Below are 41345 nucleotides of genomic sequence, written 5' to 3' on the forward strand. Positions count from 1 at the left end.
GCCGGCTGGAACGGTCCCCGCTAACGGAGTCCCTGTTCGCGAAGCTAATCTGCCCCAGGCCCGACCTTCGGTCGATTTTCATAGAAGCCATCCTTGCGGATGGTATTTTCAGCGCTTACGCTGACGGACAGTATGACAATTGTGAAAACGGTGTAGAAAAGTAGGACGGACAATGCTAGAATTTTAACGTTAGGCTTTTACGCTTTGTTGACATGGTTGGAATGAGGTGAGCGGATAGATGCGTGATCGACAACCCTTTGTGACCTACTTTTTCTTACTCGCCTGCGTCGCGATTTTCGCAGTTGAGACCGTGATGGGTGGGTCAACCAGCACCGCCGTCCTGGTACGGATGGGTGCACGCTTTGCGCCGCTCGTGACCTTTGGTCAGTGGTGGCGGCTGTTCACCGCGATGTTCTTACACATTGGGATTGTTCACTTAGCTGTGAACATGCTGACGCTGTGGTTTATCGGGCGAATGACCGAAGAGATTTTTGGCCACTGGCGCTTTGCTGTCATCTTTATTGTGAGTGGCATCGTTGGGAACTACGCCGGGCTACTCTTTGCAAGTCGCAACGTGGTGGCCGCCGGGGCTTCGACCGCATTATTTGGGCTACTGGGCGCGTTCCTCATGATTGGGGACAATTTCCGGCATAATCCGGCAATCTCCGCGATGACCAAGCAGTTCCTGCTCTTAATTGGGATTAACCTACTGTTTGACATCACCCAAAGTGGCATTGATATTGCCGGCCACATTGGTGGGCTCATTGGTGGTTTTCTGATTGCTGGTGTCCTCGGGGCACCGCAAATCGGCCGAATTGCGCCGGTTAAACGCGTTATCATGGGCGTTGTTCTCGTGGTGGCGCCGGTACTGCTGTATTTTCTTGATGGAGGCGTCGGGTTGTAATGAATAATTTCAACGACATTCTCGAACTTTTGAAGAAGTACGGCACCTACATTCATCTCGGTGAACGCCTATACGACATGGAGCTTGCGGCCATTGAGATCGACCGGCTGCACGAGGCTGGTTTGATTGATAATGCCGTTTACGCGCGCGCTAAAATCGTTCTGAACCATGAACACGAGAAAGAGCTCAAGCACCCCCTGAAATTAACTAAGTGGAGGAAAGAATAGTAATGACTGATAAGAAGCTGATTGGTGTTGACCTCGGTGGCACAACTTGTAAGTTTGCCATCATGACCGCTGAAGGTGAAATTCAGCAGCGTTGGAGTATTGACACCAACATTCTTGATGAAGGTAGCCACATCGTACCTGACATCATCGCAAGCATTAACGAGCACCTTGCGCTTTACAACATGAAACCAGAAGATTTTGCTGGTATCGGCATGGGGACTCCTGGTTCTGTTGACATCAAGGCCGGTACCGTTACTGGCGCGTTCAACTTGAACTGGAAGAGCACGCAGTACGTTAAGCGCGACATCGAAAAGGGCACCGGCATCAACTTCACCGTTGATAACGATGCTAACTGCGCTGCCATGGGCGAACGCTGGCAGGGTGCCGGCGACAATGCCGATGACGTGATTGTCATTCCGCTGGGTACTGGTATCGGTGGCGGGATCATCGCCAACGGCACACTGCTGCACGGTGTTGCCGGCTCAGCTGGTGAAATCGGCCACGTGGTCGTTGATCCTAACGGTTTCCTGTGCACCTGCGGGAACCACGGCTGCCTTGAAACCGTTGCGAGCGCAACTGGTGTTGTCCGTGTTGCCCGCCAGATGGCTGAAGAATACGCTGGCGACTCACAGTTGAAGCAGACACTGGACGATGGGGACGAAATTTCTTCCAAGCTCGTTTTCGACATGGCTAAGGACGGCGATCAGCTGGCTCTGGCTGTCGTTGACCGCGTGGCTTACTACCTTGGTTTTGCTTTGGCAAACCTGGGCAACACGCTCAACCCGAAGTACCTCGTTATCGGTGGCGGTGTGAGTGCCGCCGGCGACTTCCTGCTGACACGGGTGCAGAAGTACTTCAAGAAGTACACGTTCGAAAACGTGCGCAACACAACCAGCGTTCGTTTGGCAACCCTTGGTAACACTGCCGGTGTTATCGGTGCGGCGAGCCTCGCACGCGAAGCATAATTCTGGGGAGGAATAACATTGTTTGCAGCTAGCACGAGTAATTTTTTGACGATTGTCTGGGTTGTCATTGCGGCAATCCTGATCATTTGGGGCGGTAGTTGGCTTTACCGTTACTACATGACCAAGCGCTACAAGTCCGTTGGGGGTGAAATCGACCCTGAACAGTTCGAAACCACGATGCGCAAGGCGCAGGTCGTTGACCTGCGTGAAGCCACCGATTTCGACAAGGGGCACATTCTGGGTGCCCGCAACGTACCTTACACCCAGTTCAAGGAACGTGTCGGCGGCTTGCGCAAAGACATGCCTGTTTACATTTATGATGCAACGGGCGCACTCTCACTGCGGGCTGCAGGTAAGTTGAAGAAGCTGGGCTTCGACAAAATCTACTGGCTGAAGAACGGTTTTGACAACTGGTCTGGTAAGACCAAGTCCCGTCATTAGACAGTACAAAAAGAACCTCGCGGCTAGCCGCGAGGTTCTTTTATGTTTAGAATTGAATTAGCCTTGGTGTGCGGCAAGGGACTTGCGAATTGCCTTGCGCCGGTTATCGTTAATCTGCTCAGCCTTTTCTTCAACTGGGTCAATGTAAGCCTTCTTAAAGGTGACAACGCTAGCAGCAACGGCGGCAATGGTAGCAAGTGAGCCGAGGAAGAACCCGGCGGTAAACTTGTTTTTCATAGAGCTCCCTCCATTCAGGTGTGTTCTTTTTATTTGTATACTTGTATTGTAATACACACGTGAACAGAAAACGAGCAAAATGACGCCGTTTTCATTAAAAGTTTGTAAGTCAATTCACAACGACTGTGGTCTGCTGGTGACAGAACAATCGGTGTTTGTGGAAAGGAAATTAGCATGGGGAATGACAAAATGGCAAAAGTGTTGATGATTGGCGGACCCACGGCAGTTGGGAAAACCGCACTAGCGGTGCACTTGGCGCAAAAGTTTAACGCGGTGGTCATTAATGCGGATGCCTTTCAGGTTTATCGCGGGATGGATATTGGCACCGCCAAACCTACTGCAACCGAACAAAAGGCGGCGCCACACCGCCTGATTGATATTCTGGATCCGGATGCGCAATTCTCCGTAGCCGAGTTCATGACACTCGCAACACGCGAAATTGCGCAGGCACATGCCCAGGGTCGACTGCCGTTGTTGGTTGGCGGAACCGGTTTTTACCTCAACGCACTACGGTTAGGTTTGCCCCTGGGTGTTGCCGGTCAAACACCCGCGCGGGCACGCTGGCAGGATTTTGGTGATGCCCACGGCGCAGCGGCGTTGCATGCGGAACTAGAACGCCGCGATCCGGCAGCAGCAAAAGCGATCCCTGCAGGCAACAGTCGGCGCGTTATCCGCGCATTGGAAGTAATCGAGAACACGGGCGGTTTGTTTTCTGAGCAAGAACCACCAGAGCCGCAATTTGATTGCCTGATTATTGGCCTGAGCACTGACCGGCAGCTGCTCTATGAACGCATTAACGAGCGGGTGGACGCCATGATGTCGGCCGGTCTACTAGATGAAGTGCGCCGCATTTACGCGCAGGTTGGACCTGGTGCACAGTCGCTAGCGGCGATTGGTTACAAGGAATTCATCCCGTATTTGCAGGGCAAGCAGACGCTGGCAGACGCTGTCGAACTCGTCAAACGCAACTCGCGCCGCTATGCCAAACGGCAACTCACGTATTTTCACAACCAGATGCCCGCAAACTGGTTTGATTTGGTCCAGGCACCGCAGTCGCTCGCGCAGGTTGATCAACTCGTTGCCCAGTTTGCCGGTGAGTAGTGCTTCTCGCTAGCGACCGCCGTTCTGGATTCACCGTTGCAGTCAATTTGGTCTACGTTTAACTTACCAGTGAAAAGACGAACGATAAATGTCGTTTTTTTGGAAAAGTTTTTGAATTTCGTGTCAGCTTTGCTGACAAAGACGGTTGAAGTGCCTCTGGGTGCCTGCTATACTAGGCACATGCTGAAGGAGGGATGGTCATGGAAGACGATTATATTTTGCGTCGCCGGGCCGTTTTGCCGATTGGTACAGTGATGGAACTCACCACTTTGACCGCGCGTCAGATTCGCTACTACGAGCAGCAGGGTCTGGTGCACCCGCAACGGAATGCCGGCAACCACCGGATGTACTCGCTAAACGACGTGGATTCACTGCTTCGGGTCGTGAAGGACCGGGAAGCGGGGATGAGTTTGGCGGACATCAAACGCGTTCGCAGTCGGCGGGAGCACCGTAGCCGCGAGTCCGATACTGATGCCCGCAAAGTGCTGCAGAACGAACTGCTTAACCAGTCGCCTTTTGCACCGCATAATGACCGTCCGTTTGGCCAGGGTTTTTAACTGGGCGGTTTGTTGGTAGTTACTAGTCAGGAAGAGGAGAATAAAGTAAATGGCACGCAAACAGTTTACGGCTGATGAAATTCGTAAGAGTGTAGAGGAAGAGAACGTTCGCTTCCTGCGGTTGATGTTCACCGACATTAACGGCGTCATTAAAAACGTTGAGGTGCCAGTATCCCAACTTGAGAAAGTGCTGAACAACAAGGTTACGATGGACGGATCCAGTATCGATGGTTTCGTACGCATCGAAGAAAGTGACATGTTGCTCTACCCTGATTTGTCCACTTACCTGATCTTCCCGTGGGGAAATGACCACGGCAAGGTTGCACGGCTTATTTGCTCCGTGCACACGGTTAACGGCGATCCCTTTGCCGGCGATCCCCGGAACAACCTCATTCGCATCCTCAAGGAAATGCAGGAAGACGGTTTTACCAGCTTCAACATTGGACCGGAACCAGAGTTCTTCCTCTTCAAGATGGACGAAAATGGTCAGCCAACCATCAAGTTGAACGATAAAGGTTCCTACTTTGATCTGGCGCCACTGGACATGGGTGAAAACTGCCGCCGGGACATTGTTCTGGAGCTGGAAAAGATGGGTTTTGAAGTTGAAGCTTCCCACCATGAAGTCGCACCTGGCCAACACGAAATCGACTTCAAGTATGCCAATGCCCTCGAGGCAGCCGACAACATCCAGACGTTCAAGCTGGTTGTCAAAACGGTTGCGCGCAAGCATGGCCTGTACGCTACCTTCATGCCGAAACCTCTTCACGGCATTAACGGTAGCGGGATGCACATCAACATGTCCTTGTTCCACAAGAACGGCAACGCCTTCTTCGACCCAGAGGGTGAAGAACAGTTGTCTGCCGATGCAATGCACTTCCTGGCCGGTCTCTTGGACCACGCCCGTGCACTGACCGCCATCAACAACCCAATTGTGAACTCTTACAAGCGGCTGGTTCCGGGCTTTGAAGCCCCTGTTTACATCGCTTGGTCTGGTCACAACCGCTCCCCACTCATCCGTGTGCCAAGCGCCCGCGGTCTGTCTACCCGTTTGGAACTGCGGAGTGTTGACCCAGCGGCTAACCCATATTTGGCGATTGCCGCAATTCTGGAAGCCGGCTTGGACGGCCTCGAGCAGAAGCTCGAACCTGAAGAAGCGGTTGACCGCAACATCTACCGGATGGCACCTACCGAACGGAAGGCCAACCACATTCAGGACCTGCCGAGCACCTTGCACAATGCCCTGAAGGCGCTGGATGGCGACGAAGTCATTCAGGCTGCACTGGGTGACCACCTCTTCCACAGCTTCATGGACTCTAAGAGCATGGAATGGGCGGCATACCGCCAGCAGGTTAGTGAATGGGAACGTGAACAGTACTTGGAATTGTACTAATTACGTACGCGAGTGTGCCGTAATGCGATTAGCTCCTGAGCACTAACTTAAGAAAGGCCGTATTCCCTGAATTTGGGAGTACGGCCTTTCTTGGGTTAGGCGCAGGGAGCTGCGTTGCGGGACAGGTTGGTAGGCCGGTTCCTCACCATAACTCGGATTGGTCAGGAACCGGCCGGCATCGTTGCGCGCTGGTAGCATCGCAGTGGATCAATTTTTTGTCTAAAATGTTGCGAAATTATTGTGAAACACACTGACCGCCTAGTTTTGCGAGCGAGCATGGTATACTGTTAGTAATTCTTTTCCGAGAGAGGTACGTCATGGGACGATACGGACGGCGGGCGTTCCCGCGCCACCCAATTATAAACTTTCTGCTGACGGCTGTGATTGCCGTTGCCATCATCCTTGCCGCATACGGCTTCCGGATGTACGGTGATACGCGCAATGCTATTGACAACACGTTTCAGCAAATCGCTGGGCGGCGCAACGCCAGCGCCAAAATTAAGAACAACCAGCCTTTAACCTTCCTCCTGCTGGGAACCGACACTGGGGCCCTCGGGCGCAAGCAAAAAGGGAATTCTGACACGATGATTCTGGTCACGGTGAACCCCGAGACTAAGAAGAGCACGATGATTAGTATTCCGCGTGACACCTTGGCGAACATCCAAGATGGCAGCACGCGGAATTTGCAGAAGGTCAATTCCGCATACTTCCGCGGCGGGAACTCAATGGCGGTCAAAACCGTTGAGGACTTGCTCAACGTGTCGATTGACTACTACGTTACCGTCAACATGGGCGGCCTGTCCAAAATTGTGGACGCGGTCGGCGGGGTCGACGTGACGGTGCCGTTCTCCTGGAACGACACGGCACACGACGCTGGTATTTTCAAGAAGGGACCAGCGCACTTGAACGGGAAGCGGGCGCTGCAGTTTGCCCGCATGCGCAAGCTTGATCCTGAAGGGGATTACGGCCGGCAAAAACGGCAGCAGATGGTCATCAAGGCTGTCATGAAGAAGGTCTTATCGACATCTTCTGTGACGAACTACCAGTCGCTACTCAAGTCGCTGAAGGGTAACCTGCAGATGAACTTGACCTTCGATGACCTCGTGGCCATGGGCAGTAGCAACAAGTATCGCGCGGCGCTGGGTAACCTGAAGCGGGACACGCTGAAGGGGACCGGGGCGACGATTGATGGGGGTAGCTACCAGGTTGCCTCGACAACCGAGCTGCAGCGGGTGAGTGACCTGATTCACACCTCACTTGGTGAAAGCACCGTCACCGTCGATAACGCCGTCACCCGCGAAAATGCCAGCAACGTCAATTTTGATTGGAAGTCTGGATGGAACCCGACGTACTACATTTATTAAGAAACCAAAATGCGTGTGTTCACTATCAGGGAATGCACGCTTTTTTTGTGGACCAAAAGGGATTCAGCACGCACACTAGATTAATTGCGCTACCGAATCATTTGATCGACAGAGAAAGAACACGGGCTGAACTTTTTGTACTTTCAGGCTTGACATCCCCGTAAAAGGGTATATGATGATAGACATATTAAATGCAGATAAATATAATTAAGTTGTGATTAGAAACGCACGTTGCTTTAGGTGCAAAGAGAGTCCCGTTGATGAGAAGGGATCACCGCCCAATGTGCCCACGTCTATGAACTTGTTCGCTGAATTGAGTAGGTGAGCACGCAGGAATTGCGTTACCATAGCTACCTTGCAGCAATCGCCGTCTGGCCGCTGCTGCATGGCAGTGTGAGGTCGGCATCGTGAGGTGACGACAAACAGAGGTGGAACCGCGATGAGTGAATCGCCCTCGATGAGTCTATTGACTTGTCGAGGGCGATTTTTTTGTCGCCGTGTTCGTGAAGGAGAGAAAGTCATGTCCAAACGTAATTTGCCAATCGGAACCCGTGATGAATTCGGGGAACTCGCCTTAAAAAAAGTGCAGCTGACTAGCCGCTTGCAGCAACGCTTCATCGCGTCGGGCTTTGCACCCATCAAGACGCCGGTGCTCGAATACCGCGATGTATTTGATGCCATGGCACCGACCGTGGAGAATGCGTATCAATTCCTCGAGGAATCTGGCGAGTCCTTGATACTGCGGCCGGATTTGACGTTGCCGGTTGCACGGGTCATGAGCACGACAGGCATCACGCCTCCAACCAAGTGGTGTTACGTCGGCGACGTCTTCCGCATTAAGAAGCGGCACTCCGTTGGTTATTACCAAATCACCCAGGCGGGCATTGAAATCATCGGCTACCAGAGCCAAAAGGCCGAAAGAGAATGTCTCCTGCTTGCCGCCGAGCTGTGCCGAGACTTGGGTATTGACGATGTGACCTTGGAATTATCCGACGCCGGCTTCGTGGACACCATCCTGGCTGAACTGCCCGCCGTGGCCCGCGAACCCTTGAAACAGGCATTATTCAACAAGAATCTGACGGCGTACGCGGCGCAACTTGCGCGTATCCCGCAGAACCCGCTCACTGAGTTCTTGCAGGAATGGCCATGGTTGTTTGGGGATGCGGCGGCCGTACTGGCGAAATTGCCAGACTTACCCGCAATTCAGCGGACAGCCGGTTTGCTCCGGCAGACCATTAGTTTCTTGCAAAGAAACGCGCCGGAGCTCAATTTGACCGTCGACTTGTCCAGCCAAACGCCGCAGCCATATTACACCGGTTTGGCCTTCCGCGCTTACGCTAAACAGTCGGCCGATTACCTGTTCTCTGGCGGCCGTTATGACCGCTTGCTCTCTAGCTTTCAGCAAACGTTGCAGCCAGCGGTGGGTTTCTCCTTCGACGTTGATGCCCTGAGTCGGAGCTTAGCAGATCAGCCGCAACAGGCGCCGACACTGATTTACTTTAATGACCAGCAGTGGACAGATGCCCAAGCATTGGTGCAGGCAACGCCCAATGCCAGTCTGTGTCTGGTTGACACGCTCCGTGAGGCCCAAATGCAGGCGCAAAGCCACGGGGCAAGCTTAATTAACCTAACCCAGGAGGTAGCACCATGACAATCAATATTGCCCTCACCAAGGGCCGCACCGAGAAAATGGTGTTGCCGCTGCTGAAACAAGCGGGACTAGACATTGCGCCGATTCAAGATAAGGGCCGGCGCCTGATTTTCAACGACGACCCCAATTACCACGTGATTCTGGCCAAGGGTCCCGACGTGTTGACCTATCTCAACGGTGGTGCCATGGATGTCGGCATCGTGGGGTCCGACATTCTGGTCGAACAGCGCAATCCGCAGTACGACATGTTGGATTTGCAAACGGGGCAGTGCCGCTTTGTTCTGGCCTCCACCGCGGATTTTGATCCGGGAATTGCCCGCCGCAAAATTATTGCCACAAAGTATCCCCAGATTACGCAAGATTACTTCAACACCATCGGCGAAGATGTGGAGATTATCAAGATTGAAGGCTCGGTCGAGCTGGCCCCGCTGGTCGGCCTCGCTGATGCCATTGTCGATATCGTGGAAACCGGCGAAACGCTGCGCGATAACCAGCTGCAGGTCTACGCAGAGCTCATGCCCGTCTCCACGCACTTAGTCGTGAACAAACTGACCCTCAAGCAAAAACGCGCCGAGATTCAGCAGTTACTTTTCAACTTACAAGAAGCCATTCAGGAGGCCGCCTTATGAAAATTCTTACTGGAAATTTTGCCCAGCTCCAAGCACAAGTCGCAACGCGTCAGCAACAAGCTGCCAGTCGACCTGAGGTAGAGGCCGCTGTGGCTGATATTATTCAAACGGTGCGCATCCAGGGCGACGCCGCTTTGAAGGCTTACTCAGAGCAGTTTGACAAAACGAAAGTTGCCACTTTCCGGGTGAGTGACGCCACCATTGAGGCCGCGTATGCAGCCTGCAGTCCGGAGTTGCTTACCGCCTTGGAACTGGCCAAGCGCAACATCACCAGTTACCACAAACAAGAGGTCACGGGCGGCTTCATCGACGCTGAGCAGGCGGGCGTGATTCGCGGGCAAAAAGTAACGCCACTGGCCGCGGTTGGCCTGTACGTACCGGGCGGGACCGCCGCTTATCCATCCACCATCATGATGGCCGCAATTCCCGCCAAAATCGCTGGGGTCAAGAATATCGTGATAGTGACACCGCCGCAGCCGGGGGGGATTAACCCCGCGGTGCTTGCCGCGGCCAAGCTCGCTGGTGTGGACGCCGTGTATCAAGTTGGCGGCGCGCAGGCGATTGCCGCGCTGGCCTTTGGTACTGAAAGCATTCCGCGCGTTGACAAAATTATGGGGCCGGGGAACATCTTCGTTGCGACCGCCAAGAAGCAAGTGTTCGGGCAAGTGGCCATCGACATGATTGCTGGACCTTCCGAGATTGGCGTTATCGCAGACGAAAAGGCTAATCCCCGCCACGTCGCTGCAGACCTCTTGTCCCAGGCTGAACACGATCGTCTGGCGCGGCCGATGTTGGTCACACCGAGTTTGACCCTCGCCAAGGCAGTCAGCGCTGAGATTGACCGCCAGCTGCTGACTTTGCCGAGGCAAGAGATTGCGCGTGCGTCCGTCGATGGCGAAGGGTTCATCGCTATTACCGCCAACCTTGATCAAGCCTTTGATTTGATGAATCGCATTGCCCCTGAACACTTGGAAGTGCAGGTCGACGAACCCATCACCTATCTCAATCGCATTCAGAATGCTGGCTCGGTGTTCCTCGGTCGCACGGCGTCGGAACCCTTAGGGGATTACGTTGCGGGGCCGAACCACATTTTGCCAACTGCAGGCACTGCCCGCTTCTTCTCACCACTGGGCGTGCAGGATTTCGTCAAGCGCATTCAGTTCGTGCAGTACACCGAAGCCGCACTGGCTAAAGAAGCTAGCGCCGTGACCACTTTGGCCCGCACCGAAGGCTTGGAAGCCCACGCGCGCGCCATTGAAAGCCGTTTTGAAGCAGACCAGCAGGATTAATGAGGAGGCCATTATGCGCACAGCTGAGATTACCCGCAACACGCAAGAAACTAAAATTTCCGTTGCTTTGAACTTGGATGATTATTCAAAAATCGAAATTGATACCGGCATCGGCTTTTTCGACCACATGCTGAACGCTTTTGCGAAACACGGTCGTTTTGGGCTGGTGGTGAAGGCTGATGGTGACCTGGACGTGGATCCGCACCACACCACTGAAGACGTGGGGATTGTTATTGGTGAGTGCTTCAAGCAAGCGCTTGGCGACAAGTCCGGAATTGAGCGTTTTGGGACGGCCTTTGTGCCCCTCGATGAAACCCTGAGTCGGGTGGTGGTCGACTTATCCGGCCGCGCTTACTTGGTGTTTGAAGGGGAGTTCGCTAACCCCAAGCTCGGCGGCTATGACACGGAAGTCACTCAGGACTTTTTCCAGGCGCTTGCCTTTGCCGGCGAGTTTAACCTGCACGCGAGCGTGCTCTATGGCCGCAATACGCACCACAAAATTGAAACGTTGTTCAAGGCCTTAGGGCGCGCGTTGCGTCAAGCTGTTGACCTGAATCCCAACGTGTTGGGTATTCCGTCCACCAAAGGGGTGATTTGATGCTCGCCATTATTGATTACGACACCGGCAATGTGCGCAACGTGCAGAAGGCTTTGAACTATTTGGACATTGAGAACTGTCTGACGGCAGATCCGGCTGTGATTGCGCGTGCTGATGGTTTAATTTTGCCGGGCGTTGGCGCCTTTACCAAGGCGATGCAAGCGCTGGCTGAACGTAACTTAGTGCAAGTGTTGCAAAAGCAGGCACAAATTGGTCAACCCATGCTTGGTATTTGTTTGGGCATGCAGTTACTCTTTGACCGTTCGCAAGAGTTTGGCGACAGCAAAGGTTTGGGCTTGCTGCCGGGAGCGGTGGTTGCCATCCCGGCCAAACCAGGTTTAAAGGTTCCGCACATGGGCTGGGACCAAAACTGCGGCCGCCCCAGCAATCGCTTCGGCCGCGTGTTTGACGGTGAGGCAACTTACTTCGTGCACTCGTACTACGTGCAAACTGCAGCCAAGAACATTGTGGCAACTTGTGATTACGGCGTCAGCATCCCCAGCATTGTGCAACAAAGCAACGTGGTGGGGATGCAGTTTCACCCCGAAAAAAGCGGAGCTGTTGGCTTAGCCGGGCTGACCGCGTTTAAGGAGATGGTTAATGATGTTGCTTTTTCCCGCAATTGACCTGATTGCCGGTCGCTCGGTGCGGCTGTATCAGGGGAACTACGCACAAGCCACACCCATTGCCGCCGATCCGGTAGCGCAAGCACAGCGCTTCGAACAGGCGGGGCTAACCCACTTGCACTTGGTGGATCTCGATGGGGCTAAGGCCGGCAGGCCGCAAAACTGGGCAACTATTAAGCAAATTCGGGCAGCAACCAAGTTGTTCATTGAAGTTGGTGGCGGCATTCGCGACCTGGCCACCATTCACGACTACTTGGCCGCCGGTATTGACCGGGTGATTTTGGGTTCCGTTGCGCTGAAAGACCCGGCTTTGACTAAAACGGCACTACAGCAATTCGGTCCGGACAAGATTGTGATCGGTATCGACGCTTACCGCGACCGGGTCACAACTGAAGGTTGGCTTGAAGAGTCTGCGGTCTCCTGCGCCCAGCTGGTGACCGCCATGCAAAAAGCCGGCGCGCAAACTTTCATTGTTACCGACATTGAACGGGACGGCACCTTAAGTGGCCCGAACGTCGCGATGCTCGCGGCGCTGCACCAGCAGTTTCCAGCGCTTGCGTTTGTTGCTTCCGGCGGCATGCGGCGCGTCCAGGACCTGAGGGACTTGCGGACTGCTGGTATTGACATCGCCATTGTCGGCAAGGCGCTGGCTGCCGGTGGTATCTCCCTAGAAGAGCTCAAAACACTGGAGGGTTAATATGATTACCAAACGGATTATTCCCTGTTTAGATGTCGATGACGGCCGGGTCAAAAAAGGCGTTAATTTCGTGAATTTAACCGATGTCGGTGATCCAACCGCAATCGCTGCCGCCTACGAGCAGCAAGGCGCGGATGAATTGGTGCTACTCGACATCACCGCTACCGTTAATCACCGTCATGCGATGGTCAGTACCATTGAGTCGGTGGCCAGTCAGGTGTTCATGCCGCTGACAGTTGGTGGTGGCATTCACACCGTTGCGGACATGCAGGAACTGCTGAAGGCAGGGGCCGACAAGGTCTCGCTCAACTCCGCTGCGGTGCGCCAACCGGAATTGATTACGGCGGGGGCAGAGAAGTTTGGCCGCCAGTGCATGGTCGTCGCCATCGATGTACGCATGAATCCCGCAACCCAGCGCCCCGAAGTCGTGATTGACGGCGGGCGCACGGCGGTTGGCTTGGATGCTGTTGAGTGGGCCCAGCAGGCGGTGGCCTTGGGTGCGGGTGAACTACTCGTGACGTCGATGGACAAGGACGGGACAAAGAGTGGCTTTGACCTCGCCCTTTACCAAGAGCTTACGGCCGCAGTGAATGTTCCCATCATCGCCTCGGGTGGTGCTGGGAGCATTGAGGATTTCACCACGTTGTTCACGCAAACCACGGTTGATGCCGGTTTAGCGGCGTCGGTCTTTCATTTTGGTGAGTTGACCATCCCCGAAGTGAAAGCACAGCTCAAGGAAAGCGGGGTGTTAGTGCGATGATGACGTTGGATTTTGCCAAGGGTGATGGTCTGGTGACCGCCGTGGTGCAGGACGCGCGCACTGCCCAAGTGCTGATGGTGGCCTACCTGAACGCTGAAGCGTGGGGGCAAACGCTGGCCACCGGCGAAACGTGGTTTTGGTCGCGCTCGCGGCAAGAGCTCTGGCACAAGGGCGCCACTTCTGGTAACACGCAGCGGGTGCAAAGCATCGCCGTGGATTGTGATCAGGACTGCGTTTTGCTGCGGGTGCTACCGGCCGGACCAGCTTGTCACACCGGCCACACTAGCTGCTTTTACCGCGATGAGAAAGGAGCGTTGCTTAATGGCAACACAATCAATTCGTGAATTAGAGGCCGTGATTGCGCAGCGCAAAGCCAATCCGCAGCCCGGGTCGTACACTGACTATTTGTTTAGCAAGGGGCTCGACAAAATTTTGAAAAAAACCGGTGAGGAGGCCACGGAAGTGATTGTGGCGGCCAAGAACGAGGCGGATGCCGATTTGATTCTGGAAATCGCGGACCTGACATACAACGTGCTCGTGCTTATGGCCGCGCGGGGGATTTCAGTGACCCAAATTGAAGAGGAGCTCGCCAGTCGCATTGGCCCCAGCGACGCGGCCAAACTGCAAGAACGGCGGCCAATCAAAAAACTATAGGAGTTTGCCATGCTGAAAAAAACAATTGCGCAACTAGATCCTTACGTGCCCGAGACGCCTTTAGCCGATCTAGAGGCACAAACTGGCGTCACCAAAATCACGCGCTTGTCTGCCAACGAAAATCCCTTCGGCACTTCGCCGGCGGTGCAAGCCGCTATTCAGGGCTTTGATTTTAGTAGTACACGTTTGTACCCGGATGGGGATGCAAACGCGCTGCGCCAAGCGGTGGCGGAGCAGCTCGGCGTTGACCCGCAGCAGTTGCTTTTTGGCTGCGGGCTAGATGAAGTCATTGAGCTGACCGCGCGTACTTTTCTAGAACCGGGGGATGAAGTGGTGGAACCCTGGCCGACCTTCAGTGAGTACAAATTACACTGTCAAATTGAGGGGGCGCAGGTGATTGATGTGCCCCTTGCCGCCGATGGCAGCTTTGATGCGGCGGGTCTTGCCACTGCAGTCACGCCGCGCACCAAGTTGATGTGGTTGTGCAACCCTAATAACCCCACGGGCACCTACACCCCGCTCGCGGAGATGCGGCAGTTGTTGCGGCAGATTCCGGAATCCGTGCTGGTGCTAATTGACGAAGCCTACATGGAATTTGTCACCCAAGAAAATGGCTCGGCGGTGCAACTACTGCGTGAATTTTCGAACATTGTGGTGATGCGCACTTTTTCGAAGATTTACGGTTTGGCGGCAATGCGGGTGGGGTATGCGGTCATTCCCAAGAACCTTATTTCTGCGATGCAGGCAGTGCGTTTGCCTTATAACCTCAACAGCATTTCCCAAGTAGCGGCACTGGCAGCGCTGAACGATACCGCTTTTGTCGCGCAAATGCGGCAACGCGTAGCAACCGCCCGCACGCAGTTCGCGGGCTTCCTTGATGCCCAGCAGATGACATACTGCCGCAGTCAGGCCAACTTTATCTTCTTCTCGGCTCCGCGCGCAGCGGACTTGCACCAGTATTTGCTCATGCACGGCTACTTACTACGCAAAGGTTTGCGGCCGGGATGGCTGCGCCTGACGTTGGGGAGCGAGGCGGATAACGCGGCGATTCAAAATCTGATTAAGGCGTTTTACCAGTCTGCACGATAATGACCACTGTCTGGTCGAGGCAGTTGATGGCAAAAAAGACCCCCGCACCAGAATTTGTCGTCCAAATTCCGGTGCGGGGGTCTTGTGCTAATAATTGGCTTACTGCTTGCGGATTGGCAATGTTAAGGTACTACCTGCCAAATTAATGGTGAAGTGGGTTTGCACGTCTGGCCGGATGGTCTGGGCCATGTCCGCGCCGTGCAGAATCAGCGCAAGGTGGCGACCTGCTGGCAAGTGGTAACGTGTCGGCTGGAAGTCCATTTCAAGTGTTAACTCTTCGCCGTGCGCCGGCGCAACACTGACGGCATCGCTGACTGGGTTCTGTGTGTTGCGGTGCGCAAAAGTCATGAGTTTTGCGGCCGAAACTTTCTCCGTTGGCTGGAACTCCAGAATGTTGTCATACTGCCAGTCGCAGCCTTGCGGGTAAGCTTTGGGACCGACAATTGTGGCGTTCGGCTTGAAGCGCTTGGCGGCGCCCAGATCGACCAAACGGGCCGAGACAATGGCGCTCGGCTGGTCAATGCTCAGTTTCAGCTGCAGGTGTGCAGTGCCTTCCATGATGAGGTCGGCTGGGAGTGCGCCGAAGTCCAGCACCAGGCGTGAATCTGCGTAAATTGAGTCCGGTTGAATGATTTTGTATTCAAAACCATTGCTGTTGTCACCGGCCTTGGTGAACGCCGCCTTGGCTTGATCCGTGAAGCTGGCCGTGCCGCTTCCGAGTGGGCGACTGGATTTTTCAATGCCTGCACCCGTACCGAAGTCGGCCTGAGTCACCCAAGTTTCCGCCTGCACGTTGTCTTGAATTGTTACGTCTGGCAGTTGGCCAGCCGCATCGTTATCGATGCCGAGGAGCTTATTGGTGAGCCACAGGTTCATCTGGTCGGTGAAATCCAGTGACCGCACGTTGTTGAGGTAAACGTGTTGGCCCTGGTGCAAGTAGAGTTTGTGCTGCACTGGGTAGTGTGCCAGTGCTTCGTGGAGCTTAATCACGTTGCGGGGCTTAACGTTCCAGTCATTGAGCCCGTGGACGGAAACGATGCCACACTTGACACCCGCAAGCAGCTTGCGGTAGTTACGCGCGTCCCAAAAGGCGGTATAATCGCCGTACTTGCGGTCTTGCAGTCGTTCCAAGTCTTTCAGGCGCTGCTGCCAAGCGGCCCCGGCCTGCGCGTTTTCGCCGGCGTTCTTCAGCCGTGAGTAGGTATCGACTGCCAGCACATCCGCATCCTCGCCTTGGAAGCCGCCTGGTGCTACCACCAGGCCGCCTTCGCGGTAGTAATCGTACCAGCTGGAGATGGCCGATTCGGAAATGATCGTCTTTAGTGCGGGTGTGCCGCTCGTTGCCGCTGCAATGGCTAGGGTGCCCAGGTAGGACTTCCCGGTCATCGCCACGCTGCCGTTGCACCACCAAGCTTCAATGGCAGTGTGGCCACTACGGGTGGTGAAGGCGCGCCGCCTGCCGCCCAACCATTCAATGATGGCAACAGCGCTCGCCGTCTCGTCGGGACCACCCGTGCTGCGCAAGCCGTCGGAATTTTTGGTGCCGACACCAGCAGAGTAGACGGTCGCAAAACCGCGGGCGAGGAAGTAATCGTTCAGTGAGTAAATGCCCTGTTCATCGGCATAGACGCTGGCTTCCGTTGCGGTGGCCTGCACTTCACGCTGCGGCAAGTCGACAGGGGCGGTTGCCGTGGCGGCAGGCTGTGTCTGCGCGGGTTTGACAGCCAGGTCCGGTTCCGGTTCATGCGTCACGGCCGTAACGTCGTTGGTTCCGTGGAAGTAGGGGTTGGCAGTAAAGAGCGCCGGCACCTTGAGGCCAGTTTCGGTTTCGGCTGGTCGGAAAATGCTAGCTTCAAGCATGTCGCGCTTGCCGTCACCATCGGTGTCTAAATCGGACTCAATCCAAACGCATTCACGAATAATTTTACGTGTGTCAAAAGTGGGCAGAACCTTCCCGTTGAAAATCTTGAATGCACCCAGTTGATTCTGGAAATAACCGCGTTCGGCCAGGGCATCAATGAAGGTGACCAGATTCTTACTGCGCGTATTGAGTAGCAAGTAGAACGCAGCACAGAATTCGTCCTGACTGTTAATATCAGCGACAACCATCGGCAGGGTGGTCTTAGTCATGTACGCACAGGCGCTACCAAACTGAAAGTCGATGCCCGCCTCAAAACCTAAGTATTGGAGTGCCACCGTGTAGAATTGTTCGCGGGTCATCGCGCCCGGCTTAGCTTGCACAAACTGCAGTAAGCTTGTGTGGTCGTCCACAGCACGGGTAGCCAGAGCGTCGTCCTGAGCGTTAGTGGTGCGCGCTTGCGGCTCGCAGGCGGCAAAGCTCGCCCGAATTAATGCTGCCAGGGAATCCGCATGGACAGGGAAACCGATACTACTGAGCTCGGCTTGCTGATTGGCCCGGTCTGGCGACAGGCGGGCATATTGGTGTAACTGCATATGAATTCACTCTTTTCATTTTCTAATTAATGATTCATGAATAGTTTAGGATAGTTAATGTTGCCCCACAAGTGGCTGGGTGAAATAATTCACCGTCAATCGCGTGGTCATGTCAGCATAAGTCGACGATTATTGACAAAATGCGCGCAAATTGGCTACACTATTAGCTGGTTTGCGATAGTAGCTCAGTTGGATAGAGCAATGGTCTTCTAAACCATCGGTCGCGGGTTCGACCCCCGCCTGTCGCATTAAACAACTCCAGATGACTCTGAACGCCGGCTTGCCGGTGTTTTTTATGCTGATGTGCTATTAAACATACACGCTTGACAAAAGTAAGCAAAACCAATAGACTACGGTGTAAGCAGGTCATAGTAGTGCCTTTCAGGGAGCGCGGTCGCCGATTGCAAGCCGCGCAGTGTGCACGAATCCAAGCCGGCAGATTAACTACAATTAGATAATGATTTTGTAAAAGTGTGAAGCGCTGCTTCGAACGAGAATGGTACCGCCCTGTGGGGTGTCTCGGTTGAAGCGGCGCTTTTTTTGTATTTGAAAGGACATGGCAATGACTGAACGTAATTTGAATGTGCAGCGCGTGGTTGTAAAGGTGGGCACGAGCAGTCTGATATATCCAACCGGCAAGGCGAATCTAGTGGCCATCGACCGCTTGGCGTACGCGCTGGCGGCGCTCAAAAATAAGGGTTATGAAGTCATTCTGGTGTCCTCAGGGGCAATTGGCGTGGGGCTGGACGTCCTGCACCTGCAGCAGCGGCCGGAATCAATTGCGGATCAACAGGCGATTGCCGCAATCGGTCAGGCGGAATTGATTCAGCTATACCACCAGCGCTTTGACGATTACGGGGCACGCATCGGTCAGCTCTTGCTCACGCATGATGTTTTTGAATTTAAGAGTAGCCGGCAGCACGTGCTGGACACCTTTGATTCACTGCTGGCGCACGGCATTATCCCGGTTGTTAATGAAAACGACTCGGTCGCCGTCGATGAACTGGATCACCGCACGACTTTTGGCGACAACGATCAGCTGTCAGCGGTTGTGGCGACCCGGGTCGGGGCGCAACTACTTGTGGTGCTGTCGGACATCGATGGTCTCTACGACTGTGACCCGCACAAACATGCGCAGGCCAAGTTGCTGACGCGCGTAGATAACCTCACCGATGCCATTATGGAAGGTGCCACGGGCAGTTCGACCCGTTTTGGGACGGGCGGCATGGTGACGAAGCTGCGTGCTGCTGCGCGGATGATGGCGCACGGGGACCAAATGGTGCTCGCTAATGGGAGTGACCCGCGAATTCTGCTGCAAATACTGGCTGGTGATGAAGTCGGCACCTGGTTCCGGGGACAAAAGAACGTGGAGGTAAATGCAAATGCTTAAAATTGAAGCAAACAATTTGGATCAAATGGGCGCGGCTGCTAAGGAAGCGGCCTACGAACTTGCACTGCTCAGCACGGATGATAAGAACGCTGCATTACTAGCAATGGCGTCCGCCCTGGATGACGCGCACGCAGAGATTCTGGCTGCTAACGCTGCCGACCTTGATGGCGCACAAGTGCAGGCGAAGTTCATTGACCGCTTACGTCTGACCCCGGAACGGATTAACGACATGGCCAATGGGTTGCGGCAGGTTGCCGGGTTGGCCGACCCAACTGCCGTCATTGACCGCGGCTGGCAAAATGCAGCCGGACTAGAAATTTTGCGCCGCCGAGTACCGCTTGGCGTTGTCGGCATCATCTATGAAGCCCGGCCGAACGTGACGGTGGATGCAGCCGCGCTGACGCTGAAGAGTGGGAATGCCGTCATTCTGCGTGGTGGCCGTGAGGCGTTGCACAGTAACGCCGCGATTGCGAACGTTTTGCGGGCAAGTATGCAAGCCAGTGGGGTGAACCCGAATGCGGTGCAACTCATTACGGATCCGAGTCATGAACTCGCGGACCGTTTCATGCACCTGACGGCCTACCTGGACGTTCTGATTCCGCGTGGAGGTGCCGGGCTCATCCAAGCAGTAGTCAAGAACGCCTCGGTTCCTGTTATCGAAACTGGTGCCGGCAATTGCCACATCTACGTTGACAGTGCGGCACAGCTGCAAATGGCTCAAGACATCGTCGTGAATGCCAAGGTGCAGCGGCCATCCGTCTGCAACTCTGCGGAAAAGTTGCTCATTCACGAGGATGTTGCGGCGGATTATCTGCCTGTCATTGCCGATGCACTGCGCGCCCACGGCGTTGAACTGCGCGGGGATGCCGCAGCCTGTGCCATTGTTCCGGACATGATTCCGGCTACAACGACCGATTGGGATACCGAATACAATGACCTGATCATGGCCGTGAAGGTTGTGGGCAGCGTGGATGAAGCGATTGCGCATATCAATGCGCATAACACCAAGCACTCCGAGGCGATCATCACCGACGACTATGCCCGCGCCCAGCGCTTCTTGCAGCGAGTAGATGCTGCCTGTGTTTACGTGAACGCGTCCACACGCTTCACGGACGGGGTCGAGTTCGGCTTCGGTGCGGAAATTGGCATTAGTACGCAGAAGTTGCACGCTCGCGGTCCGATGGGTCTTGAACAATTAACCACGATTAAGTACGAAATTATGGGAAACGGCCAAGTACGCGGCTAAAAACAAAATTAATTGCGTTTTTGCACCTAAAGCTAGTCCGAGTGTTATAATTTGATTAGCAGGTGAATGCAGAATTGGTACTTCTCATCTGCGCGTGTCGACTGCCTTTGCGGTTGATTCATGGAAGTCATGACTATGTTTGATTAGTGATGTTGACCAGCACAGTGTGCTGGGACCTGGCATTTGGGAAGTTTTTGAGTGCTGTAGTGGGGGATGCGCAGGCGTAGCTTTTGTGCTACGCTGTAAGTCCTTGGCAGGGGCACGCGGGTGCTTAGCACCCGCAGCACACAAAAACGGCCACCTTTTGAAGGTGACCGTTTTTGTGTGGAAGTGCACCGATGCGAATTGTTACTTTATCACGGCCAGTTATGCGTGGTGACCACGATGTTGGGAGCGGAAGTAGTTCTTTAGCGCGTACAGGCCACTAACGACCAGCACCATCCAAATAATCAGGAGCAGACTGAAGACGCCCAGACCGAAGAATTTTGCCGCAACAATGGCGATAACCAGGCCCACTAAACCGGCTGCAATTAAGTTTAAGGGACTCTTTAGCCGGGCAATCAGTACTGTCAGCAGAATTGCCACTAATATGTAGATAATAATATCGATTAACATTTGAGCACCTCCATGAGCGCAGTATAAACGATGAAATGCCAAGCGGCAAGTGGACATTTAGCCCAATCGCTTGGTATAATTTTTCAGACATAGTTTAGGTGGTGAACCAATATGGTGGAAAAAGCAGATCGTCAACCAGATTCGCGTATTCGGAAAACCCGCATGCGGTTACGGCGTGCGTATTTCGAGATGCTGGGCGAAGATGAAAAGGTAAGTGTTGCCGCTTTGGCAAACACCGCGGGCGTGACTCGGGGGACCTTTTATCAACATTATAACGACAAAGAGGAGTTCGAACATGCGGTTTTGGAAGATACCGTGGCGGACTTTATGGGTACGGCGGTGTACAGACGGTACGGCACGGAGGCGCCAGAGCGCATGAACCTGCACGTCGCGCTTGAAGAAATCAGTCGTCCGGAGAATGGCTTTGCCATTTTGTTCAGTCGAGACGCTGATGATAAGTTCTCGACCATGCTGGCAATGCGTATTGCTGCGGCCATTCGCGCGTTTGCGCGTGAGTCGCCTGTGGTTCATGCTAAGACCGAGTTCGCAGACGAGGATTTAGTACGCATGGTGGCACTCATTATGGTCTTAATCTGGCGGCACTGGTTGCTTGATGATCGCAAACGCAGTGCGGAGTACACGGAAGAAATGACTCGGCAAGTGACTGCCGCCGCAGCGCTTGGTCAAGTCGATGTGAAGGGCTTCTACTATTAGTTCAGTTGTGGTCGCAGAGTGTAATTCTGAAATGCGACTCTCGGTAGTGGTGCAAAATGTAAAGCGACTCCTACCTGCAGTGCGTGCACTGCAAGCGGGGGTCATTTATGTTCTGGCTGCATCTGACTAGTGAGCGCCAATAAACCGCCGCAACACCGCGATTTGACTGTCAAGTAGTTTTGATTTACATTAAATCACCGGAACTATGAAAAAAGACTTGTGTAAATGCGCAAGTATTGCTAAAATATCAACGTTGTATTTGTCACCCTGCGACTGCAACCGCACTGAGTTGGGTATCGAAGCTTAGCACCCATCCAGGCGAGTAATCAGGGAATCAGCCCATTGGGCACGTAGGAGGTGTACACATGTACGCAATTATCAAGACCGGCGGCAAGCAGTACAAGGCAGAGGTAGGTCAGGCTATCTACGTTGAAAAACTCGACGCAGAAGAAGGCGCAACCGTAACCTTTGATCAGGTTATCCTTGTCGGCGGCGACGAAACCAAGATTGGCACGCCCGTTGTTGAGGGTGCTTCCGTAAGCGGCAAGGTTGAAAAGCAAGGCCGTGAAAAGAAGGTTGTTACTTACAAGTACAAGCCTAAGAAGCACCAGCACCAGAAGAAGGGTCACCGTCAGCCATACACGAAAGTTACGATTGACGCTATCAACCTTTAATCAGCGGTTTACACCGCAACTATCCTAATCATGGAGGTGTACTACAATGGAAATGCAGACTCTTGAGTTCCTGTCCCACCATAAGGGGGGCGGTTCTACTTCTAACGGCCGTAACTCCGCAGGTCGGCGTCTTGGCAGCAAGCGCGCCGATGGCCAGTTCGTTAAGGCTGGTAACATCTTGTACCGTCAGCGCGGTACCAAGATTCACCCAGGCGAAAACGTTGGCCGCGGTAGCGACGACACGCTTTTCGCAACTGCAGACGGTATCGTTAAGTTCGAACGTCTCGGCCGCGATAAGAAGCAGGTTTCCGTTTACCCTGCTGAAGCTTAATCAAGCTGACGAAGCGCTCCGGGTTCCCGGGGCGCTTTTTCTATCAATAATTGTTCAATCTGGAGGCTTTTGCCATGGAAAGAATTGATCAACTGAAACAGACCCTTACAGCCAGTGACAATGATGCACTGCTCATTACCGATGCAACCAACGTTTCTTATCTGAGCGGGTTCACCGGCGATGAGAGTGCCATTTTGCTCACAAGCAAGGGTGCTTACTTCATCACTGACTCGCGTTACACCGAACAGGCGCAGCTGGAAGTGCACGGACTGCAGATTGTCTTGCACACCAGCAGCCTGCTGCAAAAGGCGGCGGAATTGGCCACTGCAGACGGTGCGCACGCGCTGGGTTTTGAAGCCGACACGATGACTTACGGCGACTTTACGCGCCTGCAAGCCGCGTTTGCTGGCAAACTGCAGGCCACTGCGGGTCTCGTTGAACAGCAGCGTGAAGTCAAAGATGCTGACGAAGTCGCACTCATTGAGCGCGCCATCGAAATTGCGCAAAAAGGTTATGAACACGTCCTCGCAACCATCAAGCCGGGGATGACCGAATTGGCGGTTGCGACCGACCTGGACTTTTACATGCGCAGCCTTGGTGCCTCAAGTACCTCTTTTGAGACCATCGTGGCATCGGGTGCCCGTTCAGCAATGCCCCATGGTGCTGCCACCGACCGCGTGATTGAAGATGGTGACATCATCACGCTCGACTGGGGCTGCATCTACCAGGGTTACATGTCCGATTTAACGCGGACTTTTGCCGTTGGCACGCCTGATCCAAAGCTGGATGAGGTGTACAAAATTGTGTACGCAGCTAACCGTGCGGTTGCCAAATTGATGGCACCAGGCGTTACTGGTCGTGAAATTCACGAGGCCGCGCACGCCGTCATCGACGGGGCTGGGTACAAGCAGTACTTTGGCCACGGCACGGGTCACGGAATTGGTCTGGGCATTCACGAAGGCCCTGGTGCTTGGGGTCGGTACATGAACCAAAAGCAGGTTCCTGGGAACGTCGAAACCGACGAACCAGGCATTTACCTGCCCGAAATTGGCGGGGTGCGGATTGAGGATGACCTCCTCATCACACCAGACGGTTGCCGTCAGCTCACGATGAGCGCACCGCCAGAACTGTTGCACGTTAATAACTAGTTTGACCTGCTAGCCACGGTACGGCTGACGCCGGGCGGTGGTTTGGAACCCGCCGTTTGCGCCGCTGACAATGACTCATGCCTTTTGCCAGCGGCCGCTTGCCGGTCAAACTAGTCCGTGATATCTTGCAAGGGCAGGCATGCCTTGCTATCATGGATAGAGAATAATATCTTGGAGGAATCTCATGATTTCAGTAAACGACTTTAAGAATGGTCTGACCATCGAGGTTGATAACGACCTGTGGCGGATTGTTGAATTCCAGCACGTTAAGCCAGGTAAGGGTAGCGCCTTTGTACGCTCAACCCTGAAGAACCTGCGGACCGGCGCTGTGCAGGAAAAGACCTTCCGCTCCACCGAAAAGGTTGAAAAGGCCCAGATTGACACCAAGTCAATGCAGTACCTTTACGCCGATGGTGACAGTTACAACTTCATGGACAACGAGACGTACGAACAGCTGGCACTTTCTGCAGCCCAGCTTGAAGACGCACTCAAGTACCTGAAGGAAAACATGGTTGTGCAGATTATGATGCACGGCAATGAAACCCTCGGGGTTGAACTGCCTAAGACCGTTGACCTTGAAGTTACCGACACTGAACCTGGGATTCGTGGTAACACCTCTTCAGGTGGCTCCAAGCCTGCAACGATGGAAACGGGCCTGGTTGTGCAGGTTCCATTCTTCATCAACAAGGGTGACATGCTGACCATCAACACAACTGATGGTTCATACATCTCACGCGCTTAATTGCTGCGTAGTTCCACAATGACTGGAGGTCATGAAATGGCTGAGAATTCAAACATCATTTTGACAGGACGCGAAGGTGCAACCGGGACGATTGAAATCGTCCCGGAAGTGCTCGAGGTTATCCTGGGTATTGCCGCAGTGAACGTCGATGGCGTTTACCAGATGCGGGGTACCTTGGCATCAAGTATCAACGCACTGTTTGGGCGCGTTAACCGGGGGAAGGGTGTCGACCTGACCGTTGACGGTGACCGCCTGTCCGCAGATGTGTACGTCTACCTGAATTATGGTGTGTCCGTGCCGAAGGTGGCACTGGCAATGCAGGAAACTCTGCGTGAACAACTCCTCTACATGACCGACTTGGAACTTGCCGAGGTGAACGTCCACGTCGTTGGGGTCGTTCCTGAAAAGACAGAGAAAATTGACACAGCGGACCTATTTGAAGATACCGAGGATGACGAATAATGCTTAACCGCCACGAAATACGCGAAGCGGCCTTTAAGGCACTCTTTGCAATTGATTCCGATCCAGCAGTGGACCGTGATTTGACCTATGCAGCCGTTTTGCCTGAGGATGAAACCATCCCTGGCTACATGTTGCAGCTGGTCGATGGGGTCAGCGCCAAAACTGCTGAACTGGACGAGAAGATTGCGGGCCGCCTCAAGAAGGGCTGGACACTGGGTCGTCTTTCCAAGACTGACCTCATTATTCTGCGCCTAGGACTTTACGAAATCCTCTATGAAGATGATTTGCCAAGCAAGGCAGCCGTTAACGAGGCCGTCGAGATTGCCAAGACCTTCGCCGACGAGAAGTCCGCTAAGTTCATCAACGGGGTGTTGGCTTACTTTGTGAACGCCGAAACCGCCGCAAAGCAAGACTAGTTGACGCGCGTGGCGCAATTTTGCGTCAACGTGTTCCCCAACATTTGACAAGCCCGGCCGGAATCTGAACAGTGAGATTCTGGTCGGGCTTGCTTTACATAGTGCAACTGACGCGATTTTGCGGAATCTATCATGAATTCGCTGAATGCTTGCGCGTTGCAGATAGAAAAGGATGATTGTATGGACCCAAGTTCTTACCTCACCGTGAGCGCACTCACCACCTATATTAGTCGCAAGTTTAGTCAGGACCCGTACATGCGTCGTGTGTACGTTGCGGGGGAAGTGTCTAACTTCCGCCAGCGTCCCGGCCACCAATACTTTTCATTGAAGGACGATAACGCCAAGATCAATGTGGCCATGTTCAAATCTGCCTTCGCCAAGGTGCAGTTCAAACTAGAAGAAGGCATGCGCGTACTTGCCGTGGGCCGAATTGGTGTTTATGCCCCCAGTGGTAATTACCAGATGACCATTGACCGCTTGGAGCCAGATGGCGTGGGCGCGCTCTACGCCGCTTTCCAGCAGCTCAATGAACGCCTGCAAAAAGAAGGTCTCTACAATGTCCACCAGCAGTGGCCGTTGCGGCAATTTCCGCAGCGCGTGGCTGTGGTCACAAGTCCCAGTGGTGCTGTCATCCACGATATCATGACGACGGTTCGCCGCCGCTACCCGCAACTGGAAATTGTCCTGTTTCCGGCGCAGGTACAGGGGGATACGGCAAGTGCGGATATTGTCCGGCAATTGCAAAATGTTGCCGCCATGCCGGGTTTTGACGCGGTGATTGTAGGCCGTGGTGGTGGCTCGATTGAGGATCTCTGGCCATTTAACACTGAGGAAGTTGCGCGCGCGATGGCCGCGATGCGGATTCCGGTCGTTTCTTCCGTGGGGCACGAAACAGACGTGACGATTGCGGATTACGTTGCGGACTACCGTGCTGCCACACCGACGGCGGCGGCCGAGTACGTCACACCAATTACGGCCGTGGACGCGCAAGCACGCGTGGCGCAGGACGGTGAGCGCTTGCTGCGCGCGCAGCAAGCATTTCTGGCGAACTTGCGGGCCCGCCTGGACCGCAGCCGAGCGAGCGTGATGCTGACGCAACCAGACCGTCTGTATGACGGTTACGTGCAGCGGGTGGACCAGTTGCGAATGCGACTGACCGCGACTTTGCCGCACCGAGTAGAACAGCTGCGCAGTCGCCTGAACTTGGCGACCAACAAACTGTTGCGTAGTGGCGTCGATCAGCGCATTAGCATGCAGCGTAGTCATGTTGCAGATGTGGAGCGGCGCTTGCTACGCGCGCAGGCACAATTGCTGGAACGCAAACGGGAGCAACTCACCCGTGCGAGCGCGGCTCTGGATCATCTCAGTCCGCTGAAGACGATGGGCCGAGGGTACGCGTACGTTAGTGATGACGACGGCCGAATTTTGCAAAAGACGGCGGATTACGCACTCGACACGCAGGTGACGATTCACACGACAGATGGCCGGGTGCACGCAACGGTGACCGCCAAGGAGGAAGACTAAAATGGCAACAGAAAAGAAAACTTTTGAACAGGAATTGCAGGAACTCGAAACAATCGTCAGTTCACTCGAGCGCGGCGATGTCCCACTGGAAGAAGCTCTGGCCCAGTTTCAGACCGGTGTGCAACTCGCTGGTAAGCTGAATGGCACCTTGAAGAATGCTGAAGAGGCCGTCACGAAGGTCATGACGCCTGACGGTGAGCTCAAGCCTTTTGAGGATAATGATGACAAGCAGTCCGCTGAATAAGTTTGCGGCCCAAGCGCTGCCGCAATTAGAAGACTACATGTGGGCGCACTTAGATCAGGCGCACGATGCACACTTAGCCAAAGCAATGCATTACTCCCTGGCCGCGGGTGGCAAAAGGCTGCGGCCATTGCTACTGTTAGCGACGGCCACGGGACTGGGCGCAAGTCTTGACGCCGCGATTCCGGCGGCTGCGGCTATTGAATTCATCCATACGTATTCGCTCATTCATGACGATTTACCCGCGATGGATAATGCCGCAATGCGGCGGGGGCAGCCTGCTAATCACGTGCAGTTTAACGAGGCAACCGCGATTCTTGCCGGTGACGCTTTGCTCACGGATGCGTTTGCGCTGGTGAGCGCTACTGACGTTTCTGCGCAGCAGCAAGTGGCCCTTGTACGGATTCTGGCGACGAGCGCGGGCAGCCAGGGCATGGTGGCTGGCCAGCAACTAGATTTGGACGGTAGCCATCTGCAATTGACCACTGACCAGCTCAATGAGCTGAATGCCCACAAAACGGGGGAGCTCATTCGGGCGGCGGTAGACATGGGTGCGGTGATTGGCGCCGCAGATGCAGCGACCCGCGCGACATTGGCGCAGTTTGCAGGGGCGTTTGGGCTGGGCTTCCAACTGCTGGATGATATTGAAGATGTCACCATGTCGGCGGCCCAATTAGGGAAACCGGCGCACCAAGATGCGGCCAATGGCAAGAATACTTACGTTGCCTTACTAGGGCTCGCTGGGGCGCGCAACTTGCTGCAGCAGCAGGCTGACGCCGCGCAGGCAGCCCTGTTGCAACTGGACATGCAGACGGATGTTTTGCGCGCAATCGCGCAGTATTTGGAATAACGAGGTTAAGATGAAAGAACGAGTTGACGTACTAGCAGTCGGACAGGGGCTCTTTGAATCCCGTGAACAGGCCAAACGGGCCATTATGGCCGGCGAAGTGTACGACCAGAACAATGAACGCCTGGATAAGCCAGGTGTCAAAATTGCGGCGGATAGTCAGCTGCATGCGAAGGGCAAGAAACTCCCTTACGTGAGCCGGGGTGGTTTGAAGTTGGCCAAGGCACTGAAGAGCTTTGACATTGACGTTAAGGACCGCACTGTCCTGGATATTGGCTCCAGTACGGGTGGCTTCACCGATGTGTGCCTCCAAAATGGCGCGAAACAAGTGTACGCACTAGATGTCGGAACTAATCAGTTGGTCTGGAAATTGCGCAGTGACGAACGGGTGCACGTCATGGAACAGATGAACTTCCGTTACGCCAAACCGGAAGACTTTACTTTCGGCGACGTGGAGTTTGCAGTCACTGACGTCTCCTTCATCTCCTTGAAGCTCATTTTGCCGCCATTACGGTCAATTCTGTTGCCCAATCATGATGCAGTGATGTTGATTAAGCCACAGTTTGAAGCGGGACGAGACAAAATCGGTAAACACGGCATTATCAAGGATCCGGCCGTCCACCGCGAAGTGCTTGAAGAAGTCACTAAATTTGCAGTGGAAGATGGATATTCAGTCGAAGGGCTCGACTTTTCGCCGATTAAAGGCGGCGAGGGGAACATTGAGTTCCTCGTGCACTTGCGCAATGTTGGTGAGGGTGCGCGCATTTTGGACGGTGTTTCCATCGATGAAGTCCTCGCGGCGGCACACGGTACTCTTGACTAAATATGCAATTTCATGGTGATGATGTTATCATGATTGTAAAAACAATGGGGTAGCGCACACCGCGGGCCCGAATTAAGTGAGGAATGGACCATGCCTAAACAAACGCGACAAGAAATTATTAAGACCATCCTGAATGCCAATATCGTCGAAACGCAGGAACAACTGGTGGACCTGTTGTCACAAGCTGGCGTTGAGGTCACTCAAGCAACCGTTTCCCGGGACATCAAGGATATGGCGCTAATCAAGGTGCCCATTCGTGCCGGTCGTTACCGCTACAGCATGCCAGTCGTGCAACCAAATGGTGGCGAAGGCAAAATGGAACGGGTGATGGCGGACGCTTTGCAGTCTGTTGAGTACCAGGACAAATTTGTGAGTTTAGTACTGACACCAGGTTCTGGGCCAGCAGTTGCTAGCATTTTGCAAACACGGACTGACGAGCGGATTTTCACACTTGTGCCGACGGATGCCAGCATTTTGCTGATTTGCCGGAGCGATGATGATGCCCGCAACTTGGCCGGTGAACTCGATTTAATCGTGGGGTAATGGCATGTTACAGGAACTGATGGTGCATGATTTTGCAATCATTGAGGATCTTGACCTCTCTTTTGAAAACGGCATGACCGCGCTGACCGGGGAAACCGGGGCGGGGAAGTCGATTATCATTGACGCTGTGTCCCTGCTTGCGGGGGCGCGCGGTTCGAGTGAATTCATCCGCACCGGCGCCAAGAAGGCGACGCTGCAGGGCATGTTTTACGCGGCTGATAATGTGCACACGCAACAGGCGCTTGAGGCCGTTGGCTTGCGCCTTGATGGTGGCCAGGTGCTACTGGAGCGTGATTTGTATGCCAGTGGGCGCAATGTGTGTCGCATTAACGGTCAACTGGTGAACACGAGCACGCTGCGGCGTGTCGGTGAAACCCTGGTCGATATTCACGGTCAAAATGAGCACCAGGAGTTAACCAAGCCGGAAAGCCATATCCACCTGCTGGACCAGTTTGCTGGTTCGGAACTTCTGGGCGCGCTGACTGAATACCACCAGGTATACGCGGAGTACCAGAAACGGAGCGCAGCGTTGCGTAAAAAGCAGCAGAACGAGCAGGAATGGGCACAGCGTTTGGATATGCTGACCTTCCAGGTGGACGAGATTAACGCTGCCAATCTGGCGCCCGGTCAAGAAGAAGCCTTAACTAGCGAGCGCGACCGCCTGGCTAATTACCAACGCGTGCAGGACGCTCTGGGCACCGCCTATAGTGAACTGTCTGGTGACGAGTTCAACCCGCTGGACGTGATTGACAACGTCATGCAGACTATGCAGGGAATTGCGGACCTTGACCCCGCGTACAAGGAAATTAGTGAATCGGTAGCGAGCGCCTACTACACGTTGCAGGATGCACAAAGCGAACTGTCACGCCAGATTGATGGTTTGGAATGGGACGAGAATCGTCTCGACGAGGTGGAAGAAAGTCTCAACCAAATCACGAGTTTGAAGCGCAAGTATGGCGATACTGTCGAAGCGGTCATCACATACGGCCAAAAGGCGCAAAAAGAGCTCAAGGAGATGCAATCTTCAGAAGAGGATGCATCGGGTCTTGAGGAAAACGTCGCGCGGCTCGATCAAAAGCTGCACACAGTGGCTGCGAAGCTAACCAAATTGCGACACGCGGCCGCCCTAAAACTGGAAAAGGCAGTGCACGAACAGTTGCGGGCACTCTACATGGCCAAGACGGTATTCAGTGTGCACTTTAGTCATGAGCAGGATGCAGTCTGCGGCCCAGATGGGGCCGACACTCTGGAATTTTACATCCAACCCAACCCAGGTGAACGGGCCCAACCGCTGGCCAAAACAGCTAGCGGCGGGGAGCTCTCGCGCATGATGCTGGCCTTGAAGACGATTTTTGCAGAGTCGGACGGTGTGACCAGTATTATTTTCGACGAAGTGGACACCGGCGTTTCGGGTCGGGTGGCCCAAGCCATCGCGAACAAAATTGTGCTCATTGCCCAGCACTCACAGGTACTTTGCATTACGCACCTGCCGCAAGTTGCCGCAATGTCAGATTATGAGTACAAAATTGAAAAAACGGTTACCGCCGGCCGCACGCAAACCAGTGTGACCCCACTGCGGCCAGAACAACGAGTCGACGAATTGGCACGAATGCTGGCGGGCACGGAAATTACCGATCTGACCCGGCAGCACGCATCCGAGCTGCTGCAGTTGGCTGATAAAACCCGCGCGGCGCTAAAAGACGACGAATAATGGTACGTGCATCACACGTAGCAAAAAGGCTCAGCCTTCTCCCCAATCGGGGACGAGGCTGGGCCTTGTGTTTGATTAACAGTTTAATGCGCGTCTGGGGTAATCTTAATCGCAGCGCTTAATGTAGGTGCACTGGGCAATCCGCACAATCTGGCTCAGGTTACTGCCGTATTCACGCAGAACGAAGGTGTCTGCGTTCAACTTATGGTTTACGAAGCCCAGTACCTGTTGCGCTGTTCCCAATTGGATGGCCACCAGGAGGTGCTTCTGGTAGGCCTGCTCGGTGAATAGACGTAGCTGGCTGGCCGGCATCACGATGGTTTCATCTTCAATGTCTAAGAAGCGCCGGTAGGAGGCGCGCAGACTTTTTTCAACTCGTGCTAAAGTGTTACCTTGCTTTTTAACGTCCATATTCTTATCCTCCGAACATTTGTTTGCAAAACTGATTATACGAACAAACGTTCTAAAAGGCAAGGGCTGGAGTCAATTTTTTTGATTTTTTGCAGAAGTGGCATTAAATCCGGCGACTGGCGTTTGCGCAGAGGGAGTGCTGCGGTGCTCATTATTCTGGATGGACAGTCGGTAAGCCGAAATAACAAGCGAACACAGGTCGAGTCCGGCCTAATTTTCCCGCTACGCCGCGAGTTTCACTTGCGTTAGCGCGTTAAAAAGTGCAATATATAAGGATATAGTAGACAGATTTTTGGGAGGGGTAGACAAATGCACGAACGAGGGATGCTCATCGTTCTATCAGGTCCGTCCGGTGTTGGTAAAGGGACGGTTCGCCAGGCGATGTTAAACTCTGGTTACCGTGATTTTCAGTACTCCGTTTCCATGACCACCCGCAACATGCGGCCTGGTGAAGTGGACGGGGTTGATTATTATTTTCGAACGAAAGAACAGTTCGAAAAGGAAATTGCTGACGGAGGGATGCTTGAATACGCCCAGTACGTCGGCAACTATTACGGCACTCCTCTCAAGTATGTCAACCAGACGCTAGACGCCGGTAAGGATGTTCTGCTCGAAATCGAGGTTAACGGGGCCATGCAGGTACGTGCCAAGATGCCTGATGCCGTCTTCATTTTCCTGACGCCACCTGATCTGGGCGAACTGAAGCACCGTCTGGTTGGTCGTGGTACCGATGATACCGAGACCATCAAGAAGCGCGTCACCAAGGCAGCTGAGGAATTGAAGATGATGACCAACTATGACTATGCGGTCGTCAACGACGAAGTGCCTCTGGCCGTTGAACGCATTGAGCAGATTATCAAGAGTGAACACCTGCGCGTTAAGCGGGTGTTTGACCACTACACCTCAATGCTTGCTGATGATTAAGTTTGTTTTTTAAGGAGAGACTAATCCATGATTGTATACCCATCAATTGATAAGCTGCTTGCTAACGTGCCATCCCGTTACTCTTTGGCCGTGCTCGCTGCTAAGCGTGCGCACGAACTTGAGGCGAACGCGATTCGGATGCTGCCTGAATACAAGTCTCCACGGACTGTAGGCCAGGCGCTTGAAGAAGTTGCTAACGGGGATGTTATCATCGACCCAGATTCCAAACTGCTCGAACGCGATGCAGAACGTCTGGACCGGGAAGAAGAAACCCGGAAGGCCGAAGAAGAAGACCAATAAAGCACGAATAATGAAGGCGCGGACACCGCAGGGTGAGCCGCGTTTTTTTGTCATGCGGCTGACGTGCACCGGCGCGGGTGTCGCACGCGAGTTTCTGCTATAATTGGAGGCAAGAATAAGGGGGTGGCGCAGTCAATGCGTGTTGCGAAAATCATTGTGGATGTTCCCACGATGCAAACGAACCGACCGTTTGATTACGGTATCCCGGATGCGCTAGTTGATAAAGTTCAACCCGGAATGCGGGTTGTCGTTAATTTTGGTCAAGGCAAGCGCCTAGTGATGGGCATGGTCGTTGCGCTAACCGACAGCACTGATTTCGATGGTGAATTGAAACCCATTCAGGATGTGCTCGATGAGCAGCCAGTACTGAGCAAGGAATTGCTGGCGTTATCCAAGTGGCTGGCTGACGACAGTTTTGCCTTCTGGATCACCTGTTTACAGACGATGCTGCCCAATGCCCTGAAGACTGAAACCAAGCAACTTAAAAACGGCGCGGGCACCCAGGTGGTTGACAAGGGGCGGGTGCAGACGGTTGATTATCTGCACACCTTGCTGCCGGCGGCGCGCTACACAGATTTGCTGCAGGAAGTGCGCAAGAACGCTGTGAAGCAGATTGCGCTGCTAACGCGCCTGGGCGAGCTCGCAGCGCAGGCGGAAGTGCTGCCGGTGTTGCAATTAGAAAAAGAGCTCGGCATTCCGCGGAGCATCATCACCGCCGCGGCGGCCAAAGGTTGGGTCGAACTAGAGCAGCGCGAAGAATACCGGCATCCCTATGCGGAACTGGATAACATGCCGCGCACCACGCCATTGACCTTAACGCCGCAGCAACAAGATGCCTTTGATGCGGTGTCGGATGCACTCAATAGTCAGCAAAATGACACTTTCCTGCTGGAGGGGGTCACTGGCTCGGGGAAAACTGAGGTTTATCTGCAGCTGATGGCGCAGACCTTGGCGGATGGGCGCGACGCTTTGATGTTGGTTCCAGAAATTGGGCTGACCCCGCAAATGGTGGCCCGCGTAAAGGGCCGCTTTGGGGCCAATGTCGCGGTTCTGCATTCCGGATTGAGCGATGGCGAACGCTACGATGAGTGGCGGCGCATTGCGCGCGGTGAAGCCCACGTGGTGATTGGTGCGCGCAGTGCGGCTTTTGCCCCACTGCAAAACCTGGGCCTTCTTATCATGGACGAAGAGCACGAAGCCAGTTATAAGCAAGATGACGCGCCGCGCTATAATGCGCGCGACGTGTTGCGTTGGCGCGGGGCCTATAACCACGCCCCGGTGCTTTTGGGATCAGCGACGCCGAGTTTGGAATCACGTGCCCGAGCACAAAAGAATGTCTACAAGCTGCTATTGATGCCGGAACGTGCGAACCACCGGGCACTGCCACCATCCGAAATTGTCGACATGCGTGAAGCTGAGGTGGATGAACATAGCGGCGATTTGTCGACAGAGCTGATCAGCGCGCTGACCGAGTGCTTACAGCGCGGCGAGCAGGCAGTGTTGTTGCTCAACCGGCGCGGGTTTTCGTCCTTTGTGATGTGCCGAGAATGTGGCTACGTCGCGAAGTGTCCGAACTGTGATATTTCATTGACCCTGCACATGGACAGCCACAGCTTGCGTTGCCATTATTGCGGTCATGAAGAGGCCATCCCGCGCATCTGCCCAAGTTGCCAGTCCAAGAAGATTCGCTACTACGGCACCGGCACCGAGAAGGTTGAACAGACCTTGAACGCGGTGCTGCCGCAAGCACGCGTTTTGCGCATGGACGTGGACACAACGCGCCGCAAAGGGGCGCACGGGCGCATCCTGAAGCAGTTTGGGGACGGCCAGGCCGATATTTTGCTGGGCACCCAGATGATTGCTAAGGGCCTGGATTTTCCGAATGTGACGCTCGTTGGCGTCATTAACGCGGACACGGCGCTGGGCCTGCCTGATTTTCGGGCAAGTGAGCGCACCTTCCAGCTGCTTACTCAGGTGAGTGGTCGGGCGGGCCGGGCCGAGAAACCCGGGCGGGTGCTGATTCAGACCTACAACCCAGATCATTACGCCATCCAGCTGGCCCAGCATCACGACTACGAGCGCTTCTTTGCGCTTGAGATGCACATGCGCCACGAAGGGAATTACCCGCCGTACTTCTTCACCTTCAAACTGACCGTGAGTCACGAGGAGGAGGATAAGGCAGCCAAGGCCGTGTACCGGCTGGCAGACATGTTGACGGCACATTTGAGCGATCAGGCGATTATCTTGGGACCGACTCGCGGCGCGATTGCGCGCGTGAAGCGCCGTTATTACTACCAGATTGTTATTAAGTATAAAAAAGAACCAGCATTGCAAGCGACACTGGAACAGATGCTGGAAACGACACAAATTAGCAGCCGGAGCGGGTACCAAATTGCCTTTGACCGTGAGCCGCTGTCATTCATTTAGGAGCGATTTTATTGACATCAGTTATTTTTATGGGAACACCCGATTTTGCCGTCACCGTCCTTGACGGCCTTGTTGACGCCGGTTACGACGTGCAGCTGGTCATTACGCAGCCTGACCGCAAAGTCGGCCGCAAACAGATTCTGCAGCAAACGCCGGTTAAGCAGGCAGCGCTGAAGCACGGGATTAAGGTTCTGCAGCCGGAGAAACTATCTGGTAGCCCAGAACTGGACGAAGCCATTGCCCTGCAGACCGATTTGATTGTGACTGCGGCGTACGGCCAGTTCTTGCCAACCAAGTTCTTGAAGTCTGCCAAAATCATCGCGGTCAACGTGCACGGCAGTTTGTTGCCAAAGTACCGCGGCGGGGCGCCAATTCAGTACTCAATTAAAAATGGGGATGCTGCAACTGGTGTGACCATTATTGAGATGGTGAAGAAGATGGATGCCGGGGACATGTTCGCTCAGGCCAGCATTCCGCTCACCCGCGCTGACGACACGGGGACCGCGTTTGCCCGGCTGGCACCGGTTGGCCGTGACCTATTGCTGAAGACCTTGCCGAGTTTGATTGATGGCAGTGCAACCCGCACGCCACAGGTTGAAGAAGAAGTTACTTTCTCACCAACCATTAGTAAGGATGAGGAGCACCTCGACTTTACACAGGATGCCCAGCACATTGACCAGTGGGTGCGTGCATTGCGGCCGGCTGTCGGCGGTTGGGTGCAGATTGGCGGTCAGCGCTGCAAGTTGTGGGACGTGACCCCACTGGCGGAAGCGACCACCCAAGCAGCCGGCACCTTGGTGCGCAGCGGTAAGCATGAATTTGTTCTTGCTGCCGGTAATGGCACCGTACTTGCCGTCAATGAATTGCAACCGGCAGGGAAGTCCAAACAGGACGTAACCGCCTTTATGAACGGCCAGGGGCGCAAGTTTGCCCAAGGCGCGCAGGTGATTGACCATGAATAAAAACAACCCCCGTTTACTTGCTGTTGAGGTCTTGAGCCGCGTGGGTAAGGGCAGTTATTCCAACCTGACACTAGATTCAACTTTGAATAAGGCCCACCTGGATCCGCGGGATGCTGGCCTTTTGACCACCATTGTTTACGGTGTAATTCAGCGGCAATTGACGCTGGACTACTTCATCGCGCCCTTCATTAAGGGCAAGAAAGTTGACGACTGGGTCCGCGTCTTGTTGCGGACGGCCGTTTTCCAGATGGTATACCTAGACAAGGTGCCAACCCGGGCCATCTTCTTTGATAGCACCGAAATCGCTAAGCAACTGGGTCATGCTGGTGTTGCTAAATTTGTGACGGCGATTTTGCGGCACATGGAACGTAACGGCTTGCCTAAGCTGGATGACATCAAGGACGAGACTGAACGGTTGTCAATTAGCACGAGCACACCAATGTGGTTGACCGAGAAGTTGATTGACCAATTTGGCATGCTGACTGCCAAACACATTTTGAATTCAATTGACGATGCGCCTAGTGGTGTATTGCGGCTGAACAGTACGATGACAACGGCGGATGAACTGCTGAGCGACCTCAAGGACCGCTTCCCAGACATGCGGCGGAGCGATCTGGCACCAAGTGCGCTGGTGACACCGACGGGGCACCTGGCGGGCACGCAGGAGTTTAAGGAAGGCGTCTTCACCTTGCAGGACGAATCTAGTCAGCTCGTTGCCCCGAGTCTGCGGCTGCAGCCGGGCGACAAAGTGCTGGATGCCTGCGCCGCACCAGGCGGGAAAACCACGCACATTGCGGAGTACCTGGACGATAAAGTGGGCGGGCACGTCACCGCGCTGGACCTCCACCCGCACAAGGTGCAGCTCATTTTGAAGAATGCTTACCGCATGCGGCTGGATAACCGCGTGAGTGCCGAAGCGATGGACGCACGAACGGCCAAGGATCATTTTGAACCCGCTAGTTTCGACAAAATTCTGGTGGATGCGCCGTGCTCGGGCTTAGGTCTCATGCGCCGGAAGCCAGAAATCAAGTACGATAAGACGCAGCAGGACATCGACAACCTGGCGCGCATCCAGGGTGACATTCTGGGGAGCGTCGCCGGTTTGGTGAAGCCCGGTGGCTTGATTACCTACAGCACTTGCACCCTGGCCCGCGAAGAGAACCAGGACGTCGTGGCCGCTTTCTTAGCCGCACACCCTGAGTTTGAGCAGTTGCCGGTTGCTGGTAGTGAACGCCTTGGCAAGGTGCACGGAGCGCCAGCACTGCAAATTTACCCAAGTGATTACGGCACGGACGGCTTCTTTATCGCTAGTCTGCGGCGGAAGGCGTAATTCTGACGCGTTCCGGTCTATTAGGAGGAAAATTCGGCATGGAATATGCTTACCGAAGTGACATTGGTCAGAGACGACCAAGCAATCAGGATTACGTTGGGGTCTTCAACAATCCCTCCGGTGCGACGCTCGCAATTGTCGCCGACGGGATGGGTGGACACCAGGGCGGGGACGTGGCCAGTAAAATGGCGGTCTCCCACATTGGTTACGCCTTTGCCAAGAAAGAGCTGGCTGATATTCGCGTGGCGGCCAAGTGGCTCATCGCGGAACTGGCCAAGGAGAACGATCGGATTTTGGAACGAGGCCAGCAGTTTGCGGATCTGACGGGGATGGGCACCACCATTGTGGCCATCCTGGTTTACGGCCGTAAATTCGTGGTCGCTAACATCGGCGATTCCCGCGCCTATTTATACCGGCATGACCGCTTTGTGCAGATTACTGAGGACCATAGTTTGGTCAACGAATTGGTGCGCATGGGTGAACTGACGCCAGAAGAAGCCGAGAATTTCCCCCGCAAGAACGTGATTACGCGGTCGCTGGGGGTGGCGCCGGATGTTGATGCCGACGTGAACACTTACGATTTGCTGGCGGGCGATATGTTGCTCTTGTGCACGGATGGTCTCAGCAAAACGGTCAGTGATGAACAGATGGCCGCGGTGCTTGCGGGGCAAAACACCCTGCAAGGCAAAGTGGACGAGCTAGTGGCACTGGCGAACGAGGCCGGCGGTCCGGACAATATCAGTGCACTGCTGGCAATGACGCAGAAGGGAGGTGCAAGTGATGATTGAGCCGGGAACGATTCTCGACGAACGCTATAAGTTGACCAAGACCCTCGGGGAGGGCGGTATGGCCAACGTTTACCTTGCGCACGATCTGATTCTTGATCGCGATGTGGCAGTCAAGGTATTGCGTCTCGACCTGCAAAACGACCCGGATACCTTGCGCCGCTTCCGGCGTGAGGCGATGGCGACTCTGGAATTAAACCACCCCAACATCGTCAGCATTTACGATGTTGGTGAAAGTGATGGCCAGCAGTATCTCGTGATGGAATACGTTCACGGGATGAACCTGAAGAAGTACATTGCACTGAACTTCCCGATTCCGTATGCGCGTGTCATCAAACTGATGTCGCAGGTGCTCAGCGCCGTGCAAGAGGCACACAGTCACAACATTATTCACCGCGACCTCAAGCCGCAGAACATCATGGTCGATGATGACGGCACCGCCAAAATCATGGACTTTGGCATCGCCGTGGCGCTATCGGATAACTCGATGACGCAGACGAATTCCCTGCTCGGGTCGGTGCACTATTTATCGCCGGAGCAGGCCCGCGGCTCGATGCCAACGCGGCAGAGTGATATTTATGCACTCGGGATTATTTTGTACGAAATGCTGACTGGAAGTGTGCCTTTTGAAGGCGACTCGGCGGTGTCGATTGCCCTCAAGCACTTTCAGGAAGAGATTCCCTCCGTGCGCAAGTTTGACCCGCGGATTCCGCAGGCGCTGGAGAATGTGGTCCTGAAGGCAACAGCGAAGAGCCCAGCCCAGCGTTACACCACCGTTGAGGCCATGAATGAAGACTTGGCCACCGCGCTCAGTCCCAAGCGCGCACATGAAGCCCGCTGGGCGCCACACGTCGATGATGACCTCGGCGAAACGCGGGTGATGGATGCACTGCCGAATGCGTTGCGTCAGGAAACGGCCGCAGATGCGCAGGCCACGCAACCTTTGCAAGCAGTAAAGAATAAACCGGACAACACTAAAGCCAGTGCGCAGAAGCCTGCCAAGAAGAAAATGAGTCGCAAGAAGAAGTTATGGCTCATTGGCGGCGGGGTAGTTGCCGCACTGCTGGTCATCCTGATGATTATCGTTTGGCCGAAGGGGGATGTCAGCGTTCCGGATGTCAGCGACATGAACGTTGCCCGGGCGCGGACACAACTTGAAGATGCGAAGTTGACCGTGGGCAGTGAAAAAACCACGCACTCCAGCACGGTGAAGAAGGGCTACGTCATTCGCACGGATCCCGATCACGGTACAAGTGTGAAGTCGGGGTCGAAAGTGAACCTGATTGTCAGCAGCGGGGTCAAGAAGTACACCCTTGATGATTACACCGGCGAAAGTTATGCCGACGTTGCGGCGGACTTGCGCTCCAAGGGCTTTACGGTGCACAAGACCACTAAGGTTAGCGCGTCGAGCACGGCGGGTACCATTTTGAAGCAGAGCATTGCCGCGGGCAAGAAGGTTAACGCCAAGCGCACGACCATTACCCTGACCGTTGCGCGGGCCGAGGATACTTTTGCACTGGCTAGTTTGTCGCAGTACAACTACCAAGCACTCATGGGTTATGCTAAGGAGCACGAATTGAACGTGAAGTACTCCGGTGACCAGACAGGGCTGGTGAGTTCGCAGAGTCCCGCGATGGGGACTAAAATGAGTGCTGGCGACACCATTACGGTGGTCTTCGCTTCAACGTCTGAAAGCCAAGGTAGCAGTAGTAACGTCGACGAGAACTCGACCAGTGGTGAAAATCAGGGCAGCACGAATAAGCCGGATGAGAGCAGTTCTTCGGCAACGGAATCGAGTGCAAGTTCCAGCGCAAGCAGCAGTCATGACACTGCCAACTCGGGTAGTGGAGATGGCGGCGCTGCTGCCAGCACCAGTAGCGAGTACAAATAATCAGGAGGCCTTTTTTGCAGGGGACAATTATTAAACAGATTAGTGGTTACTACGACATCGCGGTGAATGGCGAAATCATTCGTACCCGCGCGGCAGGTAACTTGCGTAAGCGCAAGGTGAGCCCGGTAGTGGGCGACATCGCCAACTTCACGCCCGCCGAGGAAAATGGCGAGCTGGGTTACCTGACGAGCGTGGAGCCGCGGCGTAACGTGCTGGTGCGGCCACCAGTGGCCAATATTGATCAGGCGGTGCTGGTCACGGCTGCCGCAGAGCCGGCGTTTTCCAGCAATTTACTGGATCGCTTCTTGGTGTACTTGGAAGGCAAGCACATTGAACCGCTGGTTTACCTGACCAAGACGGATTTGCTAAGCGACGCCGACTATGCCAAACTGCAGCCCGTTCTGGCGGGGTACGAAGCCGCGGGCTATAAAGTGTTCGCGCCGCGCGTGGCTTTTGCAGAAGAGTCGTTGCAGGCTCTGCACGCCATCTTTTCCGGCAAGCTAACCATTTTTACGGGGCAAACCGGGGCGGGCAAATCGACCCTGATTAACCATTTGGACCCAGGCTTGCAACTAGCGACGGGTGAGATTTCCAAAAGTCTGGGTCGCGGGAAGCACACGACCCGCACGACAGACCTGTATCCGGCCGATGGCGGCCTTTTGGCGGACACACCGGGCTTTTCCTCACTGGGGCTCCTAGATGTCACCCTAGATGATTTACGCGACCGGTTCCCCGAGTTCGTGCGTTACGCCGGTGATTGCAAGTTCCGCAGTTGCCAGCACGTGAACGAGCCAAAATGTGCGGTGAAGGCCGCACTAGAAGCCGGCGAAATCATGCAGAGTCGTTACGATAACTATTTGCAGTTCCGGGCAGAGCTGAGCAATCAGCGTCCTGTTTACGGCAAAAATTAACAAGCAGCCATCATCTCGCAAAGAGGTGGTGGCTGTTTTGCTGTCCGTCAGCGTAAGTCATGAAACTTTCATCCGCAAGGATGCAGGAATTGAAAATAGTGGGGTAGACCGAAGGTCGGGTCTGGTGCGGATTGGCTTCGCGGGCAGGAACTCCGTTAGCGGGGACCGTTCCAGCCGGCTACGCCGTCTTCCACTGGGGATATTGCCGCAGGCCCAGCGTCAATATCCCGCTCCCGATAAAATTGGCGGTGTACCCCCCCGACGAAAATCATGTCGGGAATACACCGCCAATTTTATTTTCGCTAACTCCGTCCCTGCCCGCTACGCCAATCCCCCCAGACCCT

General features: G+C 54.4%; 45 protein-coding genes and 1 tRNA gene. 42 read left to right on the forward strand and 4 right to left on the reverse strand.

Features of this window, described 5'->3' with window-relative positions:
• The first annotated feature begins 238 nt into the window (after positions 1-238).
• The 4 genes from EKM97_RS06445 (at position 239) to EKM97_RS06460 (ending at position 2537) form a co-directional block, all read left to right on the forward strand.
• Entirely contained in the window at positions 239-904 is a 666-nt protein-coding gene (locus EKM97_RS06445; RefSeq protein WP_125571575.1) for a rhomboid family intramembrane serine protease, read from the forward strand.
• Positions 904-1131 carry a YqgQ family protein gene (locus tag EKM97_RS06450; RefSeq protein WP_125571576.1) on the forward strand — a complete coding sequence of 76 codons (228 nt, stop codon included), beginning with the start codon at positions 904-906 and terminating at the stop codon, positions 1129-1131. The genes EKM97_RS06445 and EKM97_RS06450 overlap by 1 nt, the downstream gene beginning before the upstream one ends.
• A 2-nt stretch (positions 1132-1133) precedes the next feature.
• Positions 1134-2096, forward strand: coding sequence for an ROK family glucokinase (locus EKM97_RS06455; protein ID WP_125571577.1), 963 nt, complete (start codon positions 1134-1136; stop codon positions 2094-2096).
• Between the two features lie 117 nt (positions 2097-2213).
• A complete protein-coding gene (locus EKM97_RS06460; RefSeq protein WP_125571617.1) occupies positions 2214-2537 on the forward strand; it encodes a rhodanese-like domain-containing protein in 324 nt (107 codons plus the stop codon).
• 57 nt (positions 2538-2594) lie between these two features.
• Here the strand turns inward: EKM97_RS06460 and EKM97_RS06465 are convergent, their stop codons facing one another.
• Positions 2595-2774, reverse strand: a complete 180-nt coding sequence (locus EKM97_RS06465; RefSeq protein ID WP_125571578.1) for a DUF3042 family protein — start codon at positions 2772-2774, stop codon at positions 2595-2597.
• A gap of 189 nt (positions 2775-2963) precedes the next feature.
• On the opposite strand from EKM97_RS06465, the gene miaA reads away from it, so the two are divergent.
• From miaA to hisC, 14 genes are all read left to right on the forward strand, one after another.
• The gene (gene miaA / locus EKM97_RS06470) at positions 2964-3875 is read left to right on the forward strand and encodes a tRNA (adenosine(37)-N6)-dimethylallyltransferase MiaA (protein ID WP_125571579.1); all 912 of its coding nucleotides are present in this window, start codon (positions 2964-2966) and stop codon (positions 3873-3875) included.
• Positions 3876-4075: 200 nt separating this feature from the next.
• Positions 4076-4432 (forward strand): MerR family transcriptional regulator, encoded by a 357-nt coding sequence (locus tag EKM97_RS06475; RefSeq protein ID WP_125571580.1) that lies wholly within the window; start codon positions 4076-4078, stop codon positions 4430-4432.
• Between the two features lie 49 nt (positions 4433-4481).
• Positions 4482-5822: a type I glutamate--ammonia ligase gene (gene glnA, locus EKM97_RS06480; protein WP_125571581.1), complete on the forward strand. Its 1341-nt coding sequence runs from the start codon at positions 4482-4484 to the stop codon at positions 5820-5822.
• Positions 5823-6139: 317 nt separating this feature from the next.
• Positions 6140-7186 carry an LCP family protein gene (locus tag EKM97_RS06485; RefSeq protein WP_125571582.1) on the forward strand — a complete coding sequence of 349 codons (1047 nt, stop codon included), beginning with the start codon at positions 6140-6142 and terminating at the stop codon, positions 7184-7186.
• 520 nt (positions 7187-7706) lie between these two features.
• The gene (locus EKM97_RS06490; RefSeq protein WP_125571583.1) at positions 7707-8837 is read left to right on the forward strand and encodes an ATP phosphoribosyltransferase regulatory subunit; all 1131 of its coding nucleotides are present in this window, start codon (positions 7707-7709) and stop codon (positions 8835-8837) included.
• Positions 8834-9466, forward strand: a complete 633-nt coding sequence (gene hisG, locus EKM97_RS06495; protein WP_125571584.1) for an ATP phosphoribosyltransferase — start codon at positions 8834-8836, stop codon at positions 9464-9466. The genes EKM97_RS06490 and hisG overlap by 4 nt, the downstream gene beginning before the upstream one ends.
• Positions 9463-10755, forward strand: coding sequence for a histidinol dehydrogenase (gene hisD, locus EKM97_RS06500; RefSeq protein ID WP_125571585.1), 1293 nt, complete (start codon positions 9463-9465; stop codon positions 10753-10755). Before hisG ends, hisD begins: the two co-directional genes overlap by 4 nt.
• Before the next feature lie 13 nt (positions 10756-10768).
• Positions 10769-11353, forward strand: coding sequence for an imidazoleglycerol-phosphate dehydratase HisB (hisB, locus tag EKM97_RS06505; protein WP_125571586.1), 585 nt, complete (start codon positions 10769-10771; stop codon positions 11351-11353).
• The gene (gene hisH, locus EKM97_RS06510) at positions 11353-11979 is read left to right on the forward strand and encodes an imidazole glycerol phosphate synthase subunit HisH (protein WP_125571587.1); all 627 of its coding nucleotides are present in this window, start codon (positions 11353-11355) and stop codon (positions 11977-11979) included. Before hisB ends, hisH begins: the two co-directional genes overlap by 1 nt.
• Positions 11957-12676 (forward strand): 1-(5-phosphoribosyl)-5-[(5-phosphoribosylamino)methylideneamino]imidazole-4-carboxamide isomerase, encoded by a 720-nt coding sequence (gene hisA, locus EKM97_RS06515; RefSeq protein WP_125571618.1) that lies wholly within the window; start codon positions 11957-11959, stop codon positions 12674-12676. Before hisH ends, hisA begins: the two co-directional genes overlap by 23 nt.
• A 1-nt stretch (position 12677) precedes the next feature.
• Positions 12678-13436, forward strand: a complete 759-nt coding sequence (hisF, locus tag EKM97_RS06520) for an imidazole glycerol phosphate synthase subunit HisF (RefSeq protein WP_125571588.1) — start codon at positions 12678-12680, stop codon at positions 13434-13436.
• A complete protein-coding gene (gene hisI, locus EKM97_RS06525) occupies positions 13433-13780 on the forward strand; it encodes a phosphoribosyl-AMP cyclohydrolase (protein ID WP_125571589.1) in 348 nt (115 codons plus the stop codon). The genes hisF and hisI overlap by 4 nt, the downstream gene beginning before the upstream one ends.
• Positions 13758-14090 (forward strand): phosphoribosyl-ATP diphosphatase, encoded by a 333-nt coding sequence (gene hisE / locus EKM97_RS06530; RefSeq protein ID WP_125571590.1) that lies wholly within the window; start codon positions 13758-13760, stop codon positions 14088-14090. Before hisI ends, hisE begins: the two co-directional genes overlap by 23 nt.
• Positions 14091-14099: 9 nt before the next feature.
• A complete protein-coding gene (gene hisC / locus EKM97_RS06535; RefSeq protein ID WP_125571591.1) occupies positions 14100-15179 on the forward strand; it encodes a histidinol-phosphate transaminase in 1080 nt (359 codons plus the stop codon).
• A gap of 99 nt (positions 15180-15278) precedes the next feature.
• Here the strand turns inward: hisC and EKM97_RS06540 are convergent, their stop codons facing one another.
• Positions 15279-17633: a Xaa-Pro dipeptidyl-peptidase gene (locus tag EKM97_RS06540; RefSeq protein WP_125571592.1), complete on the reverse strand. Its 2355-nt coding sequence runs from the start codon at positions 17631-17633 to the stop codon at positions 15279-15281.
• Between the two features lie 174 nt (positions 17634-17807).
• Between EKM97_RS06540 and EKM97_RS06545 the strand changes: the two genes are divergently transcribed.
• From EKM97_RS06545 to EKM97_RS06555, 3 genes are all read left to right on the forward strand, one after another.
• Positions 17808-17881: transfer RNA gene (locus tag EKM97_RS06545), tRNA-Arg, on the forward strand.
• 314 nt (positions 17882-18195) lie between these two features.
• A complete protein-coding gene (gene proB, locus EKM97_RS06550) occupies positions 18196-19023 on the forward strand; it encodes a glutamate 5-kinase (RefSeq protein WP_125571593.1) in 828 nt (275 codons plus the stop codon).
• Positions 19016-20269, forward strand: a complete 1254-nt coding sequence (locus EKM97_RS06555; protein WP_125571594.1) for a glutamate-5-semialdehyde dehydrogenase — start codon at positions 19016-19018, stop codon at positions 20267-20269. The genes proB and EKM97_RS06555 overlap by 8 nt, the downstream gene beginning before the upstream one ends.
• A 366-nt stretch (positions 20270-20635) precedes the next feature.
• Here the strand turns inward: EKM97_RS06555 and EKM97_RS06560 are convergent, their stop codons facing one another.
• Positions 20636-20884, reverse strand: a complete 249-nt coding sequence (locus EKM97_RS06560; RefSeq protein WP_125571595.1) for a hypothetical protein — start codon at positions 20882-20884, stop codon at positions 20636-20638.
• 111 nt (positions 20885-20995) lie between these two features.
• Between EKM97_RS06560 and EKM97_RS06565 the strand changes: the two genes are divergently transcribed.
• The 13 genes from EKM97_RS06565 (at position 20996) to recN (ending at position 31060) form a co-directional block, all read left to right on the forward strand.
• Complete coding sequence (locus EKM97_RS06565) at positions 20996-21598, forward strand: TetR/AcrR family transcriptional regulator (protein ID WP_125571596.1); 603 nt, start codon at positions 20996-20998, stop codon at positions 21596-21598.
• Between the two features lie 365 nt (positions 21599-21963).
• Positions 21964-22272 (forward strand): 50S ribosomal protein L21, encoded by a 309-nt coding sequence (gene rplU / locus EKM97_RS06570; protein WP_125571597.1) that lies wholly within the window; start codon positions 21964-21966, stop codon positions 22270-22272.
• A gap of 46 nt (positions 22273-22318) precedes the next feature.
• Positions 22319-22603 carry a 50S ribosomal protein L27 gene (gene rpmA / locus EKM97_RS06575; protein WP_125571598.1) on the forward strand — a complete coding sequence of 95 codons (285 nt, stop codon included), beginning with the start codon at positions 22319-22321 and terminating at the stop codon, positions 22601-22603.
• A gap of 74 nt (positions 22604-22677) precedes the next feature.
• On the forward strand, positions 22678-23751 hold the full coding sequence (locus EKM97_RS06580) for a M24 family metallopeptidase (RefSeq protein WP_125571599.1): 1074 nt from the start codon (positions 22678-22680) through the stop codon (positions 23749-23751).
• Positions 23752-23935: 184 nt separating this feature from the next.
• On the forward strand, positions 23936-24493 hold the full coding sequence (efp, locus tag EKM97_RS06585; protein WP_125571600.1) for an elongation factor P: 558 nt from the start codon (positions 23936-23938) through the stop codon (positions 24491-24493).
• Between the two features lie 36 nt (positions 24494-24529).
• The gene (locus EKM97_RS06590) at positions 24530-24955 is read left to right on the forward strand and encodes an Asp23/Gls24 family envelope stress response protein (protein ID WP_125571601.1); all 426 of its coding nucleotides are present in this window, start codon (positions 24530-24532) and stop codon (positions 24953-24955) included.
• Positions 24955-25371 (forward strand): transcription antitermination factor NusB, encoded by a 417-nt coding sequence (gene nusB, locus EKM97_RS06595; RefSeq protein ID WP_125571602.1) that lies wholly within the window; start codon positions 24955-24957, stop codon positions 25369-25371. The genes EKM97_RS06590 and nusB overlap by 1 nt, the downstream gene beginning before the upstream one ends.
• 180 nt (positions 25372-25551) lie before the next feature.
• Positions 25552-26895 carry an exodeoxyribonuclease VII large subunit gene (gene xseA / locus EKM97_RS06600; RefSeq protein ID WP_125571603.1) on the forward strand — a complete coding sequence of 448 codons (1344 nt, stop codon included), beginning with the start codon at positions 25552-25554 and terminating at the stop codon, positions 26893-26895.
• Position 26896: 1 nt separating this feature from the next.
• A complete protein-coding gene (locus EKM97_RS06605) occupies positions 26897-27139 on the forward strand; it encodes an exodeoxyribonuclease VII small subunit (RefSeq protein ID WP_125571604.1) in 243 nt (80 codons plus the stop codon).
• Complete coding sequence (locus EKM97_RS06610; RefSeq protein ID WP_125571605.1) at positions 27114-27986, forward strand: polyprenyl synthetase family protein; 873 nt, start codon at positions 27114-27116, stop codon at positions 27984-27986. The genes EKM97_RS06605 and EKM97_RS06610 overlap by 26 nt, the downstream gene beginning before the upstream one ends.
• 10 nt (positions 27987-27996) lie before the next feature.
• Entirely contained in the window at positions 27997-28806 is an 810-nt protein-coding gene (locus EKM97_RS06615; RefSeq protein WP_125571606.1) for a TlyA family RNA methyltransferase, read from the forward strand.
• A gap of 90 nt (positions 28807-28896) precedes the next feature.
• A complete protein-coding gene (locus EKM97_RS12130; RefSeq protein WP_164507464.1) occupies positions 28897-29349 on the forward strand; it encodes an arginine repressor in 453 nt (150 codons plus the stop codon).
• A 4-nt stretch (positions 29350-29353) separates the two neighbouring features.
• Complete coding sequence (recN, locus tag EKM97_RS06625; protein WP_125571607.1) at positions 29354-31060, forward strand: DNA repair protein RecN; 1707 nt, start codon at positions 29354-29356, stop codon at positions 31058-31060.
• A gap of 105 nt (positions 31061-31165) precedes the next feature.
• Here the strand turns inward: recN and EKM97_RS06630 are convergent, their stop codons facing one another.
• Positions 31166-31471, reverse strand: a complete 306-nt coding sequence (locus EKM97_RS06630) for a hypothetical protein (protein ID WP_125571608.1) — start codon at positions 31469-31471, stop codon at positions 31166-31168.
• A 309-nt stretch (positions 31472-31780) separates the two neighbouring features.
• On the opposite strand from EKM97_RS06630, the gene gmk reads away from it, so the two are divergent.
• The 8 genes from gmk to rsgA all read left to right on the forward strand — a co-directional run bounded on the left by gmk (position 31781) and on the right by rsgA (position 41001).
• Positions 31781-32395, forward strand: coding sequence for a guanylate kinase (gene gmk / locus EKM97_RS06635; RefSeq protein WP_125571609.1), 615 nt, complete (start codon positions 31781-31783; stop codon positions 32393-32395).
• A gap of 27 nt (positions 32396-32422) precedes the next feature.
• On the forward strand, positions 32423-32695 hold the full coding sequence (rpoZ, locus tag EKM97_RS06640) for a DNA-directed RNA polymerase subunit omega (RefSeq protein WP_125571610.1): 273 nt from the start codon (positions 32423-32425) through the stop codon (positions 32693-32695).
• A 135-nt stretch (positions 32696-32830) separates the two neighbouring features.
• Positions 32831-35122, forward strand: a complete 2292-nt coding sequence (gene priA, locus EKM97_RS06645) for a primosomal protein N' (RefSeq protein ID WP_125571611.1) — start codon at positions 32831-32833, stop codon at positions 35120-35122.
• An 11-nt stretch (positions 35123-35133) separates the two neighbouring features.
• On the forward strand, positions 35134-36084 hold the full coding sequence (gene fmt / locus EKM97_RS06650) for a methionyl-tRNA formyltransferase (RefSeq protein WP_125571612.1): 951 nt from the start codon (positions 35134-35136) through the stop codon (positions 36082-36084).
• Complete coding sequence (rsmB, locus tag EKM97_RS06655; protein WP_125571613.1) at positions 36077-37414, forward strand: 16S rRNA (cytosine(967)-C(5))-methyltransferase RsmB; 1338 nt, start codon at positions 36077-36079, stop codon at positions 37412-37414. Before fmt ends, rsmB begins: the two co-directional genes overlap by 8 nt.
• Before the next feature lie 38 nt (positions 37415-37452).
• On the forward strand, positions 37453-38202 hold the full coding sequence (locus EKM97_RS06660) for a Stp1/IreP family PP2C-type Ser/Thr phosphatase (RefSeq protein ID WP_125571614.1): 750 nt from the start codon (positions 37453-37455) through the stop codon (positions 38200-38202).
• Entirely contained in the window at positions 38195-40090 is a 1896-nt protein-coding gene (gene pknB, locus EKM97_RS06665) for a Stk1 family PASTA domain-containing Ser/Thr kinase (protein ID WP_125571615.1), read from the forward strand. Before EKM97_RS06660 ends, pknB begins: the two co-directional genes overlap by 8 nt.
• Positions 40091-40104: 14 nt before the next feature.
• Positions 40105-41001: a ribosome small subunit-dependent GTPase A gene (gene rsgA, locus EKM97_RS06670; protein WP_125571616.1), complete on the forward strand. Its 897-nt coding sequence runs from the start codon at positions 40105-40107 to the stop codon at positions 40999-41001.
• The last annotated feature ends 344 nt before the right edge of the window (positions 41002-41345 follow it).

It is taken from the genome of Lacticaseibacillus songhuajiangensis, from assembly GCF_003946025.1.
GTDB classification, from domain to species: domain Bacteria; phylum Bacillota; class Bacilli; order Lactobacillales; family Lactobacillaceae; genus Lacticaseibacillus; species Lacticaseibacillus songhuajiangensis.

Coding starts and splice junctions, on each gene's coding strand:
- EKM97_RS12130 (WP_164507464.1), top strand. CDS start 28,897: ATGCCTAAACAAACGCGACAAGAAATTATTAAGACCATCCTGAATGCC.
- EKM97_RS06455 (WP_125571577.1), top strand. CDS start 1,134: ATGACTGATAAGAAGCTGATTGGTGTTGACCTCGGTGGCACAACTTGT.
- EKM97_RS06605 (WP_125571604.1), top strand. CDS start 26,897: ATGGCAACAGAAAAGAAAACTTTTGAACAGGAATTGCAGGAACTCGAA.
- rpoZ (WP_125571610.1), top strand. CDS start 32,423: ATGATTGTATACCCATCAATTGATAAGCTGCTTGCTAACGTGCCATCC.
- EKM97_RS06630 (WP_125571608.1), bottom strand. CDS start 31,471: ATGGACGTTAAAAAGCAAGGTAACACTTTAGCACGAGTTGAAAAAAGT.
- EKM97_RS06465 (WP_125571578.1), bottom strand. CDS start 2,774: ATGAAAAACAAGTTTACCGCCGGGTTCTTCCTCGGCTCACTTGCTACC.
- EKM97_RS06660 (WP_125571614.1), top strand. CDS start 37,453: ATGGAATATGCTTACCGAAGTGACATTGGTCAGAGACGACCAAGCAAT.
- hisE (WP_125571590.1), top strand. CDS start 13,758: ATGGCAACACAATCAATTCGTGAATTAGAGGCCGTGATTGCGCAGCGC.
- hisA (WP_125571618.1), top strand. CDS start 11,957: ATGTTGCTTTTTCCCGCAATTGACCTGATTGCCGGTCGCTCGGTGCGG.
- xseA (WP_125571603.1), top strand. CDS start 25,552: ATGGACCCAAGTTCTTACCTCACCGTGAGCGCACTCACCACCTATATT.
- pknB (WP_125571615.1), top strand. CDS start 38,195: ATGATTGAGCCGGGAACGATTCTCGACGAACGCTATAAGTTGACCAAG.
- EKM97_RS06615 (WP_125571606.1), top strand. CDS start 27,997: ATGAAAGAACGAGTTGACGTACTAGCAGTCGGACAGGGGCTCTTTGAA.
- EKM97_RS06485 (WP_125571582.1), top strand. CDS start 6,140: ATGGGACGATACGGACGGCGGGCGTTCCCGCGCCACCCAATTATAAAC.
- rsmB (WP_125571613.1), top strand. CDS start 36,077: ATGAATAAAAACAACCCCCGTTTACTTGCTGTTGAGGTCTTGAGCCGC.
- EKM97_RS06445 (WP_125571575.1), top strand. CDS start 239: ATGCGTGATCGACAACCCTTTGTGACCTACTTTTTCTTACTCGCCTGC.
- rpmA (WP_125571598.1), top strand. CDS start 22,319: ATGGAAATGCAGACTCTTGAGTTCCTGTCCCACCATAAGGGGGGCGGT.
- hisB (WP_125571586.1), top strand. CDS start 10,769: ATGCGCACAGCTGAGATTACCCGCAACACGCAAGAAACTAAAATTTCC.
- EKM97_RS06555 (WP_125571594.1), top strand. CDS start 19,016: ATGCTTAAAATTGAAGCAAACAATTTGGATCAAATGGGCGCGGCTGCT.
- EKM97_RS06540 (WP_125571592.1), bottom strand. CDS start 17,633: ATGCAGTTACACCAATATGCCCGCCTGTCGCCAGACCGGGCCAATCAG.
- EKM97_RS06450 (WP_125571576.1), top strand. CDS start 904: ATGAATAATTTCAACGACATTCTCGAACTTTTGAAGAAGTACGGCACC.
- efp (WP_125571600.1), top strand. CDS start 23,936: ATGATTTCAGTAAACGACTTTAAGAATGGTCTGACCATCGAGGTTGAT.
- hisI (WP_125571589.1), top strand. CDS start 13,433: ATGATGACGTTGGATTTTGCCAAGGGTGATGGTCTGGTGACCGCCGTG.
- hisH (WP_125571587.1), top strand. CDS start 11,353: ATGCTCGCCATTATTGATTACGACACCGGCAATGTGCGCAACGTGCAG.
- recN (WP_125571607.1), top strand. CDS start 29,354: ATGTTACAGGAACTGATGGTGCATGATTTTGCAATCATTGAGGATCTT.
- gmk (WP_125571609.1), top strand. CDS start 31,781: ATGCACGAACGAGGGATGCTCATCGTTCTATCAGGTCCGTCCGGTGTT.
- proB (WP_125571593.1), top strand. CDS start 18,196: ATGACTGAACGTAATTTGAATGTGCAGCGCGTGGTTGTAAAGGTGGGC.
- EKM97_RS06565 (WP_125571596.1), top strand. CDS start 20,996: ATGGTGGAAAAAGCAGATCGTCAACCAGATTCGCGTATTCGGAAAACC.
- EKM97_RS06610 (WP_125571605.1), top strand. CDS start 27,114: ATGATGACAAGCAGTCCGCTGAATAAGTTTGCGGCCCAAGCGCTGCCG.
- EKM97_RS06490 (WP_125571583.1), top strand. CDS start 7,707: ATGTCCAAACGTAATTTGCCAATCGGAACCCGTGATGAATTCGGGGAA.
- EKM97_RS06475 (WP_125571580.1), top strand. CDS start 4,076: ATGGAAGACGATTATATTTTGCGTCGCCGGGCCGTTTTGCCGATTGGT.
- nusB (WP_125571602.1), top strand. CDS start 24,955: ATGCTTAACCGCCACGAAATACGCGAAGCGGCCTTTAAGGCACTCTTT.
- EKM97_RS06560 (WP_125571595.1), bottom strand. CDS start 20,884: ATGTTAATCGATATTATTATCTACATATTAGTGGCAATTCTGCTGACA.
- miaA (WP_125571579.1), top strand. CDS start 2,964: ATGGCAAAAGTGTTGATGATTGGCGGACCCACGGCAGTTGGGAAAACC.
- hisC (WP_125571591.1), top strand. CDS start 14,100: ATGCTGAAAAAAACAATTGCGCAACTAGATCCTTACGTGCCCGAGACG.
- EKM97_RS06580 (WP_125571599.1), top strand. CDS start 22,678: ATGGAAAGAATTGATCAACTGAAACAGACCCTTACAGCCAGTGACAAT.
- hisF (WP_125571588.1), top strand. CDS start 12,678: ATGATTACCAAACGGATTATTCCCTGTTTAGATGTCGATGACGGCCGG.
- EKM97_RS06590 (WP_125571601.1), top strand. CDS start 24,530: ATGGCTGAGAATTCAAACATCATTTTGACAGGACGCGAAGGTGCAACC.
- glnA (WP_125571581.1), top strand. CDS start 4,482: ATGGCACGCAAACAGTTTACGGCTGATGAAATTCGTAAGAGTGTAGAG.
- EKM97_RS06460 (WP_125571617.1), top strand. CDS start 2,214: ATGACCAAGCGCTACAAGTCCGTTGGGGGTGAAATCGACCCTGAACAG.
- hisD (WP_125571585.1), top strand. CDS start 9,463: ATGAAAATTCTTACTGGAAATTTTGCCCAGCTCCAAGCACAAGTCGCA.
- hisG (WP_125571584.1), top strand. CDS start 8,834: ATGACAATCAATATTGCCCTCACCAAGGGCCGCACCGAGAAAATGGTG.
- priA (WP_125571611.1), top strand. CDS start 32,831: ATGCGTGTTGCGAAAATCATTGTGGATGTTCCCACGATGCAAACGAAC.
- rplU (WP_125571597.1), top strand. CDS start 21,964: ATGTACGCAATTATCAAGACCGGCGGCAAGCAGTACAAGGCAGAGGTA.